Annotated in this window: 62 protein-coding genes, 1 other RNA gene and 2 other annotated features (1 of these 65 running past the window's edge); of the genes, 41 read left to right on the top strand and 22 right to left on the bottom strand. The window is 35.8% G+C overall.

Annotated features, from left to right (window positions below):
• Positions 1–283, top strand: a transfer-messenger RNA (tmRNA) gene (gene ssrA / locus HRG09_RS11840); it begins 76 nt to the left of the window's first position.
• 259 nt (positions 284–542) lie between these two features.
• On the opposite strand, the gene HRG09_RS11835 is transcribed toward ssrA, so the two are convergent.
• From HRG09_RS11835 to HRG09_RS11825, 3 genes are read right to left on the bottom strand one after another with little or no spacing between them, the layout of a single operon-like run.
• Positions 543–1070: a permease gene (locus HRG09_RS11835; protein WP_174100994.1), complete on the bottom strand. Its 528-nt coding sequence runs from the start codon at positions 1068–1070 to the stop codon at positions 543–545.
• Entirely contained in the window at positions 1067–1549 is a 483-nt protein-coding gene (locus HRG09_RS11830; RefSeq protein WP_174100993.1) for a hypothetical protein, read from the bottom strand. The genes HRG09_RS11835 and HRG09_RS11830 overlap by 4 nt, the downstream gene beginning before the upstream one ends.
• A complete protein-coding gene (locus HRG09_RS11825) occupies positions 1542–1883 on the bottom strand; it encodes a PadR family transcriptional regulator (protein ID WP_174100992.1) in 342 nt (113 codons plus the stop codon). The genes HRG09_RS11830 and HRG09_RS11825 overlap by 8 nt, the downstream gene beginning before the upstream one ends.
• 203 nt (positions 1884–2086) lie before the next feature.
• Here HRG09_RS11825 and HRG09_RS11820 point away from each other — a divergent pair, with 203 nt between their 5' ends.
• Both HRG09_RS11820 and HRG09_RS11815 read left to right on the top strand, forming a co-directional pair.
• Positions 2087–2251 (top strand): hypothetical protein, encoded by a 165-nt coding sequence (locus tag HRG09_RS11820; protein ID WP_174100991.1) that lies wholly within the window; start codon positions 2087–2089, stop codon positions 2249–2251.
• A 132-nt stretch (positions 2252–2383) separates the two neighbouring features.
• Positions 2384–3256 (top strand): YitT family protein, encoded by an 873-nt coding sequence (locus tag HRG09_RS11815; protein ID WP_174100990.1) that lies wholly within the window; start codon positions 2384–2386, stop codon positions 3254–3256.
• 231 nt (positions 3257–3487) lie between these two features.
• Here HRG09_RS11815 and HRG09_RS11810 read toward each other — a convergent pair whose 3' ends face one another.
• A complete protein-coding gene (locus HRG09_RS11810) occupies positions 3488–3724 on the bottom strand; it encodes a hypothetical protein (protein ID WP_174100989.1) in 237 nt (78 codons plus the stop codon).
• A gap of 169 nt (positions 3725–3893) precedes the next feature.
• Positions 3894–5369, bottom strand: a complete 1476-nt coding sequence (locus HRG09_RS11805; RefSeq protein WP_174100988.1) for an MDR family MFS transporter — start codon at positions 5367–5369, stop codon at positions 3894–3896.
• A gap of 151 nt (positions 5370–5520) precedes the next feature.
• On the opposite strand from HRG09_RS11805, the gene HRG09_RS11800 reads away from it, so the two are divergent.
• A complete protein-coding gene (locus tag HRG09_RS11800) occupies positions 5521–6099 on the top strand; it encodes a TetR/AcrR family transcriptional regulator (protein ID WP_174100987.1) in 579 nt (192 codons plus the stop codon).
• A gap of 309 nt (positions 6100–6408) precedes the next feature.
• On the opposite strand, the gene HRG09_RS11795 is transcribed toward HRG09_RS11800, so the two are convergent.
• Entirely contained in the window at positions 6409–7176 is a 768-nt protein-coding gene (locus HRG09_RS11795) for an NADH dehydrogenase subunit (RefSeq protein WP_174100986.1), read from the bottom strand.
• 1 nt (position 7177) lies between these two features.
• Complete coding sequence (locus tag HRG09_RS11790) at positions 7178–7507, bottom strand: PadR family transcriptional regulator (protein WP_174100985.1); 330 nt, start codon at positions 7505–7507, stop codon at positions 7178–7180.
• Between the two features lie 219 nt (positions 7508–7726).
• On the opposite strand from HRG09_RS11790, the gene psiE reads away from it, so the two are divergent.
• From psiE to tyrS, 15 genes are all read left to right on the top strand, one after another.
• A complete protein-coding gene (gene psiE / locus HRG09_RS11785; RefSeq protein WP_174100984.1) occupies positions 7727–8131 on the top strand; it encodes a phosphate-starvation-inducible protein PsiE in 405 nt (134 codons plus the stop codon).
• Positions 8132–8216: 85 nt separating this feature from the next.
• Complete coding sequence (locus HRG09_RS11780) at positions 8217–8939, top strand: AraC family transcriptional regulator (protein WP_174100983.1); 723 nt, start codon at positions 8217–8219, stop codon at positions 8937–8939.
• A gap of 96 nt (positions 8940–9035) precedes the next feature.
• Positions 9036–9365, top strand: a complete 330-nt coding sequence (gene csaA / locus HRG09_RS11775; protein ID WP_174100982.1) for a chaperone CsaA — start codon at positions 9036–9038, stop codon at positions 9363–9365.
• Between the two features lie 467 nt (positions 9366–9832).
• On the top strand, positions 9833–11371 hold the full coding sequence (locus HRG09_RS11770; protein WP_174100981.1) for an ABC-F family ATP-binding cassette domain-containing protein: 1539 nt from the start codon (positions 9833–9835) through the stop codon (positions 11369–11371).
• 47 nt (positions 11372–11418) lie between these two features.
• Entirely contained in the window at positions 11419–12612 is a 1194-nt protein-coding gene (locus tag HRG09_RS11765) for an MFS transporter (RefSeq protein ID WP_174100980.1), read from the top strand.
• 368 nt (positions 12613–12980) lie between these two features.
• Entirely contained in the window at positions 12981–13199 is a 219-nt protein-coding gene (locus HRG09_RS11760; RefSeq protein ID WP_254610061.1) for a DUF3955 domain-containing protein, read from the top strand.
• Between the two features lie 425 nt (positions 13200–13624).
• Entirely contained in the window at positions 13625–15166 is a 1542-nt protein-coding gene (locus tag HRG09_RS11755; protein ID WP_375335756.1) for a spore germination protein, read from the top strand.
• Positions 15166–16272 carry a spore germination protein gene (locus HRG09_RS11750; protein ID WP_174101060.1) on the top strand — a complete coding sequence of 369 codons (1107 nt, stop codon included), beginning with the start codon at positions 15166–15168 and terminating at the stop codon, positions 16270–16272. The genes HRG09_RS11755 and HRG09_RS11750 overlap by 1 nt, the downstream gene beginning before the upstream one ends.
• Complete coding sequence (locus HRG09_RS11745; RefSeq protein WP_174100977.1) at positions 16253–17458, top strand: Ger(x)C family spore germination protein; 1206 nt, start codon at positions 16253–16255, stop codon at positions 17456–17458. The genes HRG09_RS11750 and HRG09_RS11745 overlap by 20 nt, the downstream gene beginning before the upstream one ends.
• 128 nt (positions 17459–17586) lie before the next feature.
• Complete coding sequence (locus tag HRG09_RS11740) at positions 17587–17982, top strand: SET domain-containing protein (protein ID WP_141520523.1); 396 nt, start codon at positions 17587–17589, stop codon at positions 17980–17982.
• Positions 17983–18097: 115 nt separating this feature from the next.
• Entirely contained in the window at positions 18098–18646 is a 549-nt protein-coding gene (locus HRG09_RS11735; protein WP_174100976.1) for a sigma-70 family RNA polymerase sigma factor, read from the top strand.
• On the top strand, positions 18616–19638 hold the full coding sequence (locus HRG09_RS11730) for a DUF4179 domain-containing protein (RefSeq protein ID WP_254610060.1): 1023 nt from the start codon (positions 18616–18618) through the stop codon (positions 19636–19638). The genes HRG09_RS11735 and HRG09_RS11730 overlap by 31 nt, the downstream gene beginning before the upstream one ends.
• Before the next feature lie 135 nt (positions 19639–19773).
• Positions 19774–20010 carry a hypothetical protein gene (locus tag HRG09_RS28875; protein WP_254610059.1) on the top strand — a complete coding sequence of 79 codons (237 nt, stop codon included), beginning with the start codon at positions 19774–19776 and terminating at the stop codon, positions 20008–20010.
• Between the two features lie 476 nt (positions 20011–20486).
• Positions 20487–21404, top strand: a complete 918-nt coding sequence (gene murB, locus HRG09_RS11725; RefSeq protein ID WP_174100975.1) for a UDP-N-acetylmuramate dehydrogenase — start codon at positions 20487–20489, stop codon at positions 21402–21404.
• 105 nt (positions 21405–21509) lie between these two features.
• Positions 21510–21725, top strand: a binding site (T-box leader).
• 70 nt (positions 21726–21795) lie between these two features.
• On the top strand, positions 21796–23058 hold the full coding sequence (gene tyrS, locus HRG09_RS11720; RefSeq protein ID WP_174100974.1) for a tyrosine--tRNA ligase: 1263 nt from the start codon (positions 21796–21798) through the stop codon (positions 23056–23058).
• Between the two features lie 322 nt (positions 23059–23380).
• Here tyrS and HRG09_RS11715 read toward each other — a convergent pair whose 3' ends face one another.
• From HRG09_RS11715 to HRG09_RS11705, 3 genes are all read right to left on the bottom strand, one after another.
• A complete protein-coding gene (locus tag HRG09_RS11715) occupies positions 23381–24559 on the bottom strand; it encodes an NAD(P)/FAD-dependent oxidoreductase (protein WP_000043198.1) in 1179 nt (392 codons plus the stop codon).
• Between the two features lie 44 nt (positions 24560–24603).
• On the bottom strand, positions 24604–25044 hold the full coding sequence (locus HRG09_RS11710; RefSeq protein ID WP_017153317.1) for a DUF1641 domain-containing protein: 441 nt from the start codon (positions 25042–25044) through the stop codon (positions 24604–24606).
• A 431-nt stretch (positions 25045–25475) separates the two neighbouring features.
• Complete coding sequence (locus tag HRG09_RS11705) at positions 25476–25823, bottom strand: winged helix-turn-helix transcriptional regulator (RefSeq protein ID WP_174100973.1); 348 nt, start codon at positions 25821–25823, stop codon at positions 25476–25478.
• A gap of 367 nt (positions 25824–26190) precedes the next feature.
• Here HRG09_RS11705 and HRG09_RS11700 point away from each other — a divergent pair, with 367 nt between their 5' ends.
• The 4 genes from HRG09_RS11700 to HRG09_RS11685 all read left to right on the top strand — a co-directional run bounded on the left by HRG09_RS11700 (position 26191) and on the right by HRG09_RS11685 (position 29982).
• Complete coding sequence (locus HRG09_RS11700) at positions 26191–27375, top strand: MFS transporter (RefSeq protein ID WP_174101058.1); 1185 nt, start codon at positions 26191–26193, stop codon at positions 27373–27375.
• Positions 27375–28214, top strand: coding sequence for an aldo/keto reductase (locus HRG09_RS11695; protein WP_217448009.1), 840 nt, complete (start codon positions 27375–27377; stop codon positions 28212–28214). Before HRG09_RS11700 ends, HRG09_RS11695 begins: the two co-directional genes overlap by 1 nt.
• A gap of 149 nt (positions 28215–28363) precedes the next feature.
• A complete protein-coding gene (locus HRG09_RS11690; protein WP_174100972.1) occupies positions 28364–28924 on the top strand; it encodes a biotin transporter BioY in 561 nt (186 codons plus the stop codon).
• 137 nt (positions 28925–29061) lie between these two features.
• Positions 29062–29982, top strand: a complete 921-nt coding sequence (locus HRG09_RS11685) for a thioester domain-containing protein (protein WP_174100971.1) — start codon at positions 29062–29064, stop codon at positions 29980–29982.
• Positions 29983–30015: 33 nt separating this feature from the next.
• Here HRG09_RS11685 and HRG09_RS11680 read toward each other — a convergent pair whose 3' ends face one another.
• Positions 30016–30654 carry an NAD(P)-dependent oxidoreductase gene (locus HRG09_RS11680; protein ID WP_174100970.1) on the bottom strand — a complete coding sequence of 213 codons (639 nt, stop codon included), beginning with the start codon at positions 30652–30654 and terminating at the stop codon, positions 30016–30018.
• 315 nt (positions 30655–30969) lie between these two features.
• On the opposite strand from HRG09_RS11680, the gene HRG09_RS11675 reads away from it, so the two are divergent.
• From HRG09_RS11675 to HRG09_RS11665, 3 genes are all read left to right on the top strand, one after another.
• Positions 30970–32397, top strand: coding sequence for an alanine/glycine:cation symporter family protein (locus tag HRG09_RS11675; protein ID WP_174100969.1), 1428 nt, complete (start codon positions 30970–30972; stop codon positions 32395–32397).
• A 319-nt stretch (positions 32398–32716) separates the two neighbouring features.
• The gene (locus HRG09_RS11670) at positions 32717–33898 is read left to right on the top strand and encodes a NupC/NupG family nucleoside CNT transporter (protein WP_174100968.1); all 1182 of its coding nucleotides are present in this window, start codon (positions 32717–32719) and stop codon (positions 33896–33898) included.
• A 656-nt stretch (positions 33899–34554) separates the two neighbouring features.
• Complete coding sequence (locus HRG09_RS11665; RefSeq protein WP_174100967.1) at positions 34555–35736, top strand: NupC/NupG family nucleoside CNT transporter; 1182 nt, start codon at positions 34555–34557, stop codon at positions 35734–35736.
• Positions 35737–35778: 42 nt separating this feature from the next.
• Here HRG09_RS11665 and HRG09_RS11660 read toward each other — a convergent pair whose 3' ends face one another.
• The 3 genes from HRG09_RS11660 to HRG09_RS11650 all read right to left on the bottom strand — a co-directional run bounded on the left by HRG09_RS11660 (position 35779) and on the right by HRG09_RS11650 (position 38157).
• Positions 35779–36948, bottom strand: coding sequence for a DUF418 domain-containing protein (locus tag HRG09_RS11660; RefSeq protein ID WP_174100966.1), 1170 nt, complete (start codon positions 36946–36948; stop codon positions 35779–35781).
• A 172-nt stretch (positions 36949–37120) separates the two neighbouring features.
• Entirely contained in the window at positions 37121–37627 is a 507-nt protein-coding gene (locus HRG09_RS11655; protein ID WP_000953326.1) for a ferritin, read from the bottom strand.
• A gap of 215 nt (positions 37628–37842) precedes the next feature.
• On the bottom strand, positions 37843–38157 hold the full coding sequence (locus HRG09_RS11650; RefSeq protein ID WP_174100965.1) for a MazG nucleotide pyrophosphohydrolase domain-containing protein: 315 nt from the start codon (positions 38155–38157) through the stop codon (positions 37843–37845).
• 73 nt (positions 38158–38230) lie between these two features.
• Between HRG09_RS11650 and HRG09_RS11645 the strand changes: the two genes are divergently transcribed.
• A complete protein-coding gene (locus HRG09_RS11645) occupies positions 38231–38809 on the top strand; it encodes an LOG family protein (RefSeq protein ID WP_174100964.1) in 579 nt (192 codons plus the stop codon).
• A 150-nt stretch (positions 38810–38959) separates the two neighbouring features.
• Positions 38960–39253 carry a hypothetical protein gene (locus HRG09_RS11640; RefSeq protein ID WP_174101057.1) on the top strand — a complete coding sequence of 98 codons (294 nt, stop codon included), beginning with the start codon at positions 38960–38962 and terminating at the stop codon, positions 39251–39253.
• Positions 39254–39276: 23 nt separating this feature from the next.
• Here HRG09_RS11640 and HRG09_RS11635 read toward each other — a convergent pair whose 3' ends face one another.
• Both HRG09_RS11635 and HRG09_RS11630 read right to left on the bottom strand, forming a co-directional pair.
• A complete protein-coding gene (locus tag HRG09_RS11635; RefSeq protein WP_174100963.1) occupies positions 39277–39474 on the bottom strand; it encodes a hypothetical protein in 198 nt (65 codons plus the stop codon).
• A gap of 490 nt (positions 39475–39964) precedes the next feature.
• Positions 39965–40402 carry a Dps family protein gene (locus HRG09_RS11630; protein ID WP_174100962.1) on the bottom strand — a complete coding sequence of 146 codons (438 nt, stop codon included), beginning with the start codon at positions 40400–40402 and terminating at the stop codon, positions 39965–39967.
• Positions 40403–40609: 207 nt separating this feature from the next.
• Here HRG09_RS11630 and HRG09_RS11625 point away from each other — a divergent pair, with 207 nt between their 5' ends.
• The 3 genes from HRG09_RS11625 (at position 40610) to HRG09_RS11615 (ending at position 42317) form a co-directional block, all read left to right on the top strand.
• On the top strand, positions 40610–41044 hold the full coding sequence (locus tag HRG09_RS11625) for a DUF3920 family protein (RefSeq protein ID WP_174100961.1): 435 nt from the start codon (positions 40610–40612) through the stop codon (positions 41042–41044).
• A 114-nt stretch (positions 41045–41158) separates the two neighbouring features.
• Positions 41159–41569 carry a MarR family winged helix-turn-helix transcriptional regulator gene (locus HRG09_RS11620; RefSeq protein ID WP_174100960.1) on the top strand — a complete coding sequence of 137 codons (411 nt, stop codon included), beginning with the start codon at positions 41159–41161 and terminating at the stop codon, positions 41567–41569.
• Between the two features lie 49 nt (positions 41570–41618).
• A complete protein-coding gene (locus tag HRG09_RS11615) occupies positions 41619–42317 on the top strand; it encodes a pirin family protein (protein ID WP_174100959.1) in 699 nt (232 codons plus the stop codon).
• 45 nt (positions 42318–42362) lie between these two features.
• On the opposite strand, the gene HRG09_RS11610 is transcribed toward HRG09_RS11615, so the two are convergent.
• Entirely contained in the window at positions 42363–42653 is a 291-nt protein-coding gene (locus tag HRG09_RS11610) for a hypothetical protein (protein WP_174100958.1), read from the bottom strand.
• 490 nt (positions 42654–43143) lie between these two features.
• Here HRG09_RS11610 and HRG09_RS11605 point away from each other — a divergent pair, with 490 nt between their 5' ends.
• Positions 43144–44793: a M4 family metallopeptidase gene (locus tag HRG09_RS11605; protein WP_174100957.1), complete on the top strand. Its 1650-nt coding sequence runs from the start codon at positions 43144–43146 to the stop codon at positions 44791–44793.
• A gap of 228 nt (positions 44794–45021) precedes the next feature.
• Here HRG09_RS11605 and HRG09_RS11600 read toward each other — a convergent pair whose 3' ends face one another.
• Entirely contained in the window at positions 45022–45336 is a 315-nt protein-coding gene (locus HRG09_RS11600; protein ID WP_000076465.1) for a metal-sulfur cluster assembly factor, read from the bottom strand.
• Positions 45337–45475: 139 nt separating this feature from the next.
• Here HRG09_RS11600 and HRG09_RS11595 point away from each other — a divergent pair, with 139 nt between their 5' ends.
• Positions 45476–46576, top strand: a complete 1101-nt coding sequence (locus HRG09_RS11595; RefSeq protein ID WP_174100956.1) for a TIGR04053 family radical SAM/SPASM domain-containing protein — start codon at positions 45476–45478, stop codon at positions 46574–46576.
• A 216-nt stretch (positions 46577–46792) separates the two neighbouring features.
• On the opposite strand, the gene HRG09_RS11590 is transcribed toward HRG09_RS11595, so the two are convergent.
• A complete protein-coding gene (locus HRG09_RS11590; RefSeq protein WP_174100955.1) occupies positions 46793–47638 on the bottom strand; it encodes a class I SAM-dependent methyltransferase in 846 nt (281 codons plus the stop codon).
• A 90-nt stretch (positions 47639–47728) separates the two neighbouring features.
• Positions 47729–48003, top strand: a binding site (T-box leader).
• 51 nt (positions 48004–48054) lie between these two features.
• Here HRG09_RS11590 and metG point away from each other — a divergent pair.
• Positions 48055–49689: a methionine--tRNA ligase gene (gene metG / locus HRG09_RS11585; protein WP_174100954.1), complete on the top strand. Its 1635-nt coding sequence runs from the start codon at positions 48055–48057 to the stop codon at positions 49687–49689.
• Positions 49690–49927: 238 nt separating this feature from the next.
• On the opposite strand, the gene HRG09_RS11580 is transcribed toward metG, so the two are convergent.
• A complete protein-coding gene (locus HRG09_RS11580; protein WP_174100953.1) occupies positions 49928–50830 on the bottom strand; it encodes an EamA family transporter in 903 nt (300 codons plus the stop codon).
• 464 nt (positions 50831–51294) lie between these two features.
• Between HRG09_RS11580 and HRG09_RS11575 the strand changes: the two genes are divergently transcribed.
• The 5 genes from HRG09_RS11575 to HRG09_RS11555 all read left to right on the top strand — a co-directional run bounded on the left by HRG09_RS11575 (position 51295) and on the right by HRG09_RS11555 (position 54490).
• The gene (locus tag HRG09_RS11575) at positions 51295–51909 is read left to right on the top strand and encodes a DedA family protein (RefSeq protein ID WP_174100952.1); all 615 of its coding nucleotides are present in this window, start codon (positions 51295–51297) and stop codon (positions 51907–51909) included.
• A gap of 286 nt (positions 51910–52195) precedes the next feature.
• Positions 52196–52414, top strand: a complete 219-nt coding sequence (locus HRG09_RS11570; RefSeq protein WP_174100951.1) for a helix-turn-helix transcriptional regulator — start codon at positions 52196–52198, stop codon at positions 52412–52414.
• A complete protein-coding gene (locus HRG09_RS11565; RefSeq protein WP_174100950.1) occupies positions 52404–53111 on the top strand; it encodes a DUF3169 family protein in 708 nt (235 codons plus the stop codon). Before HRG09_RS11570 ends, HRG09_RS11565 begins: the two co-directional genes overlap by 11 nt.
• A gap of 29 nt (positions 53112–53140) precedes the next feature.
• Positions 53141–54217 (top strand): M50 family metallopeptidase, encoded by a 1077-nt coding sequence (locus HRG09_RS11560; protein ID WP_174100949.1) that lies wholly within the window; start codon positions 53141–53143, stop codon positions 54215–54217.
• Between the two features lie 132 nt (positions 54218–54349).
• Positions 54350–54490 (top strand): DUF3985 family protein, encoded by a 141-nt coding sequence (locus tag HRG09_RS11555; protein WP_174100948.1) that lies wholly within the window; start codon positions 54350–54352, stop codon positions 54488–54490.
• Between the two features lie 139 nt (positions 54491–54629).
• On the opposite strand, the gene HRG09_RS11550 is transcribed toward HRG09_RS11555, so the two are convergent.
• The gene (locus HRG09_RS11550; protein WP_174100947.1) at positions 54630–55016 is read right to left on the bottom strand and encodes a DUF3938 domain-containing protein; all 387 of its coding nucleotides are present in this window, start codon (positions 55014–55016) and stop codon (positions 54630–54632) included.
• 372 nt (positions 55017–55388) lie between these two features.
• Positions 55389–56282, bottom strand: coding sequence for a YitT family protein (locus HRG09_RS11545; protein ID WP_174100946.1), 894 nt, complete (start codon positions 56280–56282; stop codon positions 55389–55391).
• A gap of 274 nt (positions 56283–56556) precedes the next feature.
• Between HRG09_RS11545 and HRG09_RS11540 the strand changes: the two genes are divergently transcribed.
• The gene (locus HRG09_RS11540) at positions 56557–56841 is read left to right on the top strand and encodes a hypothetical protein (RefSeq protein ID WP_174100945.1); all 285 of its coding nucleotides are present in this window, start codon (positions 56557–56559) and stop codon (positions 56839–56841) included.
• Positions 56842–56869: 28 nt separating this feature from the next.
• A complete protein-coding gene (locus tag HRG09_RS11535) occupies positions 56870–57652 on the top strand; it encodes a membrane protein insertase YidC (RefSeq protein ID WP_174100944.1) in 783 nt (260 codons plus the stop codon).
• The last annotated feature ends 19 nt before the right edge of the window (positions 57653–57671 follow it).

The following is a 57671-nucleotide window of genomic DNA, read 5'->3' as shown; positions in this document are numbered from 1 at the left end:
AAGCCAATAACTGGCAAACAACAAAACAACTTCGCTTTAGCTGCTTAATACAGCTTAGCGGTTCCTCCCTCCATCGTCCATGTGGTAGGGTAAGGGACTCAAACTAAGTGGACTACGCCGGAGTTCGCCGTCTGAGGGCAAAGGAAGAGAACAATCAGACTAGCAACTTGGAAGCCTGTCGATAGGCTGAAGAGTTTGCGAAATGCCAATATATCGACTACACTCGTAGAAGCTTAAGTGCCAATATCTTTGGACGTGGGTTCGACTCCCACCGTCTCCACCAATACATATTTGGTGGTTTTTTTATTTTGTGTGATATGAACCATAACTTTGCCGTTTCGGCAAGGTTATGGTTCTTTTTATTTGTGGAAAAGTTATAGTTCTCGAGAAATATAAGGAAGAGTATTTGTAGCTTTGAAATAAATTCGTGCCGTTCTAAAGAAAGTTATACTGTTTGCAAAAAGATGTATCGTCGTATCTTTAAAGGTTACAGGTATAAAAGAACCTAGGATGGAAGGGTTTAAAGACTTATTGATTTAAATCTAAATTTCTTTCGTTACATCATACTGTAACAATTGTCGTTGGTCATAAAATTTCTCAAAAATGATGCCCATTAAATAGAAAAATAATAGACCGAAGCAAATATGAATGAGTGTAAATGTAGCTCCAAACGAAGAGAATTCATACACTATGATCGGTAATTTTGCAGTTGTCCAAACGCCTAAGAAAAATACGATGTACCTAATACTTGCCCCTTTTTTTAATAAAAGTGCTGCAATCGGAAATGCGACGTAGAGGGGACCGGCTGCAATTCCTCCTAATAATAGAGAAAATAAGATTCCATAGATACCGGATTTTTCTCCCATATATTTAATTAATATTTCTTTCTTTACCCATTGGTCCAGTAATCCTACGAATATTAAGACAGGAGGAAGTAGAAACAGCATATCTAAAATGCTTTTTCCTGTTAATTGAAATGCGTTCCATCCCAACGATTGGTTTATAAAAGTCAATATAATGAGCCCGAGTAGTAAAATGAAAACGAAACGATACCTTCTTAATTCATTCATACCATCACCAACCAAATAATATATGAGAATATGAGAGACATTAACAATGCGGAGGCATTACGAGAATAAGCAAAACTTCGCCCAAATATCTTTTGTTCCATCGGTAAAGTTGTGATTCCTACGGACATCAACGTAGACATTAATGCTGCAACTTGAGGGAGGCCCGCACCATTTTGGACTAATGTATTTCCAAGAGGGAACACAACAAAGCTTGGAACGAGTGCAACAGAACCAATTATTGCTGAATAAACAATACCGATGAATCCAGATTTCCCACCAATTATAGAAGAAATGAAGGAAGGCGTTAACATTGATAGTGATAGTCCAACGAAAAGCATAATTGATAGCATGGAAGGTATAAGATTACGAAACATTTTCCATGACTTTAATAGAGCGTCTTTTGTTTTATTCCGATCCTTTACAAAAGAAATACTGATAAGAATAATGGCTAAAGAGTAAAGGAGAGCGCCATTAATCATGATTAGACTCTTTCCAGTCTTTATATTTGTCTAAGAAAAATGATAAGTTTTTAATTTTTTCTTCAATATCTATTTGAAACTCTTCTAATTGTTTTTTCCCCATTGTAGTAATGTTGTACATCTTTCTCGGCGTATCTTGATCAGATGTGTCCAAATAAGATTCAACAGCACCTTCTTTTTCTAATTTTTTTAGGGTACGGTATATGATGGCACTGTCAATTGGATTGACGGGAAGCTCTTCTTCACATTTCTGTAGAAGTTTCCCTCCATAGCTAGGTCCTTCTGTTAAAAACAGCAAAAGAAATGCACCTGTATGTCTTCCTGTATGTTTCATACAATATCTAACCTCCTGAATTAAATGTAAAAAATATTTTTTGTCATCATAACATTAAAATTATTACTGTTAGTAATAGTATACTGTTGTTAACAGTGATATGTTACTGACAGTATAAATTTAATATAATATCATGTCAATTCTAAAAATAAATAACATGTTTTTTATCACACAAAAGCCCAATTGGTGAGGGCTAATAATCAGTGGGGATGAAGAAAAACCCACTAATTAAATTTTCACTTTATCTTTCTGATAACATGAATTCAATTGCAAATACTACGGAAGGATTAACAAAGTCAACAGAAATGAAGGTGATGTTACCTATAGATGGTGTCGAGGTGAAAAAGTCTCAAGAAAAGCAAGAGTGATTTAACATCTACGGAATAGAAAGAAAATCCCTCTCAATTAGAAGAGATTGTGAAGGTTTCTACTTAAAATAAGAATATGTTAAAATAATTATTAGGAATAAAGAGAGAAAATAGTTTGAAACGAGGAATGAGATGAATACAATTAAAAAACGTAGGCCTAATAAACTAAAAGTCGTTTTAAAAGTGTTAGCAATTATTATTGGAGCATTTATAACAGCGTATGGACTAGAAGCAGTATTAATTCCAAATAACGTGTCAGATGGTGGTGTGACAGGTTTAAGCATTGTTAGTTCAAAATTATTTGGATTACCATTAGGAGTTCTAATTGCAATCTTTAATATTCCTTTTGTTTGGTTAGGATATAAGCAAATTGGTAGAAACTTTGCTATTTACTCAATTATTGGTATTGCTTCACTAGCAATCGGCACTGTTCTTATGCATGACGTACCGACTATTATTCACGGTGATACATTGTTAATTACCGTTGTTGGTGGTATTATCATCGGTTTTGGTATGGGACTAGCATTGCGTAACGGTGGCGCATTAGATGGAATCGATATGTTAGCTGTATTACTTTCGCGAAAATTACCTTTTGGGACAAGTGATCTCATCTTATTTTTAAACATGTTTGTTTTTATTGTTGTTTCAACAGTATTTGGTCTACAAGGGGCTATTCTTTCTGCAATTGCTTACTTTATTGCTTCTAAAGTCATTCATATCGTTGAAGTAGGTTTAAGTGGTTCTAAAACATTTAAAATTATTACAAAAGAGCCTGAATTAATGGTAGAGACCATTCGAGAGCGTTTAGGTCGAAGTGCAACATATAATGAAGTGTACGGTGGTTATTCAAGAGAGAAATTTAAAGAAATCACTTGTGTGATTAACCGTTTAGAAGAAAGTAAAATGAAAGAAATCATTCATGAGATTGATGAAAGTGCCTTTATTACGGTATATGACGTAGCAGAAGTAAAGGGCGGTAATTTCAAGAAGCATGATATTCACTAAGTATAACTTAGAAAATTTTAATATAGTTTGACTAAAAATGTGATTTATAAAAGGAAGCATAACTTTGCATCGAATGCAGGTTTATGTTTCCTTTTTCATTATGAAGGATATTACTCCCTTGGGTGTATATCTTTTTATTTAACTAAAAAATATATTCAAGAAAAAACTTACTATTGGAGACATCAGAAGAAGGTATAGCCCTATTTTGTGCCTGTTATAGTTCTATCATCGCTATTCGATTATCTGAAATAACTGATGAATACCACCTTGTTCAACTAAATGTGGAGCATTTTTTTCTGCAACAACAAATGCTTCGCTAGGATAAGTACGTATAATAGAAAGCCTATCGATTTTATCATCAGCGTCTTCATATAACCGAAATAATATCGCTTTTGTATGATTTGTTTCCTTTAATACTGCGTATTCTATCCGTGCCTTTTCTATTGAAGATTTAGTTACTTTTATCATTGTAGCACCTCTTTTAAACTAGCCTATAAATATCTAATTTTTTAAAGAGCATATATTTAAATCAACATTACAGGCTGTTTTATTTACTGCTATACCTATATTCAAGAGAACGTAATGTTCATTTAGTAAAGACATCTTTAACAAGTAAAGATGTCTTTTTTAGGCTCCTTTAATTTTCATTGTGTAAGAGCTGTGTCGTTTTTGCTTTCTTTTTCTGTCCTTTTAAGAAAAACGATACGACGAGGGCAACAATTACAAAGATCAATCCAAGCTTAAATGCCTCTTGGAAGCCGGATGTTAAGCCGTTTAATTTTTCTACTGAATCCATTGGATTTGCTGAGTTTTCCATATATTGAGTTGTGCCTGAAGACATTTTCGATATAAATATAGCTGTGCCAATCGCGCCAGCTACCTGCTGTAATGTATTAAAGAGCGCTGTACCGTGTGGATAAAGCTCTGGTGTCAATTGATTTAAACCATATGTTTGTGCTGTCATCACAAACATGAGTCCAATCATTAATAAGCTGTGCATTAAAATAATTTGTGTCGATGTTGTTTCAGGGTTAATGCCTGCGAATAGCCACATTGCAAAGGCTACTAACACAATGCCAGGGATGATAATAACCTTTGGACTAAATTTATCAAATAATTTACCTGCAACTGGTCCCATTATGCCACTAACAATACTCCCTGGTAGCATGATTAGCCCCGATTTAAAGGCTGAAACAAGTAAAACGGTTTGTAAGAACATTGGTAATAATGTCATTGATGCGAACAGCGACATCATGACGATGAACATTAACACAACGGTTAAAGTGAACATTGGAAATTTAAATGCACGTAACTCTAAAATTGGATTATCGATCTTTAATTGACGAACAATAAAAATGAATAACGATATGGCTCCAATAATTAAAGAGAAATAAACTTTAGAATCTGACCATCCTAAATCACCTGAAGCACTAAAGCTATACACGATACCACCGAAACCTAATGTTGATAAAAGGATTGACAAATAATCAACTTTTGGTCGTGTTAACTCGGTGACATTTTGAATGTACTTCATTCCAATTAAAATAGAAATGATTACGATAGGAATAACAGCGTAGAATAACCATCTCCAATTAAGTGAATCGACAATCAATCCGGATAATGTAGGACCAACTGCTGGAGCAAACATCATAACAAGTCCGATTAAGCCCATTGTGGCACCACGTTTTTCAGGTGGACAAATAATTAAAATCGTATTCATTAGTAGTGGTGAAATTAACCCTGTAGCGATTGCTTGGACAATCCGACCGATTAATAAAACGGTAAATGTCGGTGCGAATCCAGCAATCAATGTACCGACTAAAAATGTTAACATGGCGGTTAAGAACATTTGTCTTGTTGTGAACCATTGTTGAAGCAAAGCTGTAATCGGTACTAAAATCCCAACAACTAACATGTAGGCTGTAGAAAGCCATTGAATTGTTGAAGCTGTTACATCAAATTCTCTCATTAATACGGTTAAAGCATTACCAAGTAATGTTTCATTTAAAAAAGCAACCATTGCACCTAAAATTAGTGCAATTAAAATTGGTGTATGTTTAATATTAGAAATATCAACCTTGCTACTTGTAGAACTCGTGGTTGTCATATTCATGTATTGAATTTCCTCCTACTTTTTGTCTTTCTTTTTAATACATTTGTATACAAAGGATCACCTGCAATATAATATACATGTGTAGATTAAAAAAAGGGAGAATCAATTTTCAGTAGTTGTATAATTAATCTACAGAAAAGGAGAAATGTAGATGAAAAAGAATGAGGGGCAGCTGGATTTACGTATTAGACGTACACATAAATTATTGTGGGAGTCTTTATTTGAATTAATGACGCAATCAAAACAGAAATATAGCTCTATTACTATCAACCAAATCTGTGATCGTGCAATGGTACATCGAACAACATTCTATAAACATTTTGAAGATAAAGATGCGTTATTGGCATTTGGATTTGAAAAATATCAAGAGGAAGTTTTTAAAATACCACTTTTAGATCGATTAAGTAAGCCATTTCAAGTAATGGAACAATTCTTATACCATGAAGAGATTGGTAAAATATTAGAGTCACAAATGGATGATGAACAATTTATTAGCCGTATACATTATCAGACTCATGAAATAAGAAAACAGGAGAATCAAGAACTTAATCGGATTTGTAAAAATCATACGATACCAAATGAGTTAATTATCGAATTCCATTCTGGTGTAATTACAACGTTAAGTGCATGGTGGTTACAAAATGGAAAAAGTGTTTCAGCAGAAGAAATGGATAGGTATTTTCATGAAATGATTAATCAAGATATTTTTCAATTCAAAGGGAATGATTAGAGAGGTTTCTGGGATAGGAGATGTATGGAATTTGAGCATAGTTGTATGTAGTATTCACTTGAAACACTCATCTCCTAAAGAAGCAAGGTGACTAATGTCAGTGGAATCTTTGCTAAAAGAGGGAGAGTCTATTTATGATATCGCTGTATGTCGTAGGATTTATTTATGGAAATGAATTTGTTACTTAAAAAATTTTTGAATATCGAATTGAGTTCAGTAGTGATAAGGGAAGAGTAGTGCAAATGATGGAGATACCTTATACATGCGGAGAATAAGGGTAACGTCTATGGAATAGGAGAAAACCACTCCTTAAGTATTGGAAGTGGCTTTTCCTTTCTTGTAGAAATAGATGATTAGCAAAATACCTATGACCACACTAATGATAACCGCTAGTGTAATATACATCGGGTCTTTGTTTATTTCAGGTGGAATAACGTGTTCTAAAAGTGGGCCGATACAAATTACGAATGCAGCTAAAATTGTAGCCCATGATTTTGTATACAATGCGAATAAAATAAAAATAAGAAGACATACACTAGCGATGGCATAATTTTGCATAGTCGTTGCTACAAAGTAATCTGTATCAAGGCGTCCATCTAGCCAAAAATAAAAGCCAACCCATCCTCCGATAGTAATGAATTGCGTTAGGATTAAAAGAATCATTGAGCTTTTCTTAGATGGGTATACTCTCGGAAGTCCTTTAAAAAATACAACTGCAAATAGCGCCAGCGTTAAGAATACTGGTAGTGATCCAAATAATAATATGTTTTGTGAAATTTTGAATTCCCCTCTAATGGCTGGAGCTACGCACATATAAGCAATAATCACTAAAATCGCAGCGGGAATTATTATGAGTAACCCTTCTTTGTCTGTTGGAAGTTCTTTCCCGATATTTTTCATATGCTGTTTACGGCTTTTTCCAATGATATGATCTACACTTTGTCCTCTTGATTCGGCTTCTGTTAAATGAACTTCTAACTCTTCCACTATTGCATTTATATCTTCATCTTTTTTTCCGCGCTGCAGTAAATACATTCTGAGTTCGATTAAAAATTGTTCGGATTTTGTTGATAACATTCTATTCGCCACCTTTATTCATCACTTTTTCCACAGATAGCTTTAAATCGGTCCAGCGCTCTTTAAAGCTAGTTAATTCTTTCTCTCCTAATTCTGATAACTGATAGTACTTTCGCTTAGGCCCAGCGGTTGATTCTCTTAATTCGCTTGTAAGCAAGCCTTCTTTTTGCATGCGTAATAGTAATGGATAGATTGTGCCTTCACTAAAAGAGTGAAAGCCGTATCTATGCAATTTCTCTGTTAATTCGTAACCGTATACTTCACCTTCTTGAATGATAGCTAAAATACAGCCATCTAGAATTCCTTTAAGCATTTGCGTTGAGTCCGCCATTTTAGCCTCCTACTCGTATATCTCTTTTAATGACTTGTAATACAAGGTAAAGGATTATAACAATACCTTGCAATGCAAGTATTATAATCAAGATAACATGGAAATAACTTGTAATGCAAGGTATAAGGATGAAATGATATGTTAATTCTGAAAAATCTCATATCAAAATAACTTTGTTATAATAAATAAGTGTAATCACCTATAGAGGAGTGCTAGAAAATGCGATCATTTAATGTCGATGAATTTATTGCAAGTGTTTTACAATGGATATTAAATACAGCTCTTATTATCCTATCCATTGTTCTATCTATCTTTCTAATTAATGAAACAATCACATTTATACAATATATATTCTCCACAAAAAAATACACATCGTATAAATTAGTTGAAAGTATTATCGTTTACTTTTTATACTTTGAATTTATCGCATTAATTATTAAGTACTTCAAATCGAATTATCACTTTCCGCTACGGTATTTTATTTATATAGGAATTACAGCGCTTATTCGATTAATTATCGTTTCTCATGAGGAACCACTTGAAACATTATTATATGCAGGGGCTATTCTTATTTTAGTTATTGCTTTATATATATCTAATATGAGGGATTTGAAGAAACATTAAATAAAGAAGTAGTGCAGACCAGGCTGTTGGTTCGCACTACTTTTTTTGGTATTATGAATCCAAATACGAAAAGGGAGAAAATGCAATGGAAACATATAAAGAGATTGTAGCGGAACGCCGAATGTATACAGCTGCTAAAGATACACATTCCCATAGTTATGCCCAGCTCATTTTACCCCTTCAAGGAGAACTTGTTATAAAGGCTGGGGCACAAAACCTCCTTATAGACCAGAAAACATTATTTTTTGTTCCTTCCGAGTGTGATCATACTTTTCATTCTTCTGTGCGTAATGAATTTTTGGTTCTGGATATTCCCCATTTTATGATTCCAGCGGGTGAGTTACAAAATAGGGGGATTTCTTATCAATTTACGAATCAGTGGAAAGGGATTCGCTATCTGATCCTGAATGAAATAGAACAGGGAGGATCTGCGCTTAAAGAGCTCTATCCGTATATTTCACATTGTTTACGACAAGAGCAACAACCTAAGTCGATTCAATATATTCATGAACATTATCATGAGAATATAACGGTGCAAAAACTTGCGCAACTTGAGCATTATAATCGTTCCTATTATTCAGATTGGTTTTTTAAAGAAACAGGAAAATCTCCATCAGCATATATACAAGAAGTGCGCTTGAATAAGGCGAAATACTTATTACGAAGTACCAATTTATCTATTTTGCACATCGCAATTCAAGTAGGATTAGAACACCAATCTTCCTTAACACGTTTATTCCAAAAATATGAGGGGATTACACCAAGTCAATATCGGAAAGGTAACGTTTCATTTGTACTGAATACATGACATATGGTTAAAAATTACTGATTTTCGGTAAAAAAAATCTCATTATATGTGTCTAAAATGTAAATATGGATATTGTAAAAACGGGAGGTAATACATGTGGCAAGCATTGAGGATTTTATGAAATTAGATATTCGTGTTGGGACTGTAATAGAAGCAGAGCCGTTTCCAGAAGCGCGGAAACCAGCTATAAAGTTAAAAATTGATTTCGGTGAGATCGGTTTGAAACAATCTTCAGCTCAAATTACGAGAAGATATGAACCGGAACAGCTTATTGGTCAGCAAGTAATTGCAGTTGTGAATTTTCCCCCAAGACGTATCGCAGGTTTTAAATCTGAGGTATTAGTAGTAGGTGGTGTACCAGAAGAAGGGGATGTTGTGCTGTTAAAGCCGGATGATCCTGTTGCAAATGGAACGCCAATCGCATAAGAGTGTAAAAAATCGAATAGAAGTATGTAGCTGTTGATTACAGTATCTGGTTATTTCTTGACCTTTTGCAGAAATATATGCTAAAATCCCCTTTAAGAATAAGGAAGGTGCTTGAAATGCTTTATATAAAATTTGTAAAACTCGTTAGAAAACTTTGCTCCGCACAAATGTATACGGTGAAGCGTTGTACGGAGCTTAATCTGGGAGCATAATGTCTCTCATATTCATCGGCTGAATAGTCTTCGAAAAAAGTGTAGTTTTGCTATGCTTATTTAGTTATGACTATTCAGCTGATGAATAATAGATGAAAGGGCCATAGACAATGCTTTGTCTATGGCCCTTTGTGTATAGTATTCCAATGAGCTTTTACAAATTGGAGTAATATAGCGAAAATTACGAAGCAGAGGGCTAGTGTCGGATGACGCTATCCCTCTGCTTTTTTTATTCTTAGGAAAAGAGGAATTATTATGAGCTTACTTAAAGTTGAAAATGTATTACATTGTTTTATAGATAAAATCTTATATGAAAATGCTACTTTTGATTTATACAAAGGAGAACATATGGGAGTAGTAGGACAAAATGGATCAGGAAAAAGTACGTTAATAAAAATATTGATGGGAGAAGTTATTCCCGATGCCGGCGATATAAAATGGCAATCTAATATTCAAATTGGACATTTGGATCAATATGCTGAAATTGATGGGAATCATACGGTTTTAGCATATTTAAAAACGACTTTTATAGATTTATTTGAAATGGAAAAAAGAATGAGTAAGTTATATGAGGAGAGTGCGATAACTGGCGGTGAAGAACAATTGTTACAAGCAGCTGAGTATCAAGAACAGCTTGAAGCACAGGAATTTTACTCGATAGATAGCACAATAAATAAAATTGCTGCTGGTTTAGGAATTGATGCGATTGGTATGGATCGTAGAATCGAAGAATTAAGCGGTGGACAAAGAGCGAAAGTGATTTTGGCAAAGTTGCTACTTGAAAAACCGAATGTTCTGTTGCTAGATGAGCCAACGAACTTTTTGGATAAAGAACATGTTGAATGGCTTGCTGGTTATTTAGTAGGGTTTGAGGGGGCTTTTATTGTTGTTTCTCATGATTTTGATTTCTTAGAAGAAGTGTCTTCTTGTATATGTGATATAGAGTTTGGAACAATCAAGAAGTACTACGGTAAATACTCAGATTTTTTAAGACAAAAGGAGCATTTACGAAAGGATTATATTCGTCAGTACCACGCACAACAAAAACAAATTGAAAAGACGGAAGAATATATTCGAAGAAATATGGCTGGAGTTAATTCTAAAATTGCGCAAGGGCGCAGAAAACAGCTCGAAAGGATGGAGCGAATTGCCCCACCTGCTTTTACTCATAAACCATCTATTCGTTTTCGTGAATTTGATCTTTCAAAACAGACGGTTCTTACGATAAATGACCTTGAGGTGGGTTATGACTCAGCTCTTTTGCCAAAATTGAATTTCTCAGTTATAGGCGGCCAAAAGCTTGTTATTACAGGATTTAATGGCATTGGAAAATCTACATTATTAAAAACTTTAGTTGGACGCATTCCGAGCATTTCAGGAGATTTTGATTTTGCAGACCCAATAAAAATTGGTTATTATGAGCAAGATTTGAAATGGGAAAACGGGGAAATGACACCAATTCAGATTATTTCAGAACAGTTTTCAAAACTGAATATGAAAGAAATTCGTCATCATTTAGCGCAGTGCGGTGTAAAAGACACGAATGTAACACAAGAGATTCGTACATTAAGTGGTGGTGAACAGTCAAAAGTAAAATTATGCAGACTATTACTAACTCCTTGTAACTTTTTAGTTTTAGATGAGCCAACGAATCATTTGGATGCGGAAGCAAAGAAAGCTTTACAAAACGCTTTAGTACGGTTTAAGGGAAGTGTATTACTCGTTTCTCATGAAGGGAATTTTTATCGTGAGTGGGCAGATAGCATTTTCAATATAGAAAATGGCGTAATGTAAATCCTATTCAAAATACTTGAGATGAAACAAGGGGTGTAAATAAATTTATGTATGATAACAATTGGAAAACAAAAATCGTTCTATTCCTAACAGCACAAACCATTTCGTTGTTTGGTTCGTCATTGGTTCAGTACGCAATTATATGGTATATCACACTTACAACATCATCTGGAATGATGTTGACCATTTCTACTGTTTGTGGTTTCTTTCCACAAATTGCGATTTCTTTATTCGCCGGCGTGTGGATAGACCGTTATAACCGTAAGAAAATGATTATGTTATCCGATGGGATAATTGCGTTTGCGACATTCATTTTAGCAATTTTATTTGTAGCGGGTTATAAGAGCATTTGGTTACTTTTCATTGTATTGCTAATTCGGTCGGCTGGGACTGGGATACAAACTCCAGCTGTTAATGCTTTGATTCCACAGATTGTTCCCAAAGATAATCTTATGAAAGTAAATGGAGTAAACAGTAGCATTACATCTTTAATCATGTTTCTTTCACCGGCAGCAAGCGGAGCAATTCTCTCTATAGCAAGTATTGAGGCTACATTTTTTATTGATGTTATGACTGCAGTCATCGGGATTGGCATCATGTTTATGATTCAGGTACCAGCGTATATAAACAAGGAAAATCAGCAAAAGTCTAACGTACAAGGCATAAAAGAAGGATTTGCTTATTTAAAAGAAAATGTGTTCATTAAGCGATTGCTCGTGTTATTGATTATCGTAATGATTTTAGCAAGTCCTGCCGCATTTTTAACACCTTTAATGGTGAGTCGTTCCTTTGGTGCGGAAATGTGGAGGTTAACAGCAAGTGAAATGACCTTCAGCGCTGGAGCTGCTGTGGGAGGGATTTTAATCGCTGCGTGGGGTGGCTTTAGAAATCGCATGCACACGACAGCTCTTGCATGTGCTTTATACGGCTTGATAATGGTCGGATTAGGTATCGCGCCAAAATTTGTCGTATATTTGTTGTTTAACTTCTTGATTGGAATAACGATGCCTTGTTTCAACACTCCAATTACAGTCTTATTGCAGGAGGAAGTTGAACCTTCCATGCACGGTAGGGTGTTTAGTCTTGTACAAATTTCTAACTCATGTGCTTTGCCATTAGGGATGATTATATTCGGACCACTGGCTGATATTGTACAAGTAGAAAGTTTATTAATATATGCAGGGACATTCGTTTTACTTTGTGCTTTTTATATTTTCTTTAGTAAACGATTGATTGTATAAAACAGTATGATTCAAGTGGAAAAGTTTGCGGAACAGTAAATGTTTCGCAAACTTTTTTATTTAAAGTGATAATAATTTATTGTTTTACGATAAAATTTCGTTGATTTATAATTTGCTTTGGATTATATGGTTAGTAATTGAAGGATGTTTTTTTTATGAAACAGAAAAAATTATCCGTATGATTAAAGTTAATCATTATTTTTTGCGGATGTTTTGGTTTGCTGTTTTGCGTTTATATAATTCTTTCAATGTATTTGTTTGGATTACTGGAATCCCATTTTTTATTGCTTGAGTTCTAGAATGCCAACCATGTGACATTTTAGAATATGAAAAAAATGAATCTTAATTATTTAAAACGAGGAGAATATATGATGAAAAAGAAATTATTATTAGCTATTACACCAATATTATTAGGGATTATCTGTATCAGTATCCATGCCTCAAATAGTAGCGTGGCACCAGATGGTTTGCTTGTAGAATCTTATTTCTTCTTAGTTCCAGTAAGTTATGTATTATTTTTAACTGGTATTATTTCTGTGTTGTTTGTGGCGATTGTTTCGATGTTTAAAAAAGGAAAACTTAATTAATTCAATTGATATACTCTTTTAAATATATATAAGGAAGCATAACTTAGGGTTATGCTTCTTTTTTGATTGTGCAAGGGCATGCTTCATCGTTAGTAATAAACTGTATTTTTTGTCTAATCATTCATCTAATTATTAGAGCGCTAATATCAACCAGAAAGTGAGGGTTAATTCCTTAAATAGATTAAATTTCCTCATATCAGACATAATAATTCTTAAGAAATTCCAATTAGGATAAAAAATCGCAGTGTCAACTGCTGATATTGGGTGATTAAAATGTGGAAACCGCTTATTTCGTATCTTCCAGATTGGAAAGTGTTTGTGCAAGCTTTTATCGTATTTTTCGTTCCTTATGTGGCCTCACGAGTTTTTAGCCGGATCCGTACAGTAGAGAAAGAGTGATGAGGATGAAAGAACAGGAATCAAAGATGAAGCAGATAGAAAAACAAGCTGACACATATAAGGAGCAAAGTGCAACAGGTCATTTTACAGGCAATTTCACCGTGGATTTAGCGAGTGTAAAGGAAGAAATTCGTTATAACTCCGATGTACATTTTCGAGAGTTTAACATAGGATGTACAAATGTTAGAGCGGCACTTGTTTTTGTTGAAGGACTGTCGGATAAAGAGCTCATTGATATGTATATTTTGAAGTCACTGATGTCTAATTTTTATGAAGAATATAAGGGTGCACCATCTTATGTGGAAGGTACCATTTCAAAAGAGTTTATTAAGAATCGAGTCCTTACTGTTAGTGGTATAGAAGAAGTGCATTCTATAAAAGGATTGATGTCGAAAGTCTTGATGGGCTCAACGGCACTTTTGATTGATGGATTATCAGAGGTATTTATTCTAAATACAAGAAAAGGAAAAACGCGTAATATTGAAGAGCCTATATCAGAAGTGTCAGTTAGAGGGCCGCGGATAGGATTCACAGAAGTTTTATATGATAACACCGCTCTGCTGCGGCTACATGGTGAAAATGAGGATTTATCATTAATAAAATTCCAGGTAGGAACGCGAGCGAAAAAAGAGTTGGTTATTGCCTATATGAAAGAGATTGCTGATCCAGAATTAGTAGAAGAGGTTAAGAAAAGAATTCAGAAAATCAATATTGATAATGTACCGGAATCCGGATATGTAGAGCAGCTCATCGAAGATAATTACCTCAGTCCTTTTCCGCAAGTGCAGAGTACCGAGCGCCCAGATCGGGTCATCGCTGCCTTAATGGAAGGGCGGGTTGCCATTTTATTAGATGGAACGCCTTTTGCTTTAATAGTTCCCGTTACATTTAGCATGCTGATGCAATCACCTGAAGATTATTATGAACGTTGGATTCCAGGCACATTTATCCGTTTATTGCGTTTTGGAGCAGCTATAATTTCTCTTTTTGTACCTGCTTTATATATTTCTTTTATCTCATTTCACCCTGGATTGATTCCAACTAAGTTAGCTATTTCAATCATAGGAGGACGAGTAGGGGTTCCCTTTCCTGCACTTATAGAAGCGCTGTTTATGGAAATAGCCATCGAAATTTTACGGGAAGCAGGATTGCGTCTGCCTAAACCGATTGGTTCAGCGATGGGGATTGTAGGTGGATTAATCATTGGAGAGGCTTCAGTACAGGCAGGGATTGTTAGTCCAGTTATGGTCATCGTAGTAGCAGCAACCGCTATTTCCTCGTTTGCTCTTTCACATTATAGTGCAGCAATTCCACTGCGTATTCTTCGTTTTGTAGCTATGTTTTGTGCTGCCATATTTGGATTATATGGGGTCATTTTGTTTTTTCTTTTCATATGCAGTCATGTAGCGAGATTGAAGAGTTTTGGTGTGCCCTATACCAGTCCGGCGGTTGTTTATCGATTTAGTGATTGGAAAGATTTCGTGATTCGCATGCCACTTCAGATGATGAAACGTCGTCCGAAAATGTTGAATCCGAAAGATTCAATACGAAAAGGAAGTGAAGAGTGATGATTACCGGCCCGAAAGATCGAATTCCTACTTCGCAAGCAGTTGTCATTCTTATTAATTACATACTTGCAGTAGGAATTCTCACTCTGCCTAGAACAGCTGCTGAGAAAGTCAAGACACCAGATGTTTGGATAACTGTTATTGTCGGGGGACTAATTGCGATGATTGTAGGGGTAATCATCGTTAAATTAAGTCAAAAGTTTCCTGGAAAAACTTTTTATCAATATAGTCAAGACATTGTAGGGAAATGGGTGGGGGCGTTACTTAGTCTACTCATTGTAGGCTACTTTGTTACGCTTTCCTCGTTTGAAGTTAGAGTGCTAGGAGAAGTAACAAGTTTTTTTTTATTGGAAGGTACTCCAAGGTGGGCTATTATCATGCCATTTATGTGGGTGAGTATTTATTTGAACTTAGGCGGTATCAACTCTATTGCTCGTCTGTTTGAAATAATATTTCCAATTACAGTCTTCATTTTTTTGCTGACTTCCTTTATGAGTATAGGAATATTTGAGTTGGATAATCTCCGTCCTGTATTAGGGTTAGGAGTTATCCCTATATTAAAAGGCATAAAAACAACAACAATCGCATATTCAGGAGTCGAAATCATGTTGCTTCTTTTGGCATTTATGAAACAGCCGTGCCAAGCTGTAAAAGTTGTTCTCATCGGAACTACTATTTCTTTAATCTTTTATGTCATTACAGTTGTCATGGTGATAGGAGCGTTTTCAGTTGATGGGGTGTTAATGAGAACCTGGCCTGCAATTGATCTTATGCGAAGTTTTGAAATCCCCGGTTTAGTATTTGAACGGTTTGAGTCTTTATTACTTGTGATATGGATTATGCAAATCTTTGCAACGTATACAATCTGCTACTATGCTGCTTCTTTGGGATTGGCACAGCTTTTTAACAAGGATAGTCACTCATTTATGTATGGGCTTCTTCCGATTATTTACATCATTGCTGATATGCCGAAAAACATTAATGATTTATTTAAATTTGGGGATATGATTGGCAATGCAGCGCTTGTATTATTCGGTATCTTGCCACTGCTTCTCCTTGTAATTTCGAGATGGAGGAAGAGGAAGAATGAACCGAAGTGTGAATAATATACGGCTTCTTTTCGTTGTATCATCAGTTTTTTTGCTTCTAGCTCTTACAGGATGTTGGAGCAGTCATGAAATTGAAGAGCTAGGTTTTACAGTAGGTTTGGCATTTGATAAAGGGAAGGAGACGGATGTTGAGAAGGAGATAGAAGCAAAAGGTGGGGGATATCGGAAAAAGAATCTTGTAACATCAACCTATCAATTTGTTAAACCGCAATCATCATCAAGCGGGGGAAAAGGTGGAGTGTCACAACAAAAACCTTACACGAATATTTCTGAAACTGGAGATTCCCTTCATCAATCGATTCGTGAAGTTGCACTAAGAAGGGACCTTCCTATAAAATTCAATCACACGAAAGTGATTGTTGTTAGTGCAAACCTTGCACGTACGTATAGTTTGAAACAATTACTGGATATATATATTCGTGATAATGAGATGAGACCAAGTTGTCTCGTGCTAATTAGTAAGGGGCGAGCGAGCGAGACATTGAAATCGAAAGAAGAAGGAGAAATTCCAGCGTTCCGTTTAAGTGGAATTACAGATAATCAATATAGATCATCGCGGATTTTACCGCCTATGTCACTTGCTAAATTGCCAGGAAAGATACAGTCAGGAGCTAGTTTTCTTTTGCAAAATGTCATTTCGATAAATGGAGAAGTGAAATTTGCGGGAGCTGCCGTAATCAAAGGGAAGACAAAAAAGCTACGTGGTTTTTTGAATGAAAATGAATTAGATGGCTTAATGTGGATAACCGGGAAAGGGAAAAGCAGTTTGGTAAGAAGTTTTGATGAAGAGACAAGAAAGCCTATCATGTATGAAGTGAAATCTATAAAAAGTAAAATTCAGCCCCACGTTAAAGGGGATAATATCTCTTTTAATGTAGACGTTCAATCAGAGGGACGTCTATCTGAAAAGCGGACTGTCTCGGGAGAACCTTTTGAAAATAAATTTCTAAAAAGTGTAGAAAAAGCTACGGAACAAGAAGTGAAGCGACTGGTGAAACAGACGTTAAAAAAAACGCAAAAGGAATATAAGACCGATGTAGCTGGATTTGGTAACAGGTTAAGAATTAAGTATCCTAAAGTATGGAAAAAGGTTGAAAAAGATTGGGATAAAACATTTAGTAAGGTTCCAATCAAATATAACGTAAAGGTAACGATCCAGGACTATGGTACGCAAGGATCTTAGAAGTGAGATTCCTTATCCAGTATTGTTTTATAGCATAAGAAAAATAAAACCAATTGCTTTTCTTCTCATTATCTGCCAAGCTTAAGAAGAAAAAATACTTCAGAGAAAGAAATGTATAGGTGAAGAATATGATTGAAATCAAGACTTCCACACTTAGCGATGGAGAATTTAATAGAGGAGTATTTGCAACACGCGATATAAAAAAGGGTGAGCTTCTACATGAAGCACCAGTTATCTCTTATCCGAATGAACAGCATGAGTTTATAGAGAAAACGTTACTTGCTGATTACGCATTTGAGTATGGAGTGAATCATACGGCAATTCTTTTAGGTTACGGTATGTTATTTAATCATTCTTATACGCCGAATGCGACGTATGAGATCGTTTTTGAGAATCATACGTTTAAATTCTTTGCTTACAAGGATATAAAAGCAGGAGAAGAGATTCTAATCAACTATAATGGTGACGTTGATGATGATGAGTTGTTATGGTTTGATAGAGAAAAAGAAGAAAATGATAAGTAATCAAGCGCAAAAAGGGCACATTCGATTGGATGTGCTCTTTTGTATGGAATAAAAATCAATTTTTTTGAAACCAAATCGTCCGTTCATCTATCTAATAAGTGAAAGGAGGGATACGATGGATGAAATCAAATTAGTCAAAAAGGCCAGAAAAGGCGATGATGCAGCTTTTGAACAGCTCATTGGCCTATATCAGGATCAGTTGTACCGCACTGCTTATTTGTATGTGCAATATAAAGAAGATGCACTGGACGTTGTACAAGAAACTGTATATAAAGCATATTTATCCATAGACCAATTAAAGAAACCAAATTATTTTTTAACATGGTTGACACGTATTCTAATTAATTATGCATATCAGTTGTTAGCTGAGAAGAAAAAAGTAAAAGAAATGAAAGAGAATACATATGGAGCAATCCCTTATAAATTGCATCAAGTCGAGCAAAGTCTTGATTTACAAGAAGCAATTCAAAAATTGGATGAAAATTATCAAACAGTAATCATTTTATATTATTATCATGATCTTTCAATTCAGAAAATTGCTTGGCAAATGGACGTGCCAGAAGGGACAGTAAAAACATATTTGCACCGGGCAAGAAAATCTTTGAAAAAATTGTTAGGGGGGAGTGAAGAGAATTGGATAAACAGTGGTTTAATGACGAGGTAAATAAAATTGATGTTCCAAATGAAGAATTGAATCTGGCTATACAAAAGGGGATTGCTAAGGCAAAGGCAGAAAAGCCAGTTAAAAAGATACATAAGAAAAGAAGAATCGCTTTGCTAACTGCTGCTTCGATTTGTATAGGCGTATTAGGGTCCGGGTTTGTATTTCCGCAAATGACGCGTGTGTTAGCTGATGTTCCGATTGTTGGAAAGGTCTATTCGTATTTCCACGATTCAATTGGCCAAAATTTATCGGCAAGTAAGCTTGTAACAGAGCTGAATCAGCAAGCAGTGAGCAATGGAATTAGCGTAACGATGAATAGTATATATTATGATGGTGGTAGAATTGGGATTACATTTAAAGTGGATAATCCAGATGAAGTAAAGATAAAGGATACTGTGGCCAATCGCTTTTACTATGATTTTAAACTAGCTGATGGAAGCCAAAAGTGGGGGAGTTCAGCTTCATGGGATGGAAGAATAACAAAAGACGGTTGGTTTGGGAATATTCACATTAATTATCCAGAAAAAGAGCTTCCTCAAAATACTACATTACCAATTACGATTACGTCGATTGGAGACACAAAAGGGATTTGGAAATTTGATATTCCTGTACAACAATTGGAAAATAAAATGATTCATCCTCAAGCATCCGTAAGTAGTGAAGATAAAGAACATACATTGAACTTTGAAAAGATTACAGTTGGGAAAAGCTCAATTGCAATCGACTATAAAGCCATTTATCCGCTTGCCGGAGAAAATGATTTAGCGAGAATTGAGAAGGTGACGGATGATAAGGGAAAAGAAATCGATTTTAAAACATCAGGGATTGAATTTGGAAGAGAAAAGGATGGAAATCAGATAAAATCTGATGAAAGATCTATTTTTGGGAAAATTCCAGAGGACGCGGAATTTATTACGCTACATCCAAATGTGAGATTGTCTGAAAAGCCGTCTATTCAGGATTTAGATCAAAAGACACCATTTGAAATATAAAGTACTCGTAGCGATTTCAAGATTGTTGTTAATAGCATTCAGCGCAAAAAACAACGATTAATTGTGCAGTATACATTGCACAATGTCGATACAAAACATATTTCTATGGATGAGTTAATCAATTACGGAGAGGTTATGAATTTAAAAGATTCCTCATATTTAGATAAAGAATTTGCACCGATTGGTCATGTGATAAAGGGTAGCGATGTGAAAGTATTGGATAAGGAAAAATTACAATTCCAAGCAACGTTTCAGCTAGATGGGAAGTATGGTGTGAAGAATTTTAGTTTGAAGAATTATGTATTAGAAGTAGAAATGTCACCATATCACCCTGAAAAGCCATTACCGCTAGTCAAAATTCAATTAAAATAATATGAAAAAAAGGGTGCCTTTAACATATAAAGAGGCATCCTTTTATATTACAAGAGCCTTACACTTTTGCAATATCTATTGTTGATGTGACAAAATATAGACATTTTTATCAGTTTGAAAAGTTCCTTCTTTAACCATATTTTTTCACATTGACATGCGATATAATAGAGTTTTGTAAAGGAAGAGATTAGATTTTAAATTTTTCTATCTTAAACTTGGTTATATCGGAAAATTTTTGAAGGTAAAGTTTTCTTCTCGATTTTTTGATAAGATAGAGACGGAAGCTATCTTACTAAACTATTTAGGTAATCTATGTGGTGGCCGATTACCTACTTATTTTCAGCATGGCATTACATGTAGTGTAGTAAATGAACTTGTAAGCGGAATGGAAGAGAATAAGAGAAATGGTTTTAAGAATGCTGGAACTATCGAGAGGATAGGCCATTAATTATTAATAGAAATAGAGGAATCATAGAATGGATATGCAGAAAGTATATGAATATTTAAATACAGTTTTACCAGAAGAACATGTAAAACAAGATGAGATGTTAAAAAATCATACGCATATTAAAGTAGGAGGAAAAGCAGATGTATTTGTTGCTCCTACTACTTATGATGAAATTCAAAAAGTTGTAAAGTATGCAAACCAATATAATGTTCCGATTACGTTTTTAGGAAATGGTTCTAATGTTATTATAAAAGATGGTGGTATTCGCGGGATTACAGTAAGTTTAATTCATATTACAGATGTGACTGTGACAGGAACATCGATTGTAGCGCAATGTGGTGCAGCGATTATTGATGTATCACGAATTGCGTTAGATCACTGTTTAACCGGACTTGAATTTGCTTGTGGTATACCTGGTTCAGTTGGTGGAGCGTTATACATGAATGCCGGTGCATACGGCGGTGAGATTGCATATGTGTTAACAGAAGCTATCGTAATGACAGGTGATGGAGAGTTACGTACTTTAACGAAAGATGACTTTGAGTTTGGTTATCGTAAAAGTACGTTTGCTAACAATCATTACATTATACTTGAAGCGAAATTTGAACTTGCAGAAGGTGTACGTGAAGAGATTAAAGAAAAGATGGATGATTTAACGTTTAAACGTGAATCAAAACAGCCTTTAGAGTACCCTTCATGTGGTAGTGTATTTAAGCGTCCGCCAAATAACTTTGCTGGTAAGCTTATTCAAGAATCAGGACTGCAAGGAAAGCGAATTGGCGGCGTAGAAGTCTCAATAAAACATGCTGGATTTATGGTAAACGTTGATAATGGGACGGCGCAAGATTACATCGATTTAATTCATTTTGTACAAAAAACAGTTGAAGAAAAATTCGGTGTGAAGTTAGAGAGAGAAGTAAGGATTATTGGAGAGGATATACAATAATCTTTGAAATTAAGGCGTATAAAAATGTGAATTATTTCAAAATAATGATTGGTTATTATTGACAATGAATTTTAAATTCAATATAATGGCTAATAATTTAACATATGAAATACGTTGAAAGAGCCCAGTAGCAGTTTGTCACTGTTATCGAGAAAGCTAGGGGTTGATGAAACCTAGCACAAACAAACTTGTGAATTACACTCTGGAGTATCTTAGGTAATGCTAAGCGGAGTAGCAAACGATATGATTGCTAAGAGTGGTATGAATAGCTATGCTTTTTATACAAACTGGGTGGTAACACGGTGAATAATCGTCCCTATGTCTAATGTAGACATGGGGACTTTTTGTTTTTTTTACATGAGAAATTCAAATATTAAAGGGGATGGAAGACATGAATATTATTGATGAATTAGAATGGCGCGATGCTGTGAATCAACAAACAGATGAAGAGGGGTTACGCAAGTTAGTAGAGGAGAAGAAGATTTCATTGTACTGCGGCGTAGATCCAACTGGTGACAGTATGCATATTGGACATTTAATTCCGTTTATGATGATGAAACGTTTTCAGTTAGCTGGACATCATCCAGTTATTCTAATTGGAGGAGCAACAGGAACAATTGGTGATCCAAGCGGGCGACAAACAGAGCGTCAATTGCAAACGTTGGAACAAGTGCAACATAATGTGGATGCATTAACAGGGCAAATGAAAAAGCTATTCGACTTTGGTGGTAATAGTGAAGTGAAAATGGTAAATAACTACGAATGGACACATCAAATCAATATTATCGAGTTTTTACGTGACTATGGTAAAAACTTTAGTATAAACAGTATGTTAGCGAAAGATATCGTAGCAAGTCGTCTAGATACAGGTATTTCATTTACAGAATTCACATACCAAATTTTACAAGCAATGGATTTCCATCACTTATACAAAGAAGAAGGCGTTCAATTACAGATTGGCGGTAGTGACCAGTGGGGAAATATTACGAGTGGCTTAGATTTAATTCGTAAATTAGAAGGGCATGAAGCAAAAGTATTTGGATTAACAATTCCATTATTATTAAAATCAGACGGTACGAAGTTTGGTAAATCAGCAGGTGGAGCTGTATGGTTAGATCCTGAAAAAACGACGCCATTTGAATTCTACCAATTCTGGGTGAATACAGATGACCGTGATGTGGTTAAGTACTTGAAATACTTTACGTTCTTAACGAAAGAGAGAATTGATGAATTAGCAGTTAAAGTTCAAACAGAGCCACATAAACGTGAAGCACAAAAAGTGTTAGCGGAGGAAATGACGAAATTTGTTCATGGTGAAGAAGCGTTACTGCAAGCAGTAAAAATTACAGCAGCGTTATTTAGTGGCGATATTAAATCGTTAACAGCTAATGAAATTGAACAAGGTTTTAAAGATATGCCAACTTTCCATGCTTCAAAAGAAACAAAAAATATCGTTGAGTGGTTAGTTGATTTAGGAATTGAACCTTCTAGACGTCAAGCGCGTGAAGATATTAATAATGGAGCGATTTTGATGAATGGAGATAAAGTAACGAATGTGAATACAGATGTTACCGCGGAAAATTCATTCGATGGAAGATTTATTATTATCCGTAAAGGTAAAAAGAATTACAGCTTGGTGAAATTAGGAGAATAAAGCTTGTTGAAGGGTAGAAGGGAGGATTGCTCCTTCTACTCTTTTCATGTACACAATTTCGACATGAAAAGTCAGTATATTGAGATTATTTTGGAGGTTTATCTAGCTTTCGTGCCGAATAAATAATATATAAATCGTTGTCACGAAGAAAAAAAGAGCCTTGTACTCATTATCTCTTTTTGTTTGAAACATGGCATGGGGCAAAAAAAGGCCCTGACCGCTACTACGCAAGGGCGGATACTCTCTTCCACCCAAAAAGAAATGGTTTTGAATTTAAAAAAGCCCGAATCATGATGAATCATGATTCGGGCCAGTAATCGGATTAGTAAGCTAAGCTGAATAATCCTTTAATGTGTGATAAGTAACGAACGTTACTTGCTTCTTTCATTAATGATGCTGGTAGGCCTTTAAGTGGAGTATTGCTTGCTCCGATTGTAGCAACAGCATCTTTGCGTCCTAGACTTGCAAGTGTTCCAGAGTTTACAGGTGCGAACTCTTCGAATGCTTTGCCTTCTAGTGCTGCGTATAAGTTGTATCCAATTAACTCACCCATTTGCCAAGCTATTTGTGCAGTTGGTGGGTATGGACGTCCGTCTGGAGCGAAGACAACAGCGCTGTCTCCAGCAACGAATACGTCTTTGTGAGAAGTAGATTGTAGGTATGCATCAACTGTTGCACGACCACGGTTTACTTCAAGACCTGATTCGCCGATTAATGGGTTACCTTGTACGCCGCCTGTCCAAACGAATGTGTTAGCAACAAGTTTTTGACCGTCTTTTAAGTCGATTTCATTGCCAGCAACGTTTGTTACAGGAAGACCTGTTAAGAATGTAACGCCGCGTGCTTCTAAGCTAGTAGTTGCACGTTCGATTAAGTGGTCTGGTAATACTGGGAGGATTTTTGGACCTGCTTCAACAAGAAGAAGTTTAACTTCTTTTGGATTTACGCCGTGGCTTTTTGCAAGTTTAGGCATAATGTCAGCAAGCTCACCAACTAGCTCAACGCCAGTTAATCCGCCACCACCGATTACGATTGTAGCATCAGCTTCGTTTTTCGTTTTAGCGTATTCGCGAATACGGTCTTCAACGTGTTTGTAGATTTTGTTTGCATCAGCAGCAGATTTTAATACCATGCTGTTTTCTTCTAGTCCTGGAATACCGAAGTAAGCAGTTTTACTTCCTAAAGCAACTACAAGTGCATCGTAAGATAAAGTAGTGCCGCCAGCTAGTTTGATTTCTTTGCTATCAACTGAGAATGACTCAACTGTTGCGATTTTAAGATCGATATCTTTACCTTTGAAAAGCTTTGTAAGTGGCATTGCAATTGCTTGCTCAGACACGTTACCAGCTGCAAGGCGGTGTAGTTCAGTGATGATTTGGTGTGTTGGGTATTGGTTAATCACTGTAACTTGTGCTTCTGATTTGCTGTAATATTTACGTACGTTTAAAGCGGCAAGAAGGCCGCCATAACCAGCGCCTAAGATGACAATTTGTTTTGACATAGTATGATATCCCCCGTCTTTACTAATTGTTGTTATAAGTTAAATTATTTATTGTTACGTTCTGCACTAATTTGAAGATAAGCATTTACAAAGCGGAACATTTTTTGTGCTTGTGGGTCTTTTAGTAATTTTAATAGACCGAATAGGCCGATAACTTCGTTGCTTTCGTCAGCACGATCTTTCGCTTCGATTGCAGTTGCAGCCATGCTTTTCACTGTATCTTTTACAGGTTCTACAAGCTCTTGGATTGCACCAACAGTGTCGCTTTTTAATACTTCATCAGTAGCAACAGTTTGAGCGAAGTCATAAGACTTAGTTAAAATGTTAACAAGCTCAGTTAATTTTGGAAGCTGTTCCACTAGTGTTGTTAATGATTCTTGTACCTCAGGCTTTAACAACTGATCAAGTACATCAAGTTGTCCTTGGCTAGCAGAAATTTGTACAGTTTCTTGTTCTGGCTTTGTTTGAGTCATAGTTTCTGGCATCTCCAATTCTCCTTTACGATAGCAATACTCTTATTTTTGATAAGTAAGATAGTAAACGTTTGCGAAACTTTATACAAAGTTTCACAAAACACAATAAAATGCCTTTAAATTTATGACAGCAAGTAAGCTGAGAACATAAATCTAAAACCATAATGTCTTACCTATTATTTATGAACTGTCCGATACATGGCTTGTCCGCATAATGGAAAGTTCCCTTATCGGAAAGTGTATATAATATATATCCTATATTATATACTATATACACCTATGTTAACATAAAAATGATTCCTAATTATTTGATATTGAGCGTATAACCTAGTACTGACAAGGCATGAAAGCGCATAAATTATTTTGTTTAGATAAGAAATGTACATATATATAAAGAGAAAAAGGAAAAAATGGACAAATTTATGTTCGTTTTTTCCTTTTTCTTATTGTTCATCCTCTGTAATTAGCATCGATGTGTTACCGCTTTTTTCAAGATGGCACTCTCCCCATGTGCAAAGGGAATCGAGAATTGCTTCTAAGGACCAACCATAGTCAGTAAGCGAGTACTCAACTTTTGGTGGTACTTGATTATATACCTTTCTTTGAATAACTCCATCTTCTTCTAATTCACGCAATTGTTGCGTGAGCATCTTTTGTGTAATGCCAGGCATTAAACGTTTTAATTCGCTTGTTCGTTTCGTTCCTTTTGTTAAGTGACAAAGAATAACGACCTTCCATTTTCCGCCGATTACTTCTAAGGTTGCTTCTACAGGAATGTTATATTTCTTCATATATTACAATCCCCTTTAATGAGTTTTATAGTTATATGTTACTTTTTAGTGCCTATAGCACTTGAAAGTACGTACTGTTTTTCATTTTGAATATGTTCCATAATAGCATACGTAAGAGGCAAATGAGTAGTACGTTACTAAAAGGTGCCTATGTTACTTTTAGGTGCCTAGCGTACTTTTAAGTGCGTTCTTTCAAAAAAGAATGAAACCATTCATAATAGTAATTATGAGTAGTAAAACTATTTTTATTAGAAGATAAAAAGGCCTTTTTATCGGACTATTATGATTGGATTTCTCGAATTAAGGAGGAGTTCAATTGAGTGCATATACAGTATCTTCTTCAGATATTCAAACGAATAGAAGGAGTATGTTTGCTTTATTAGCATTGGCAATCAGTGCGTTCGGCATTGGTACAACTGAATTTATTAGCGTTGGTTTATTGCCGTCTATTTCGAATGATTTACATGTTTCTGTTACAACAGCTGGTTTAACCGTTTCTTTATATGCGCTAGGAGTAGCATTTGGTGCGCCGGTCTTAACATCATTAACAGCTAGTATCTCACGGAAAACGTTATTAATGTGGATTATGATTGTCTTTATTATTGGTAATAGTATTGCAGGGATGGCAACAAGTTTTGGTGTACTTCTTGTTGCGAGGGTTATATCTGCATTTGCTCACGGTGTATTTATGTCGATCGGTTCAACGATTGCGGCAGCTCTTGTATCGGAAGATAAACGTGCTAGTGCGATTGCTTTTATGTTCACAGGTTTAACAGTTGCAACCATTACAGGTGTACCGATTGGAACATTTATTGGTCAACAGTTTGGCTGGAGAGCTTCGTTTATGGTTATTGTGGCAATTGGAGTTGTTGCTTTAGTAGCTAACGGTATGCTCATTCCATCGAATTTACGAAAAGGTGCATCCGTATCTTTTCGCGATCAATTAAAGCTTGTAACAAATGGAAGACTGTTACTTGTTTTCGTTATTACTGCATTAGGATACGGTGGAACATTTGTGACGTTTACGTATTTGTCCCCATTATTGCAAGAGGTAACAGGCTTTAAAGCAAGTACAGTTACAGTCATTTTGTTAGTGTATGGGATTGCGATTGCAATTGGGAATATGATTGGTGGTAAGCTATCTAATCGCAATCCAATTCGCGCATTGTTTTTTATGTTTTTCATTCAGGCAATTGTGTTATCTGTGTTCACATTTACAGCGTCATTTAAGGTGGCAGGGTTAATTACAATTATTTTAATGGGATTATTTGCATTTATGAATGTTCCGGGATTACAAGTATATGTCGTGATATTAGCTGAGCGCTTTGTGCCGAGTGCTGTAGATATTGCATCTGCTATGAATATTGCGGCTTTTAATGCAGGAATCGCTCTTGGGGCGTACTTAGGCGGTATTGTAACAAATTCACTAGGACTCATTCATACAGCGTGGGTAGGTGCAATTATGGTAGTCGGTGCGGTTATTTTAACGGCATGGAGTATGAGTTTAGAAAAGAGAGATCAAATGAAACGTGTAGAGGAGAGAAGAGTATAATGAACAATTTACAAAGTACAACAACATTGCATAATGGGGTAGAGATGCCTTGGTTTGGTTTAGGTGTATTTAAAGTAGAGGATGGACCAGAACTCGTAGAGGCTGTAAAAACAGCAATTAAAGAAGGGTACCGCAGCATTGATACAGCTGCGATTTATGGAAATGAAAAAGCTGTAGGAGAAGGTATTCGTGCGGGGATAAAAGAAGCGGGAATTTCTAGAGAAGATTTATTCATTACTTCAAAAGTTTGGAATAGTGATCAAGGGTTTGAGACAACATTAGCTGCATATGAAGAAAGTCTAAAGAAGTTAGAACTTGATTATTTAGATTTATATCTTGTTCATTGGCCTGTAGATGGAAAATATAAAGATACATGGAGAGCATTAGAAAAGTTATATAAAGAAGGGCGCGTACGTGCAATTGGTGTGAGTAACTTCCAAATTCATCATTTGAAAGACGTAATGGAAGGGGCAGAAGTGAAACCAATGATTAACCAAGTCGAATACCATCCTCGTTTAACGCAAAAAGAATTGCAGGGCTTCTGTCGTGAACAAGGTATTCAAATGGAGGCGTGGTCACCTCTTATGCAAGGGCAGTTACTAGATAACCCTACATTACAAGAAATTGCAGATAAATATGGAAAAACAACTGCGCAAATTATCTTGCGTTGGGACCTGCAAAATGAAGTTGTAACAATTCCAAAATCAACAAAAGAGCACCGTATTACCAAAAATGCGGACATTTTCAATTTTGAATTAACAAAAGAAGATATGGAACAAATTGATGCATTAAACGAAAATCATCGCGTTGGTCCAGATCCGGATAACTTTGATTTTTAATAGAGAATAGAAAAGAAGAGTGCAAAAAAGATTTGCGCTCTTCTTTTATGTTCTTAGAAAACTAAATATTCAAACAAAAAAGTATTTACTCCTTATATTGAATAGGATATCTTAAATTTATAATGTGAAACTTTTCTAGGGAGGCGCTTATGAGTAATGATCGTACAAATCATTTTCGCATGTTAATTGTTACTGCACTATTTGCTGCTATTATTGGTATTTTGGCCCAAGTTACAATTCCTTTGCCGCTCGTTCCGATAACAGGACAGACGCTAGCAATTGGTCTTACTGCTACAATTTTAGGTTCGCGTTATGGCACTTTATCTGTATTATTATATGTTTTAATTGGTGCAACTGGAATTCCTGTTTATGCTGGATTTAGTGGTGGTTTATCTGTTTTATTCGGTCCTACAGGCGGTTTCCTATTAGCCTTTATCCCGACGGCTTTTTTAATTGGTTTGTTAACTGAAAAAACAAAACTAACATTTTGGAATTCATTAATGGCAAATATTTTAGGGATGCTTGTGACATTAACGATTGGAACTGTATTTTTAAAGTATGTGGCATCACTAGGGTGGCAAGCAGCTTTCCTGGGCGGTTTTGTTCCTTTCCTGATTGTAGGTGTAATAAAAGCTGCGTTAGCTGCATGGATTGGAATAAAAGTGCGAGGAGCATTAGTACGTTCGAAATTACTCCTTCAAGAAAGTTAAATAATTTTGAAATAAAAAAGCATAGGATAGCCTGTGCTTTTTTTATTTTGCAGGAATCTAAGTGAAAATGCATAAAAAAATTTTCTAACTAAATAATATACAGTAGTAAATTTGTTATTTTATAAGGGGTTGTAAACATGAATATGAAACAATCGTATAAGTTATTGGTTGCTTTTTTGAGTGTTTTATTTGTATTTGCGAACTTATTATTTCCGCTCCAAAAAGCATCCGCAGAAGTTATGGATCATACAAAGTATCAAATGGATTGGAGTTATAGTAAATCATTAAAGAAACCAATCCGAACGGAACTCATTAAAACAGCAGATAGAAAAATAGCGTACTGCTTAGATGTTTTTTTGAAATCACCAAGTGGTCAAGATTTACCTGAAATAGGTAAGGTGGATATTGGTGTGTACCGTGTGTTGTTAAATGGTTATCCACAAAAAAGTCCGCAAGAATTAGGTGTATCTGATTGGAGAGAGGCGCATTATGCGACGCAACTTGCTGTATGGAATGCGCTTGGACAAGTGAGTATCGATGATTTAGATTTTCGTAATAAAAATGTAGAGAAATTAACGAAAGACATTGTTGCGAAAGCGGCTAGCAGTGAAGAAGTACAAGAAATCACGATGAGCGTTACGCCGTCGGAAAAACAAGAAGCAGTATTAAAAGATGAGTTTTTCGAAACAGGTTTATATACAGTGGAAACAAATGCAAAGAGTGGAACATACAAAGTGCAAGCAACTGGTGCGCCACAAGGAGTTAAGTTTGTGAATGAAAAAGGCGAAACAAAAACAGAATTTAATGTAGGAGAAAAATTCCGCGTGTTAATTCCGAAAGAAGCGCCCTCTGGTGAATTTAGCTTTAAAGTATCTGGTAATTTAACAAAATTACAAGGTATTGAACATAAGGGAACGGAAACGATTCAAGACGCAGTAGTTTTATTAGAGCGTAGTGAAGAGAAAACAAGCCCGGATTTAGCGGTAAGTTGGAAAAAAGCTGAAGTTCCTCAGAAACCGAATCAACCGAATCAACCTTCTACACCGTACAAAAGATAAAAAGTGCTGGCGTTTGCCAGCACTTTTTTATTATTACTCAGCTTCAGAAACAACTGTAAAGCGTTCGTTCACATGTTTTGGATTTTCAATTTCATCGAGTGCTGCTACAGCAAAGTCTTCGTAGCTTACGTAGCTATCTCCTTTTTCGTTAACAAGAAGGTGATCTTTACCTGCTTTGTAGGAACCAGTACGTTTTCCTAATGCGAATAGGGCAGAAGGGCTAATGAATGTCCAAGTGATATCATTTGTTTGCTGTAAGATTTCTAAGTTTTTACCTTGGTTTTGAGCAGTTGCAAGATATTCTTTAGGGAAACCTGGTGTGTCAAATACACGTGTTGTTTTTGCTTCATCGACAAATAAGCTTCCAGCGCCTCCGACAACAAGTAATTTTGTGTTAGGTGCACCTTTCATTACTTCAATTAATACGTTTCCTGCCTCTACATGAAGGTGTTCACTTCCAGCAGGAGCGCCAAATGCGTTCACGACTACGGCAAATGTTTGTAAATCATTAGCAGTAAGATCGAAAACATCTTTTTCTAAAACTTTTACATTATCTTCTGTAATTTTTGCTGCGTTTCTTACAATTGCAGTGACTTCATGCCCGCGATCAAGTGCTTCTTTTAGAATGCGACTTCCGGCTTTTCCGCTTGCTCCAATAATTCCGATTTTCATAAGGGATCCCTCCAAATAATTGTTATAAGTGTATATCTGAAAAATGAATGAATGTCTTTTAAGTAGGTTTGTAACTACTCGTCGTAACTATTGTAGTTACAAGTTTGTTTTTTGTCAATTTCTTTATCTATGAAAAATATTGCTTCGTATAGTATGTGCGTTTCTAAAAATAATGAGTTATATTTTCTTCCATATAACATTTCTATGTAAGGAAATCTAACATATGGAAGTAATATCCTGTCGAAAAATGTTGATTTTTGAATATTTTTTGAATATAATTCAATTTGTGAAGAAAAATGGGAGGGGATTAATAGGATGAACATTTTAGAACAGTTCGTTTCATCAACCAATACTATTCTTTGGTCATATATTTTGATTGCAATGTTAATAGGCCTAGGGCTTTATTTTTCTATCAAATTAAAATTTGTACAAATTAGCCATTTAGGGGAAATGGTACGATTGATGAGTGACGGATTAACTGGAAAGACACGTAAAAAGGGCAGCGTATCTTCTTTCCAAGCTTTCTGTATGAGTTCAGCAGCTCGTATTGGGATTGGTAACTTAGCTGGTGTAGCGTTAGCGATTTCTATGGGAGGACCTGGCGCAGTATTTTGGATGTGGGTAATCGCAATTATTGGGGCATCTTCCAGTTTCGTAGAAAGTACACTGGCACAAATTTATAAAATAAAAGATGGCAGTGGATTCCGTGGTGGCCCTGCTTATTATATGGAAAAAGGTTTAAATAAACGTTGGATGGGAATTTGGTTCTCTATTCTTATCACAATTAGTTATGGTTTAATTTTCAACTCAGTACAAGCAAATACAGTTACGTTAGCATTTAAAAATGCATTTGGTATAGAGCGTTATGTTGTTGGAATTGTATTAGCTGTATTAGTCGCGGTTATTATTTTTGGCGGTGTTAAAAGCATTGCACGTATGTCGGAAATGATTGTTCCGCCAATGGCAATTCTTTATATTGCAGTAGCTATTTTCGTTGTTATTAAAAACTTCTATTTACTACCAGATGTATTTACAGAAATCTTTAAAGGCGCATTTGGTTTAGATTCAGCTGTAGGCGGCGGTATTGGTGCGGCAATGAAATATGGTATTCAGCGTGGATTATTTGCGAACGAAGCAGGTATGGGTAGTGCACCAAACGCTGCAGCAACAGCAGATGTAACGCATCCAGCGAAACAAGGGTTTATTCAAACAATCGGAGTTTTAGTAGATACATTCTTAGTATGTACATCAACAGCATTTATCGTACTATGTTCTGGTGCATATAAGGCAACGAATTTAGAAGGTATTGAATTAACACAAATGGCGCTAAGTTCACAAATCGGTTCGTGGGCAAGTAGCTTCTTAGCAATCATTATTTTCTTATTTGCTTTCAGTTCACTTCTAGGAAACTATTATTATGGTGAAACGAATATTGAATTCATTAAACAAAGTAAAACTTGGTTAACAATCTACCGTATTGCGGTAGTTGGAATGGTACTATTCGGCTCTGTTGCGACGCTTCAAGTTGTATGGAATATGGCAGACTTATTTATGGGGCTAATGGTAATCACAAACTTAATTGCGATTACACTTCTTGGTCGATTTGCGTATGCTGCATTGGCAGACTATGTAAAGCAAAAGAAACAAGGAAAAGATCCAGTCTTCAGTGCAGATTCTATTCCAGGTTTAACAAATACAGAGTGCTGGGACAAGCCAGTAGTAGAAAAAGAAAAAGCTGTATAATGAAATGGGAAACGAGCATCAAGTCAAACTTGATGCTCGTTTTTTTATGAGTAAAATCAAGGAGGAGAAAAGACGAACATTAATAGAGATTTTCTAAGAAAATGTAACTTTTTTAGGAAATATGAAGATGTGAATTAGAATTTGTGTTAGAATGGATAAGGTCTTTCTAGATAAGAGATAGAACGATTTTAAACGATAATATACATATTTTTACGTGTTAGGTGAAAGTTCGGATTATTTCTTGTTTAATATGGTCAGACGTTCAACGTTAAATAATTTTCTAAAGCGTTGAATAAGGTTTAAATGGAGGATTTTATATATGAAATTTGTTATGTTTCTTGTAGGATTACTCGTTGTATTTATACTCGGTTTTCTTATAAGTGCGGATCGAAAGAAAATTAAGTATAAGCCGATTGTGGTTATGCTTGCTATTCAGTTGGCATTATCGTATTTCTTATTAAATACACAAATTGGTTATATTTTGGTGAAAGGAATTTCTGACGGATTTGGAGCATTGCTTGCATATGCTGAATCTGGAATCGTTTTCGTATTTGGTGGCCTTGTTAATAAAGGAGAGGTTTCATTCTTCTTAACAGCATTATTACCAATCGTTTTCTTTGCCGTATTAATTGGAATTCTACAACACTTTAAAATTTTACCGATATTTATTCGTTCAATTGGTACCCTGTTAAGTAAAGTGAATGGTCTAGGAAAACTAGAATCATATAATGCAGTAGCAGCGGCAATCGTTGGTCAGGCAGAAGTATTTATTACAGTAAAAGATCAATTAAGCAAGATTCCGAAACATCGTTTATATACGCTTTGTGCATCTTCAATGTCAACGGTATCGATGTCAATCGTTGGTTCTTATATGAAAATGATTGATCCAAAATATGTAGTAACAGCACTTGTATTAAATTTATTTAGTGGTTTCATCATCATTCATATTATTAACCCGTATGATATTACGGAAGAAGAGGATACACTTAAGTTAGAAACCAAACAAAAGCAATCATTCTTCGAAATGCTTAGCGAATATATTATGCTTGGATTTACAATTGCGGTAACAGTAGCAGCGATGTTACTTGGTTTCGTAGCATTAATTACAGCGATTAACAGTTTGTTTGATTCTGTATTCGGTATTACATTCCAAGCTATTTTAGGATACATTTTCTCACCATTAGCATTTGTAATGGGCATCCCACAAGCAGAGATGGTAACAGCAGGACAAATTATGGCGACAAAATTAGTATCAAACGAATTTGTTGCGATGCTGGACCTTGGAATAGTAGGAGGAGAATTATCAGCTCGTACAGTTGGGATTCTATCCGTATTCCTTGTATCATTTGCGAACTTCTCATCTATTGGAATTATCGCAGGTGCAACGAAAGGGATTGATGAAAATCAATCAAACGTTGTGTCTTCATTCGGGCTAAGACTTGTATATGGTGCAACGTTAGTAAGTATTTTATCAGCAATTATTGTTGGAGTTATGTTATAGAAATGAAAAAGCAGTGAGTATGAGCTTACTGCTTTTTTGTATGGAGAAGATGATAAGAAGAAATACATTGAGATGGCGAGTGTGCTGAGGTGGGAAAATAGTAAATGAAATTTTATCCCGCATTAACGGACAGTAAGACCCCCACCTCAATATTCAGAGAGAAACGAGGAAGATAGGTGGGGGATCAACTGTCCGTAAAAGCCCGATTGGTTCAACTAATGATCAGTGGGGGATGAAGAAAACCCCCACTGATTAAAGTTTCACTTTATCAGCGATTTTTCAAATATATCGACTGTTTCTCAGCATATATCGGCGCAAATTAAAATATATCAGCGATTCGACAAATAACGACAAAAAATATATAGCATCGAGAGAGAGGAAAGGGATAAATTAACATATAATTTATTTGAAAAATTATATTGCATTTCATTTGGATAACGCTTACAATCTGTTTATGGGTGGTATCAGTTTCATACTTTAAATCGAGTAGAGAAGAAGAGGCTACCAATTATAAATTGCAATTTATGTAAACGCTTACTGGTTTTACGTTACAGTTTAAAGTAAATAGTATTTTAAGGGTTCTTATTTTTTAAATATCAATGGTCAGACGTCATTCGTTGAACGACAGATAACTTATGGAAGTGGAGGATTAACATATGAAACTAGTTATGTTTCTAGTTGGTTTACTTGTTGTATTTGTACTAGGTTTCCTTGTAAGTTCAGATCGAAAGAAAATTAAGTATAGACCAATCGCAATTATGCTTGTGATTCAATTGGCATTGGCATACTTCTTATTAAATACAAAGATTGGATTTGTATTAGTAAAAGGAATTTCAGATGGTTTTGGTGCTATTTTAAAATATGCAGAGGCAGGGGTTAACTTCGTATTTGGCGGCCTAGCGAATGATGGACAAGCACCGTTCTTCTTAACAGTATTATTACCAATTATTTTCTTAGCAGTATTAATTGGAATTTTGCAACACATTAAAGTTTTACCGATTATTATTAAAGCAGTCGGTTTCGTATTAAGTAAAGTGAATGGTCTAGGGAGATTAGAATCATATAATGCAGTAGCAGCAGCAATCGTTGGTCAAGGTGAAGTGTTTATTACAGTAAAAGACCAATTAAGTAAGTTACCAAAAAATCGTTTATATACACTTTGTGCATCTTCTATGTCAACAGTATCAATGTCAATCGTCGGTTCTTATATGAAAATGATTGATCCAAAATATGTAGTAACAGCACTTGTATTAAACTTATTTAGCGGATTCATTATTGTTCATATCATTAATCCTTATGATATTAGTGAAGAAGAGGACATTTTAGAATTACAAGAAGATAAGAAGCAAACGTTCTTCGAAATGTTAGGCGAGTACATCATGCTTGGGTTCTCGATTGCAGTAACAGTAGCGGCGATGTTAATCGGATTCGTTGCATTGATTACAGCAATTAACGGCGTATTTGATTCTATTTTCGGCATTACATTCCAAAGCATTTTAGGATATGTATTCTCACCACTAGCATTCGTTCTAGGTATTCCAGCATCAGAAATGCTACAAGCAGGACAAATTATGGCAACAAAATTAGTAACAAACGAATTTGTTGCGATGCTTGATTTAGGAAAAGTAGCTGGCGATTTATCAGATCGTACAGTAGGTATCTTATCAATCTTCCTTGTATCTTTCGCAAACTTCTCATCTATTGGAATTATCGCAGGTGCAACGAAGAGTATCGATGGAAAACAAGCGAATGTTGTATCTTCTTTCGGATTAAAACTTGTGTATGGTGCAACGTTAGTAAGTATATTATCAGCGGTTATCGTTGGGGTTATGCTTTAAAAATAGGAAAAGCAATGAGCTTATGCTCATTGCTTTTTTTATTTAACTTACTTTCTTTAATTTTCGCTTAAAGGCAGGCCTTTTTAAATAAGTGCCAAGTCTCCATACATATTCAACTGGACCTATGCGATATCTTTGTAACCAATAGGTACTAGCGTATAATTGAACGCTATAAATTCCAATCGTCAATACGGCGCCAAAGAAGTAACCGATTTTTCCATATAATCCGAAACCGTACGCATAAAAAATCGTAGTAGCAATGATAGTCTGTGCTAAATAGTTACTAACTGACATTTTACCCATATTAGCCACATACTCAAGTAAGCGTAATGCCTTTTTGTAATGGAATAAGAGAATAATTGAGCTTCCGTAAAAAAGGGCCATGCCTAATGGTGAAACACTGTCTTTTAGCATAATGAGAATCGGTTGCTGTGTTAATAATGCTAAAATTTTTACTGTGAAAGAAAAGATACCACTGATAAGCCAAAGTTTTTTGAGGGAAGATACATGTTTATCTATTTCAAACAGCCATCCTTTTTTCCCGACATATATTCCTAGCAAGAACAGCGGGGCCATTAGAATGATCATCAAAAAGGTTAGGAGGAATCCCCCGGAAAATCCAGTGATTCCAATATCTTCGAATGGATTTTCGTATAGGCGGAATTTTATATGATCTGTATAACTCCCGGTTTTGTGGACTGTTTGTTCTTTTCCAATGTAGGAGGAAAAATCCTCTACATTTGCATTGGACTCAAATGGGTAAGAAATAAACATAGTAAATGCTAGTAAGATAAAGGCCCAAATAAGCAATGTTTTTGGTTTTCGATTGATAAACATCATTAAGAAAATCCCTACAATCCCATATGCAAATAAAATGTCTCCGCTCCAAATAAATATACCGTGAATATATCCAAGAATTAGTAAAATAATAATTCGTCGTATATAAACCGGAAAGAAACGTTTTTCTTTTGCGAGAATGCTCTTTTGCAGCAGAATAATACTAAGACCAAATAGAAAAGAGAATAGGGAAATGAAGTTGTGTGTACCAAAAAATTCAATAAACCAATTGGCTCCTTCATCGATCTTTCCGAATACATAAGTAGGTTGTTCACCGCTAAACATTCCAAATTGAATTAATGTTATATTAACAAGTAAAATACCGAATAAAGCAAAACCACGAACGGCATCGATTGCTTCTACACGTTGTTTCATTGAGATAATCTCCCTCCCGCTTGCACTCTATATTGAAAATAATACCATTTATAATAGTAGTCCTATGTAGAATAAGTGAAGATTTAAGCTGATTTTAATCCGATGTTAAGGTAAGAGGGAGAGATTAGAAAATAAAAATCACCTTAACAAATTCGTTAAGGTGATAAAGATATTACTCAGCAGGAGGAGTAAACGTACGTTTCTCTAATTCTGCATCTAACATAAATAGAGCGTTAGAATCGCTTGTAATACGTTTTAGTTTCTGAATGATGCTATCGAAAGAAGCTTCTTCTTCAACTTGTTCATCAACGAACCATTTCAAGAAAGTAATCGTAGCGTGTTCACGCTCGTCCCATGCGATATCAGATAAGTTATAAATACGTTTTGTTACTTCGCGTTCGTGTTCTAATGCAATTTCAAATGCACTTAAAACGGACTCGTAGTCATTGTTTGGATTTTCAAATCCAGTAATAATCGCACGCTCTCCGCGGTCATTAATATAATTGTAAAGTTTCATTGCATGGAAACGTTCTTCTTCTGCTTGAACAAGAAAGAAGTTTGCAAATCCATCATAGCTTTCTGCTGTGCAGTAAGCGGCCATTGCCATATAAACATGGGCAGAATAAAATTCAAAGTTCATTTGATCATTAAGTGCATCGTGTAGTTTAGTAGATAACATAAAAATCCTCCCTTGTATAATATCGGTAATATTATATCATGAATGATAATATTCTTATTTCGTTTCTCCCGCATTAACGGGCAGTAATACTCCTATCTCAATATTCAGTGAAAAAGAAGGAGACGGTTAGGGGGGAAACTGCCCGTAAAAGCCCGATTGGTGAGGGCTAACCATCAGTGAGGATGAAAGAAATCCCCACTGATGGAAGTTTCACTTTATTGGAAACGTTTAGATAGTTTTTCTACATGTGCCTCCATAATATCTTGTAAGTCTAAATCATATTTTTGAGAAAGAATAATAAGATTAGCAAGTACATCCCCAAGTTCTTCTTTTAATTCTATTTTCAATTCTTCTTCTTGTTTTTCCTGCTCATCCGGGCGATCGCGTCCAATTTCAATCGCGCGCACAACGCGTGAAACTTCACCTACTTCTTCCACTAAGAAATTTAAGCGAATAAAAGAGTTATATTGTGACCAGCTTCGTTTTTCGTAAAAATCCTCGATCCATCTTTGAAATTCAGCTATATTCATTTCTTTCTCATCCCCTCAATATGTTGTACAATGTTCATTGTATCATAACAATATATAGTTTTGGGGTGTAGGTATGAGAAAGGTTTGTGTGTTTGCAGGTTCTAATCTAGGAGAGAGACCTGAGTTTAAGGAGCAAGCAATTAAGCTTGGAGAAGTACTTGTTCAAAATAATTGTGAATTAGTATATGGCGGTTCATGTGTCGGTTTAATGGGAGAAGTAGCCAATGAAGTGCTTCGTTTAGGTGGTCGTGTCACAGGTGTTATGCCTCGCGGGTTATTTCGCGGAGAAATTGTTCATGAAGGATTAACTGAGCTAATTGAAGTGGAAACAATGCATGAACGTAAAGCGAAAATGGGAGAGCTTGCGGATGCATTTATTGCATTGCCAGGTGGCTATGGAACATTTGAAGAATTGTTCGAAGTAGTATGTTGGTCACAAATCGGAATTCATGACAAACCAGTTGGTTTATTAAATATTATGGGGTTTTATGAGCCAATTTTGCAAATGGTTGATCGCGCAGCAAAAGAAGGATTTATGAATCCATCGAATAAAGAGTTAATTGTTTCGGCGGATCATGCAGAAGAATTATTGCTTCGCATGAAAAATTATAAACGACCTGTTATGGGGAATAAGTGGAAGCAATTGTCATAATACGAATATATAGGTAATTGATTATAGAACACATGTCATTTTTATTAAAACGACATGTGTTTTTATTTTGGGAATTATGTTAGCGTTTTTTGTGTATCGAGATTATAGAACGTTAAGTTTTGACGAGTGGAGGAGAGAGTGGAAAAGGTCATGTTTCCGGAGTTTACATTTTTACGGCCTATCTTTATAAGCTGTATAGCTATTTTAGTTCTCGTCATGTTAATTATTACATATCAAAGAAAAGTGCTTATTAATGGATTTTCTTTATGGCTTATTATACTAACTTGTATTGTTGTTTCAGGAATAACTCTCTTTATGTCGGGATTTATCGTGGATGAGTATAATTTAGGTGGAGATGAACAATCTTTTTATATGTTCTTAGGAATTATTGTTATTAGTATTTTGAATGTAATCATCCATTATATAAAAAAGGAAAGAAAATAATAAATATTAAAAGGCATTCCATATTATTTCGGAATGCCTTTATCTGTTTTATTATTTTGCTTCTTATATAAGTACCAACCGCTCCAACCACCAGCGATGGCAAGGACAATGAGGAAAGGATAACTTCTTGTGTCTACGGTCAGATTGAAAATATTTGCTATACTTAAAGCAATTCCAACAGTTAATAAGGCGAAAAATGCTCGAATCAAATAGTCTTTCAACTGAACCACTCCCGTCATTTGATGGTGATACTAGAATGCTTTATATAAATCCACGTTGAAAAGTTGATATAAAACCTAATCTTTTTAGGTGGGAGAGAGCGTCCGGCTATGCATAGTAGCGGTCAGACCCTTTTTAGGCCCATGCCGAATGAAAACAAATGTAGAAAGCGAATGGAAATCCCTTTTTGTTTTCAGAGCCGCAATGTAGATGTCAGCAAATCAAAATGGATATATACCTAAATGATGAATAGTTGTTTAGACTAGACTGTATTTTCTATATTTTAACATAAAAATTATTGAAATATGGCAGTAAATAACTAAATCCCCCAAAATGAATTGGGGGATTTAGTTAGCGAGCCGCTTTCGCTTTTAGTGGTATCCAGCTTCAGCGGCTAGAATATTCGGTGGCTGCGCTTTTTCCTGCGAGGCAAAGAGCGCCTCTACGTCAAAAGCTCCATCCCCTCACATTCTGAGCGAGCCACTTTCGCTTTTAGTTTAAGAATGCGCGTAGCATCCAAGCGTGTTTTTCTAATTCTGTGTAGATGCCAAGTAGTAAGTCAGATGTCATTTCATCGTCAGCGTCTTGTGCGATTTCCATGCCTTTTTTCAATTCAACTAACATCATTTCGTAGTCCTTCATAATCGCTTCTACCATCCCTTCTGCAGTTTCTCCGTAAGCTGCTTCTTGAATAGAAGATAGTTCTAAGTATTCTTTCATTGTCGCTACTGGTTTGCCGCCAATTGCTAAAATACGCTCTGCAATTTCATCGATGTGTCCAGCTGCTTCTGTATAAAATTGTTCAAATTTCTCATGTAGTGTAAAGAATTGAGGTCCTTTTACATACCAATGGAAGTTGTGTAGTTTTGTAAATAATACGTTCCAGTCTGCTACTTGTTTGTTTAATACTTCGATTACTTGTGTGTTCATATGATCAATCTCCTTTTGAGTTATTGTATTGTTTACTAATTTATAATTATTATAATCTAGTAATTGATATAAATCAACCTTTTCCAAACAGTATTTTTGAACATTTTTTGAACTAGGTGTAATGTGATATTGCAATATGTGTTTATTTTTTATCATATTGTGGCATATGTATAGGAAAAGGGATTTTAGAAAGGAGAATGGAGGCCAATGGAACTCCAGTTTCAAAACGTATATCAGCAAGCTGGGAATTGGTACGTGCTGGATTCAGAGTTTCCATGGGATATTCAGCAGGTGAAAAATGATGTATTTTCACTTATTGAGCAGCGTGAAATTCCGGTTATTTTTTGCGATACGTGTGATACAAATGATGTGCTTGTAAAATTAGGAGAAGAAGAAGAAGAGTTTTTATTTCCTTTAAGCGGTTTTTATCATAAAGAAAGACAAATGATTTTTGTTTGCATGTGGGAACAGTATGAACAAGTGCTTAAAACTTTACTGCATGAGTTTCGGCATTCGATGCAGCATGAAAACAATGTATTGTATATAGAAAAAGAAGTATATGAGGCACGTTGGATTGAAAGGGATGCTAGGGCATTTGCTGAACGTAAAATAAATGAATATATGAGAAGGAATATAAACTAATGTATAGTGGTGGGAACATCACTATCTTTTTGTTTTTAACTTACCAAAATAAAGTAGTTGACAATTAAAAAGTTTAGTTCTAAACTATGTATATCAAGCAAGCGAGGTGATGGAATGAAAGCAGAAGAAAGACTTGGACTATTATTATGGTTCCGTTTATCACGTTTTTATAACAGAAGCGTTCGCGAGACAAATCAACATTTGAAAGAGTGGGGTTTATCTGCTGCTCAGTTTGATGTGTTAGCTCAAATCGGCGGACATGATCGATTAACACAGCAGGAGCTTGGGAAAAAGTTATTTGTTACAAAAGGGAACATCACGCAGCTTTTAAATAAGATGGAGCAACTAGGGTGGATTAAGCGAGAACAAGAAGGGACTACGAAATATCTTTCGTTAACAGAAGCTGGGAAAGTTTTATATGGAGAAACTGTCCCGCCCCAAGAAACGTTTCAAGCGGAACAATTTAATAAATTAGATTACAACGAACAAAAACAATTATTAGAATTACTGAGAAAGTTACAATAAAAAATTTTAAATAAATATCTCGAATTCGAGATAATATGAGGTGAAGGATATGTTTAAAAAAATTGATCATAAAAATATGGGAAGAGCGAATCATGGGTGGTTAAATACGCATTTTCATTTTTCATTTGCAGATTATTACAATCCAGATAATATGCACTTCGGAGCACTTCGTGTTATTAATGATGATCTAGTAGCAGCACAAACAGGATTTGATATGCATCCACATCGTGATATGGAGATTATTTCTTACGTTGTAGATGGTGAGTTAACACACCAAGATAGCATGGAGAACCGCGGTACAATTGAGCGTGGACATGTACAATATATGAGCGCTGGTACAGGTGTATTTCATAGTGAACATAATTTAGGAAATGAGACATTACGTTTATTACAAATTTGGATTTTACCAGATCGTGCTGGACACACGCCGAACTACGGTGAGTTTAAGTTTGATTGGAACAAACGTGAAAATACATGGTTCCATATGGTATCTCCAGTTGATGGGGGTGCACCAATTGCGATTCATCAAGACGCAAATTTATATTCGCTATCATTAGAAGCAGGAAAAGAAATTAGTTTACCTGTTAGTGAAGGGCGTCAAGTGTACCTTGTACAAATTGAAGGAAGCGGCGAAGTAAATGGTAAGACACTTGTGATGCGAGATGCGGCAGAAGCAGTTGAAGAAGATATTCGTATCCGAGCAACAGAACAATCACATTATTTAGCGATTGAGATGAAAAAGCAATAAGAGACAATATGAATAAAAAAGAAATAGTGCAGTGAAAATAATGCGCTATTTCTTTTTTTGTTTTTTTAAATTTCTCATACGAAACATCTTGAATACTTTTAAGATTAGAATGAAAAATAGATTTGCTAACGCGGTACCGATAAAGAAAATGGCGAGAACAAATTCATTTAGCCCATTATTGAACAAAAACTGAGCATAGAAGAGGACAGCAAATATTGTTGAAACGATAGCAGGTAGAAAATATGTGATTGTTTTGTGCTGTAGTTTGATGAACAGGAAGAAAGTCGCTAATAATGTTATCGGACAGAAGGAATACATAATTATTTGCGGTAACATTATCTCACCACCTTTTAAAGATAAAGTGAAACTTTAATCAGTGGGGGTTTCCTCATCCCCCATTGATTATTAGCCCTCACTAATCGGGCCTTTACGGGCAGTTTATCTCCCACCTAACTTTTTTAGAAAAGCGGAAGCGGCTCATTCAGAATCGCAGGACGTTGGAGCTCCCGACAGAGAGGCGCTTTTTGCCTCGTCCGAGGGAGCGAAACGACCGGAGATTCTAGCCGCTAGAGCTGGACATTGTTTACACTGAATTTTGAGGTGGGAGTATTACTGCCCGTTAGTGCGGGATAAAGTATGAGTCAAGTTAATATGCAATGTTAACTTGACTTTTTACATGTAGATTTCTTTAAATATACTAAAAGTGTAATTTTTTAGGGAAAATTGCGAGGAAATTCTTTCTCAATATTTTTTAAAAGGATATATTTCCCTTTTTCCGAAATGTATAAGAGTGTCAAAAAATTTTTGGGGAATGGGGAGTGTTAGATTGAAAAAGCAAGTCGTTTCATCAGCATTAGCTTTATCCGTTATCGCAGCAGGTTTTGGGGCATTTGGAGCAACAAAAACACAAGCGGAAGAACAAAAAGTGCAATACCACCAAGAATTTAAAACACCAGCTTACATAGGTGAGGAATGGAAAGCTCCAAAAGGATTAGATAAAAAAGAAACAGTATTTCAGTACTTAGAGAGTAAGAAGGACATGTTTAAATTAGCAGGAAATATTGATAAACACTTTAACATTGTTGGGGAAGAAAAAGATGCAGAATCGGGTACAACACATGTGAAGTTAGTTGAGAAACATAATAATATTCCTGTGTATGGTTCAGATCAAACGGTGGCAATCGATAAAGACAATAATGTAAAAGCGTTCTTCGGGCAAGTTATCCCGAATTTAGAAGATAAAAATATTCCGGCTGCAGCGAGCATTACTGATGAGAAAGCGGTAGAAATTGCGAAAGCTGATATTGAGAAAGAAATTGGCAAAGTAAATCAATATGATGGTGTGAAAAAAGATTTATATGTGTATGAAAAGGATGGACAATATTATCTTTCATACCTTGTAAAAGCATCTGTTTCAAAACCAGCTCCAGGTTACTGGCATTACTTTGTTGATGCAACAAATGGAAATGTGATTGAGAAATATAACGCAATCGATCATATTACTGGTTTTGGATATGGCGTGTTAGGACAGAGAGAATCATTTGAAATTGCTCAAGATGCAAAAACGGGAGCATTTAATTTATTTGATGGCAAACGTGGAAAGGGTGTTCATACGTTTGATGCACAAAATATGGATGAGAACTGGTTTAATCTCTTCTCACAATGGCTTGGATATACAGGTGAAGAAATAGAAAGTAAATCGAAGTTCTTTGAAGATAAAGCTGCTGTTGATGCGCATGTAAACGCAGGAAAAGTATATGACTATTATAAAAAGGTATTCCAACGTAATTCTTTTGATAATCAAGGTGCGAAGTTAATTTCTACTGTTCACGTAGGTGAAAGTTGGAATAATGCTGCGTGGAACGGGATACAAATGATGTATGGAGATGGGGATGGAAAAACATTTATTCCATTATCTGCAGGCTTAGATGTTATTGCTCATGAGTTAACGCATGCTGTAACAGAGCATACAGCAAATCTTGTATATAAAGATGAGTCTGGTGCATTAAACGAATCGCTATCTGATATTTTCGGTGCGATGGTAGACCGTGATGATTGGGAGCTTGGGGAAGATATTTACACACCAGGTAAACCAGGAGATGCGCTACGTTCCTTGAGTGACCCTGCTTCTATTAAAAACCCATTAAAACCAACTGAGGGCTATCCAGATCATTACGACAAACGTTATAAAGGAACAGCTGATAATGGCGGTGTTCATATTAACAGTAGTATTAATAACAAGGCAGCATATTTAGTGTCTGAAGGTGGCACTCATTATGGTGTGAAAATAAATGGCGTTGGCCGCGAAGCAACAGAAAAAATTTACTATCGTGCTCTTTCCAAATATTTAACTGCAAACTCTAACTTTAAAATGATGCGCCAAGCTGCAATTCAATCTGCGACAGATTTATATGGTACAAATTCTAAAGAAGTACAAGCTGTAACGAAAGCTTATGACGCAGTTGGTGTAAAATAGAAGAATAGTATGTGTATCGTTCTTTAATGGATAAGCTACCTTGTTTCCCCCTGTAAAAGCTACAGGGGATTTTTTTATCCAGCATTAACGAGCCGTAGTATCCCCACCTCAAAACTTAAGAAAATGCGAAGAAGTTTAGGTGGGTCCTATTAGGTTATTATGGGATAAAAACTAAGAAGGATGTTTAAATAGAAAACATCCTTCTTAGTTTTTTATGTTTATGTGATGTTAATCGCGAATGCCTAGTGCGATTTTCGCCATACGTGACATACGCTCTTTTGACCAAGGTGGATTCCAAACTACATTGACCTCTATTTCATTTACCTCTGGTACATTTGTCGATAATACTTTTTTGACATCTGATACGATTTGTCCCGCCATTGGGCAACCGATTGAAGTCATTGTCATTGTAATAACAGCATTATTATTTTCATCTGCTGTCACATCATAGACTAAACCAAGATTGATAATATCAACACCTAATTCAGGATCAATAACAGCCTCTAAATTGGCATATAATTTCTCTTCGAATTCTTGCGACATGCACAACACTCCTAATATTAATGATATCCATTCTCATTATAAAGGAAATAAGATAAAGATGCAGTGAAATAGCTCACAGTGTTTTTTTACAATCTTTCCTATACTGATTATAAGTATGTAGGGAGGAGCGAGATGGAAAATGAATTATGATGAAAATCCTTTTATTGTAATATGGGAAGTAACGCGTGCTTGTGAATTAAAATGTCTGCATTGCCGAGCGGAAGCGCAGTATAGGAGAGACCCGAGGGAACTAACTTTCCTTGAAGGGAAAAGATTAATTGATGAAATATATGAAATGGATCAGCCAATGCTAGTTTTTTCAGGCGGGGATCCGCTTATGAGAGAAGATATTTATGAGTTAGCAGATTATGCAGTGCAAAAAGGATTACGTGTTTCGATGACGCCGAGTGCAACTCCGAATGTAACGAAAAGGGCGATTCAAAAAGCAAAAGAGGTTGGACTTGCACGATGGGCCTTTAGTATCGATGGTGCTACAGCTGAGACACATGACCGTTTTCGTGGCGTGGCAGGGTCTTTTCAGCTTACGATGGATGCGATTCAATATTTAAATGAGTTACAGATTCCAGTCCAAGTGAATACAACTATTTCTAAGTACAATGTTCATGAAATAGAGAAGATGGCAGCGCTTGTTGAAAAATTAGGCGGTGTGCTATGGAGCGTATTTTTCCTTGTTCCAACCGGAAGGGGAAATGTAGATGATATGATTTCGCCAGTAGAACATGAACTTGTATTTCGTAAATTATATGAAATAGGTAAAACGGCATCGTTTGATATAAAGACAACAGCTGCCCAACATTACCGCCGCGTTGTGATGCAACAAAAAAATAAGGAAGTACAAAGCAAGAAAAGAATGTGTTATGAAGATGCACTTCAAAATGGCTTAACCGGAAAAATTGATGGCTTAGGACGAGCGCCAAAAGGCGTGAATGATGGCAACGGTTTTGTTTTTATTTCACATATTGGCGATGTGTATCCAAGCGGGCTATTACCAATTCAAACTGGAAATGTGAGAGAAAAACAATTACGGGATATTTATCGTCACTCCCCAATTTTTCAAGCATTACGTAATCCAGATGGCTATAAAGGGAAGTGTGGGAAGTGTGAATACCGCTATATATGTGGGGGTTCTCGTTCTAGAGCATATGCAATAACCGGTGATTATTTAGAGAGCGAGCCATATTGCGTATATGTACCGAAAGTTTTAAGAAGAAAAATGTGAAAATCCTATTGTCTTTTTAGTATACATCATGTATACTTCTAATTAGTTGATAACGATTATCAATATCAAATAAAATATCACTCTTCGTTATGTTGGTCATACCCCTTTTGACTGCGTAAGTCAGAGACAAAATGTTGAAATACCTTGTGTCCTATTCTACAGAATTATGGTAATCTCCAACCTCAACTTATATGCGTTAAGCATGCAAATAGGATCCTATCCGTGAAGGGATCCTTTTTTGCATGATATCGTTGCGATTAATGTATAAAGTTCTGGGATACGTTCTTCCATTCCTTCTGGGGCTGAAGAAGGGAAGACCCATCGTTGGTGTGGACCTCGCTCTTCAATGAGCTTTTCGATGCATAGGTTTGCCCCCGCGACTTCTGTAATAATTTCTCCTAACGTCCAGCGGCGAATCATCGTTTTAGGCAGTAGCTCTTGCTGCGCTTTATCTAGTAGAATGCTATAAGCAACGTTATCTTCAATTACTTCTTCAGAAAAATAATCTCCGCTTGCCTTAAACTTTTGATCATCTATCGCTAATAACTTTGTATAAAGAGGATGATAGTCACGAAGTATAAAAATACCCCCGTCTTTTAGAAGCCCTGAGATTAATTTGAAAAGTGGTTTGAGATCTAAAAAGTAATGAAGTACACCGAGTTCTAGTAATACAACATCGAATGATGGAGAAGGTGTTATTTCTAGTACATCTGAAACAATATATTCAATCGAAACCTTCGCAGCATCTGCTAGCTCATCTGCATACTTTGCGTTACTCTCAGAAATATCTACAACGGTTACATCGGCTCCTAATAATGCGAGGGCTACAGCTTTATTTCCTTTCGAGCCGAGTAAATTGATGATTCGTTTCCCTTGTGGATTTTGTATATAAGGTAAGTAGTGGGCTACTTCATGAGCAGGATCTTGCATAAGTTTTTTTGCGTATTCCTTTGGAGTACCGTGCCGATTCGTCCACGCTTCATAAGCTGCTGCACTCCAGCCTTTTTTATTTATGGCGCTTACTTGTTGTTGATTCAATGAAATCACTCCTTTTCTGAACATATAGATATTCGGAAAGGATTTTGAATTTCCTATTTTTAAAAATAAAAATTTGATTTTTCTGTATTTTATCCGTAAAATACGTGTTATATATGAAAAGCATTGAAAAGGAAAAGTAGAATGAAACCATTCTTTCCAGAGAGCTTTGGAAGCTGAGAAGAAGCAAGAATATTCATTTGAAAAATGGCCTTTGAGCTGCGTCCCGAACTTATCAAATGATAATAGTAGGCGGCGACGAGAGTTGGTTCTCGTTATCAAAACCACAGTATAAGAGCATGAGTATTGCTCCGTACTTGACGAGGTCAGCTATGTGAATAGTTGACGAAATAAGGTGGTACCGCGACTGTTTATACAGCCCCGCCCTTATCTTTTCTGAAGATAGGGGCGGGGCTTTTTATATTTTAAAGGAGGAATAGAAGATGAGCATTTTTATTGGTGGAGCTTGGCCGTATGCGAATGGATCGTTACATCTTGGTCATGTTGCGAGTTTATTACCAGGAGATATTTTAGCGCGTTACTATAGAGCAAAAGGAGAGAAAGTTCTTTACGTATCAGGAAGTGATTGTAATGGAACGCCAATTGCCATTCGGGCAAAACAAGAAGGGGTTACCGCAAAAGAAATTGCAGACCATTATCATGAAGAATTCCAGCGATGTTTTAAGGAGCTTGGGTTTACGTATGATTGTTATACACGTACAGATACAGAGCACCATCATGAAACGGTACAGAAGATTTTCTTACGTTTATTAGAAGAAGGATTCATTTATAAAAAAACAGTTGAACAAGCATATTGCGAAACATGTACACAATTTTTGCCGGATCGATATGTAGAAGGAATTTGTCCACATTGTCATGAACCAGCTCGTGGTGATCAATGTGATGCATGCTCAGCAATTTTAGATCCGCTCGATTTATTAGAAAAGAAATGTAAATTATGTGGAAATACCCCAGCGGTGAAGGAAACAGAGCATTTCTACTTTGCATTGCATAAATTTCAGGAGCAGATGAAAGATGAAGTAACAGCTGCAAAACAAGAAGGCGCATGGCGTGATAATGCGGTTCAACTAACAGAGCGTTACTTACAAGAAGGATTGCAAGACAGGGCGGTATCACGCGATTTACCAATTGGAGTACCCATCCCAGTTAAGGGATATGAGGATAAGAAAATCTATGTATGGATTGAAGCAGTGTCAGGCTATTATTCAGCAAGTAAACGATGGGCTGAAGAAACAGGCAAAGATGACGGGGAGTTTTGGAGTCGTAGTGCAAAGACTTATTATGTGCATGGAAAGGACAATATCCCATTTCATTCGATCATTTGGCCAGCTGTATTGCTTGGAGTCGGAGAAGAGGCCATTCCGCATCATATCGTTTCCAATGAATATTTAACAGTCGAGAAACGAAAATTATCGACAAGTAAAAACTGGGCGGTATGGGTACCAGATATATTAGAGCGGTACGAACCAGATTCGATTCGTTATTTCTTAACGACTAATGCACCAGAAAATCGTGATACCGATTTTTCTTGGCGGGAATTTATTTATAGTCACAACAGTGAGCTTTTAGGTGCATATGGGAATTTTGTGAATCGTACACTGAAATTCATTGAGAAGTATTATGACGGTGTAGTACCAAAGAGAAATGTAAATGTAGAACTGAAAGAAAGAATAGAGGAATTATATCTAAAAGTAGGAGAAGCAATTGAGCAGGCTCATTTTAAAGTAGCGTTGGAAACAATTTTTGAAACGGTGCGCTTTGCGAATAAGTATTTTGATGAGCAGGCGCCTTGGAAGCAAAGAGAAGAAGATCCTGCAGCTTGTGAAAAGACGATTTACACCTGTGTATATTTTATTGTGAATCTTGCTCAGTTACTTGAGCCGTTTTTACCGTTTTCTAGTGAAAGAGTGCGGAATATGCTATCGATTACGAATACGAGTTGGAAATGTGAAAGTACATTGCCAGAGCGGGTGAGTGATGTGCAACCATTGTTTGAAAGAATTGATCTAAAAGAAATTGAAAAAGAGGTAGAAAAGCTATACGCGGCATTAAAGTAGAAAGGGGAATGTTACAAAACTACAAGAAGAAATATAGCAAACTGCCGAGAGTTGGATGGCTCAAAATAGTAAATGAAATTTTATCGGCGATTTCCTAAATATATCGACCGTTTCTCACAATATATCAGCGATTCGACAAAGGATATCAATGCTTTGGCAAATAACGACAAAAAACAAGAGTTTCCCGAATCTTGTTTCTCAACACTCTATGAAAAAGAGCACACAATGTGCTCTTTTTTTAGGCGCTTTGTTCTATATTACGTTTCTTCTCTTTTCGTACAGTAAGAAATTGCGGTGTGAAAATACCGATTAATATACAAAGGATACCAAGCCATTGTAATAGCGATACGACTTCATGAACAAGTGTAATGGAAGCGATGATTGCTGTTGGTAATTCAACTGCTCCTAAAATCGTTCCAAGTCCTATTCCTACTTTTGGTACGCCAATGGAGAAACAAATGACCGGTACAACAACACCGAAGAATCCAAGGAAGAATGCATATTTCCATAATCCAGCTTGCAAGGCACCATCAGTTAAGAAGGTTGGCGGGAAAATTAAGCAAACGATAAGCGTAGCACTGGTTGTCATCAGAAAGCTTTTCGTATACGGTGGTACATTTGTAGCAACGCGTCCGCTTGCAAAAATATAAAAGGAAAAAGAAACAGCGGCTAATAGTCCAAAAATAATGCCTTTTGTAGAGAAGTTTTGGCCAAGACCTTCGAACACACCACCTGCAAGTAATGTTCCGGCAAATAAAATGATAATCGAGATCACTTTTTCGCGACTTGGTAATGTTTTGTTTGCAATTGCTTCAATGACTACCCCAATCCATGTAAATTGAAAGAGTAAGACAACAGCAATAGATGCTGGTAATTCTTCTACAGAAATGGCATAGAAAATTCCGGTCATACTCATTGTTGTTCCGACAGCCAATAGGGAAAATGCTTGTTTTTTTGAGATTTTATGACGTGAAAAGAAAAGAACGAGTAATAAAAGTCCAACCCAGCCAAATACATATTGTCCACCTAATAGCTCATGCGCAGAAAAACCATTCATAAAGCCGAGCTTGAAAATTGTCGAAAGTACGCCATAGCTGCAGGCGCCAAATAAAACTAATAGCGAAAACTTAAATTTCTCCATAAAAAGCCTCCTTTTTCAAATAAAAAACGCCCGCTATCCAATGAAGGACAACGGGCGAACGAAACAGAGTAAAAACTCTACAAAATTCCGCCACTCACAAAAGCGTGTGAGTTTGGTGATAGAAAAATAAGAAATAAAACAATTGCTAGTTATTATGATTCTAGTTTATAGCAATCTCATTTATATTTTCAATACAAATGAGATTTTTTGAAGTAAACTATACGAAAATAAGAGAAAAACGTAATTTTTTCGTATATAATAAAGGAGAAATGAAAAAAATTGCAAATATATAATAGATATTAGGGGAATTTGCATGAATATGGGTTATTTTAGTATTAACCTTACGAAAATGTAATCTAAATGTAAGTTATTGTGATAGTTATTTCGACAATTTTTTTATACAATAATAGTAACAGTTTGTACGTGATAGACGCTGTAGATTAAAGAGAAAAGGAGAGATCGACATGGAATGGATTCATGAATTATTTCAACAATACGGTTATTATGTAGTCCTTGTGGGATTGCTGTTAGAATATATTGCACTTCCGTTTCCAGGAGAACCAACATTAGCGTACGCTGGTTTCTTGGCGCATAATGGAGACTTACAATTATCACTTTTAATTATTTTATCATTTATTGGTACAAGTGTTGGGATGACAGTTCAGTACTTTTTAGGTAATAAACTTGGTATGCCTTTTGTGCAAAAATACGGTAAATATGTGTTTTTAACACAGAAAAAGATTGATTTAACGAGAATGTGGTTTGATAAATATGGATATTTTCTTATTTTCATCGGCTTCTTTATTCCAGGCGTACGTCACTTTACTGGATACTTTGCGGGGATTATTAATTTACCGTTCCGTCGCTTTGCGATAACGATCTACTCTGGCGCTCTATTCTGGGTATCTTTCTTCTTAATCGGTGGTTATTGGTTAGGTGGAAACTTACATGATATATTTGGAGTACTTGGACAGCACATCGGGAAAATTATTTTCGGAGTGATTGTCATTGTAGCCATTGCGTTAGGGGTTCGTTTCCGCAAGCAATTAAAACGCGTATTTGTACAAAGTGTAAATTAATATGGAATCCATTCTATGTCGAAATTTGGAAGAGACAGTGTTAATAGGCACTGTCTCTTTTTATTTTCCAGCTCCAGCGGCAAGAATGTTCGAAGATAAGAAAAAATCGACTTTTTCTCCATATTTCACCTCGTATATTATGTATTTTAAATGTATTATATAAAATTTCTTAATATGAATGTATAGTTGATTTTGACATATATTAGTGTCGAAATGACAATGATAATTGACAAGTATAAGGATATTATTTACAATTTTATTTAAATGAAGGGAAAAGAGGTTACATATGAAGCTTCAAAATCGAGTGAGAGAATTTCGGGCGAAGCACCGAATGTCACAAGGTGAGTTAGGGAAAGCAATTGATTCATCGCGGCAGACGATTAGCTTAATTGAGCGAGGTGATTATGCGCCATCGATTGTTTTGTCGCTTAAGATTGCGCAAGTTTTTGGGGTGCCGGTAGAGGACATATTTACGTTAGTTGAGGGGGAAGAAGATGGAGAATAGGGTAAAAGGTACAATGTTTTTTATTATAAAATTCTTAATGTCTATGCTAGTGGGGGCAATCGTTGGATACATACTAGTTCATTATTTTGATGTTAGGTCAACTAAAGATGATTCTTATGTCGCGATAGCTGCGCTGTTTATGTTTTGTGCAGCGGGGTTATTCTTGTTTGGAAAGAATGTGCGAACATTAGCAAAGTTACGTGATGAAGAAGAAAATATACAAGGACGTAGACTAGGAACTATGCTCATTTATTTACGTATAAGTGAAGTTATTGTGTGGTCTTGGGCGAGTTGTGCTGCCATTATGTATTATCGATCATTTACAGCCGGAACTCCTGTGTTATTTGAAATTGTAAACTTTGTTATAGCTACTGTATGTTTGATTCTTGTCATATGGAGTGGCTTTATGATGAAGAATCGATATAACAAGTTATACCCAGAACAATCCGTTACATATTCACAGTCTATGGAAATGTGGGCGAGAAATGCAGATGAGGGACAAAAGCATATCGTTCATGAAGCGGGTTACAAGGCATATCAATTTACAAATGGTGTGCTTGCATGGGCATGGATTCTGTCAATTGGTTATACAGTTGTAAGGGAAGCGGATTTCTTTCTAATCGGTATCATTTCATTTGTTTGGATATTACATATTGGGAAATACATGTATGAAATGCATAAAAAAATGATTTATTAATGTTAAAGATTACAGAGGAGAGAAAAACGGTGGATATTTTGAAAAGGCCAGCTTTTTCTATAGTGATTGCTTTTGCCTGTTCAGTTATATATGGATGGATTAGACCGGAAAAAATACAAGGCTTATTGGAACTGTGGGGAGCACTGGTTATTTTAGTGCTTGTTCTTGCCATTCATGAACTAGGGCATGTTATTTTTGGTTTGTTAAACGGTCTGAAGTTTAAATTTATGGTAGCAGGCCCTATTATTGTTCAAAAAGAGGGCGAGAAAATACGGATAAGGGAAAATAAAATGTGGATGTATTTTGGAGGCTTATCTACGTTATTACCTCCGTCTATATATACAGCAAACCTTTCAAAAAAGTGGGCATGGATGACGCTAGGTGGACCGATAACAAGTTTAGTTTTCGGTATTGTGTCAGGATACATATATATGGTGAGTTACTATCAATTTCTTTTATATTTTTCTGTATTACATTTAGCCATCTTTTTAGCTACAGCGATTCCAATGAAGGGAATTATGCTTAGTGATGGGAAACAGTTTTTAATCTTAATTAAAGGTGATGAAAAGGCAAAGCAACATTTACATAGTATTCAAGTATCTAGTGAGTTGTGGAGCTGCAAACGACCAAAAGAGTGGGATGAAAAGTTAGTAGAAATAAGTGAAGAAAAAATAAAGGGCGATGAAGAGGTAAGAGAAATGCTGAGTGATCTGATGCTTACGTTTTATTCACGATGTGATAGAAAAGGAATGGCGACAGGAATCACTTGCTTAGAACAGGTTTTACAAATACCTGTTACAAAAGAAAATAAATATTTTGTTGGTGGTTTTCATAGTTGGTATATGCTATATAAAGTGCTATATGATATGGATGATGTTTCTTTACAAAATATGAAGCAGCACGTGGAAGCTATAACAAAATTGGACCCGCATGGGTATTACCGCACACACGCGATTTTAAAATATTTAGAGAAGGATGCGGAATCCTTTCATACGTATATGAAAAAGGCTGAAAGTGAGCTGAAGTATGCCGAAAAGAGTGGAGCCGGTTATTTACAACTAGAACGAGAATGGTTCCATCTTTTGCAACAGAAACTAGTAATCTAAGGATATCTTACGCCAGGTGAGATATCCTTTTTTCTGTATGTAATTTTATTCGGTTCCATAAATGTAAGGGGGAGAGTAGAATGAAAGGACTTCCTTCAGCAGGAAGAAGAGAACGTTGTGGAGGCAGTACATATGGGTATTTTGACGCTTATTTTACTATTATTGCTCATTTACGTGTTCTGTAAAGTGACATATGTAGCACTGAAGCTGTTAGCGATTGTGTTAATGATTGTATTTATCGTTCAGTTTGGAGAGAAGTTACTGGGACTCTGAGGAGTGACGGCGTGTCAAACTTTGGCGAACGGTCGATATGTTGTGTCGAATCGCCGATATATCTCAGTAAATACATACTGGGGTATACAGATTGAAATAAAAAAGAGACTGGAAGATTTATCTCCCAGCCTCTTTTTTATTAAGAATTACTTTCGACTCCGCGGCCATTCTCTTCTTCATGGTCTTGCAATAGGTTAAATACATCTGCTAAGCAAAATGCAATAAACCAAGTCCAAAGACCGTGGAAGAAAGCTGAGCTTAATTGAAATGGTAATGTATAATTTGTCATTGAGTAGGAAATACATCCCCCGACGATTCCGATCATTGTTAATAGCATTGTTTTTTGAGCATTTTCTTCTGGATTAAAGAGGAAGAAAATGTATCCACCTAATATTGAAGCGCTTACAAGTGATTCGATTCCATTAAAAACGATATGTTCTCCAAGCTGAATGTTTGTCCAGAAGCAAATCGTACCACCGATGATAGCAAACAGTACAGCCACTATATAGCGTATATTTTGATTCATATGTTCATCTCCTTATGTAATAAGATGATTTGGAAGTCAAAAAGGTAGGTATAATAAATAGAAGTGAGTGTTAGTTGTACGTATCTTTTTTAATAAAAAGATTAAAGAAGAATAACTAAGATGATCGGCTTTTTTTAAACCGTTTCTTGTATGATGTGATAATAATTAGTTATTACGTAAACTTGCATTGAGATATACCCGACTTCTCGTTTCTTTTTGCTTATAAAAGTAAGAGAAACTCCCAAGTCTATACATTCTTTTTTGTAAGTCTTATTGTATTATAACATATTTAACGAGAGAATAATAGAATTATCTGATTTTGTAATAAGTGTAAAAGTAAAAGCGCAAGGAATTTTAGTTCCTTGCGCTTTCTTATATACGTTTGAAACGTCCAACGATTTCAACGGTTTCTGTAATATTCATAAATGCATGATTGTCTACCTGACGAATAATGCGTTTCATTTCTCCTAATTCGTAACGGGTTACGACGGTGTAAATCATTTTTTTCTTATGGTTGGTATAGCCGCCGACAGCGTCTACCATCGTCACACCACGTATGCCGTGATGCAGTAGTGCGCTTTTAATTTCCTCGCCTTTTTCTGTAATTGTCATGATCGTTAATTTAATGTGTTTTGTATGGACAGCATCGATTACTTTGCTGACAACAAAACGGCTAATTAACGTGTACAGTGTAATGTCCCATCCGAAAATAAAGCCAGCGACAACAAGTAAGATTAAGTTGAAGCCGAAAATAATAGCGCCAATCGAAATGTCTTTATATTTCGCTACAATCAATCCAACAATATCAAATCCACCAGTCGAAGATGCAAATCGGAATATAATCCCTGAGGCTGCACCACAGATAACACCACCAAATACAGAAGAAAGTAAAATATCATCTGATACTTGATGCACTGGGATGATATTCATGGCAAGTGATGATACTGCCACGAAATAAGCTGTTAAAAAGGTTGTCTTCTTTCCTAAGTAAAAGTGACTTAAAATGAGAAGCGGGATGTTTAGTAAAAAGATAAGTGCGCCGATATTATAGTGCATTAAATAACCGATAATCATCCCCACACCAGCGAAACCACCGCTAATCATATTATGCGGGATAAAAAACATGTTCATTGAAATAGCATACAAAATGGAAGCTATAAAAATAACAATCAACTGTATTATAAATTCTAAATGAAATGTTCTAGCTGCTGGGAAGGATAAAAAGGCAGTGTCGGGAACGTAATCGGCGTCTCCTAATTGACCCATAGTATGTTTCATCTCCATATTCATTTTTGATTACAAGAAGAGAATAATGCTTTTTTCAAAAACTGGCAATAGTTTTATTATAATGCAAAAATTTTATAAATTTCTAAAAAATCAAGCCTATTCAGTTATATGTGTGAATATACTAAAGAAAGCGAATACAATGATTTTCTATATTATTTTTGTGAGAGAATATGCAAAACTTTTTTTGAAAATAAAAGGAAATAGAGAATGTTTAGAGAATGTGCTAGAATGAACATATTAAGGATGTGAAGCGATGGAATTTTTATTGCAAGATGCAATTCTATATATAACGTTTGTAACGACAGCGCTTTGTTTATTAGAAGTCTTTTTTCTCGCTAATATTTCTCGCTTTGTACGGCAGCAAACATCAAGCGGTAGACAAAGAGCTTTCGCATTTGTTGATACATGTGAAGAACATATAGGAAATACTCCGCTTTTTTCCATCTTCTATAAATATGGAATGGTTCGATCGGTTCGTAGACAAGAATCAAGCGGAGAGAGTGACGAGGTTGGTCCGTATACACCAATGTTTCGCTAATTAATTACGAAACATTGGAGGAATGAACATGTTAAAATCATACCGAGCTGTGCTCGTTAGTTTATCATTATTACTTGTTTTTGTTGTATCTGGGTGTAGCAGTACGGCACCAATTGATGCAAATAGTACCGGGATTTGGGATCACTATTTCGTTTATCCAATTTCACTTATGCTTCAATTTGTGGCTCATCATGTACCTGGCGAAAGCTTCGGGATTGCTATTATTATCATTACGCTTTTGGTTCGCTTAGCGATAATTCCATTAGCTATCTCGCAATATCGAAGTCAAATGAAAATGAAAAAGATGCAGCCAGAGATGCAGAAATTGAAAGAAAAACATGGTGATGTAAGCAAGGATATTGAAAAGCAAAAACAATATCAAAAAGAAATGTCAGAACTAATGAAAACAGGCGGTTGGAATCCATTAGCTGGTTGCTTACCACTTTTGATACAAATGCCAATTTTCTCGGCATTGTACTATGCGATTAGCCGAACGGAAGAGATTCGTACATCTTCGTTTTTATGGGTAAACTTAGGACATGCAGATCCGTATTATATTTTACCGATTCTTGCAGCACTAACTACGTTTATTCAAATGAAAATTATACAGTCAAATACATCGGCAGGAGAGCAAGTCCCAATGCTTAAAATGCAGCAGTTTATGATGCCGGTGATGATTTTATTTATGGGGTTTGCCGCACCATCAGGACTTGTGTTGTACTGGGTTACAGGTAACATATTTACAATGGTGCAAATGATTGTATTACGAAAAGTAATGGAACGTGAAGAGGTACAATTACAAAATGCATAGAAGAAAGCCACTCTAATTT

Origin of the sequence: Bacillus sp. Xin1, assembly GCF_013314535.1 — a bacterium.
In the GTDB taxonomy this organism is placed as follows: domain Bacteria; phylum Bacillota; class Bacilli; order Bacillales; family Bacillaceae_G; genus Bacillus_A.
Note: the sequence above shows the minus strand (reverse complement) of the source record. Positions and strands in the feature narration are given on the sequence as shown.

Coding starts and splice junctions, on each gene's coding strand:
- HRG09_RS11590 (WP_174100955.1), bottom strand. CDS start 47,638: ATGTTCAGAAAAGGAGTGATTTCATTGAATCAACAACAAGTAAGCGCC.
- HRG09_RS11565 (WP_174100950.1), top strand. CDS start 52,404: ATGGAGAATAGGGTAAAAGGTACAATGTTTTTTATTATAAAATTCTTA.
- HRG09_RS11600 (WP_000076465.1), bottom strand. CDS start 45,336: ATGTCGCAAGAATTCGAAGAGAAATTATATGCCAATTTAGAGGCTGTT.
- HRG09_RS11705 (WP_174100973.1), bottom strand. CDS start 25,823: ATGAAGAAATATAACATTCCTGTAGAAGCAACCTTAGAAGTAATCGGC.
- HRG09_RS11645 (WP_174100964.1), top strand. CDS start 38,231: ATGAGAAAGGTTTGTGTGTTTGCAGGTTCTAATCTAGGAGAGAGACCT.
- HRG09_RS11570 (WP_174100951.1), top strand. CDS start 52,196: ATGAAGCTTCAAAATCGAGTGAGAGAATTTCGGGCGAAGCACCGAATG.
- HRG09_RS11615 (WP_174100959.1), top strand. CDS start 41,619: ATGTTTAAAAAAATTGATCATAAAAATATGGGAAGAGCGAATCATGGG.
- HRG09_RS11780 (WP_174100983.1), top strand. CDS start 8,217: ATGGAAACATATAAAGAGATTGTAGCGGAACGCCGAATGTATACAGCT.
- HRG09_RS11770 (WP_174100981.1), top strand. CDS start 9,833: ATGAGCTTACTTAAAGTTGAAAATGTATTACATTGTTTTATAGATAAA.
- HRG09_RS11695 (WP_217448009.1), top strand. CDS start 27,375: ATGAACAATTTACAAAGTACAACAACATTGCATAATGGGGTAGAGATG.
- HRG09_RS11760 (WP_254610061.1), top strand. CDS start 12,981: ATGATGAAAAAGAAATTATTATTAGCTATTACACCAATATTATTAGGG.
- HRG09_RS11580 (WP_174100953.1), bottom strand. CDS start 50,830: ATGGAGAAATTTAAGTTTTCGCTATTAGTTTTATTTGGCGCCTGCAGC.
- HRG09_RS11655 (WP_000953326.1), bottom strand. CDS start 37,627: ATGTTATCTACTAAACTACACGATGCACTTAATGATCAAATGAACTTT.
- HRG09_RS11670 (WP_174100968.1), top strand. CDS start 32,717: ATGAAATTTGTTATGTTTCTTGTAGGATTACTCGTTGTATTTATACTC.
- tyrS (WP_174100974.1), top strand. CDS start 21,796: ATGAATATTATTGATGAATTAGAATGGCGCGATGCTGTGAATCAACAA.
- HRG09_RS11700 (WP_174101058.1), top strand. CDS start 26,191: ATGTTTGCTTTATTAGCATTGGCAATCAGTGCGTTCGGCATTGGTACA.
- psiE (WP_174100984.1), top strand. CDS start 7,727: ATGCGATCATTTAATGTCGATGAATTTATTGCAAGTGTTTTACAATGG.
- HRG09_RS11710 (WP_017153317.1), bottom strand. CDS start 25,044: ATGCCAGAAACTATGACTCAAACAAAGCCAGAACAAGAAACTGTACAA.
- HRG09_RS11595 (WP_174100956.1), top strand. CDS start 45,476: ATGAATTATGATGAAAATCCTTTTATTGTAATATGGGAAGTAACGCGT.
- HRG09_RS11680 (WP_174100970.1), bottom strand. CDS start 30,654: ATGAAAATCGGAATTATTGGAGCAAGCGGAAAAGCCGGAAGTCGCATT.
- HRG09_RS11625 (WP_174100961.1), top strand. CDS start 40,610: ATGGAACTCCAGTTTCAAAACGTATATCAGCAAGCTGGGAATTGGTAC.
- HRG09_RS11690 (WP_174100972.1), top strand. CDS start 28,364: ATGAGTAATGATCGTACAAATCATTTTCGCATGTTAATTGTTACTGCA.
- HRG09_RS11805 (WP_174100988.1), bottom strand. CDS start 5,369: ATGAATATGACAACCACGAGTTCTACAAGTAGCAAGGTTGATATTTCT.
- HRG09_RS11815 (WP_174100990.1), top strand. CDS start 2,384: ATGAATACAATTAAAAAACGTAGGCCTAATAAACTAAAAGTCGTTTTA.
- HRG09_RS11765 (WP_174100980.1), top strand. CDS start 11,419: ATGTATGATAACAATTGGAAAACAAAAATCGTTCTATTCCTAACAGCA.
- HRG09_RS11755 (WP_375335756.1), top strand. CDS start 13,625: ATGAAGCAGATAGAAAAACAAGCTGACACATATAAGGAGCAAAGTGCA.
- HRG09_RS11750 (WP_174101060.1), top strand. CDS start 15,166: ATGATTACCGGCCCGAAAGATCGAATTCCTACTTCGCAAGCAGTTGTC.
- HRG09_RS11620 (WP_174100960.1), top strand. CDS start 41,159: ATGAAAGCAGAAGAAAGACTTGGACTATTATTATGGTTCCGTTTATCA.
- HRG09_RS11575 (WP_174100952.1), top strand. CDS start 51,295: ATGGAATGGATTCATGAATTATTTCAACAATACGGTTATTATGTAGTC.
- HRG09_RS11825 (WP_174100992.1), bottom strand. CDS start 1,883: ATGAAACATACAGGAAGACATACAGGTGCATTTCTTTTGCTGTTTTTA.
- HRG09_RS11650 (WP_174100965.1), bottom strand. CDS start 38,157: ATGAATATAGCTGAATTTCAAAGATGGATCGAGGATTTTTACGAAAAA.
- HRG09_RS11835 (WP_174100994.1), bottom strand. CDS start 1,070: ATGAATGAATTAAGAAGGTATCGTTTCGTTTTCATTTTACTACTCGGG.
- HRG09_RS11640 (WP_174101057.1), top strand. CDS start 38,960: ATGTTTCCGGAGTTTACATTTTTACGGCCTATCTTTATAAGCTGTATA.
- HRG09_RS11675 (WP_174100969.1), top strand. CDS start 30,970: ATGAACATTTTAGAACAGTTCGTTTCATCAACCAATACTATTCTTTGG.
- HRG09_RS11830 (WP_174100993.1), bottom strand. CDS start 1,549: ATGATTAATGGCGCTCTCCTTTACTCTTTAGCCATTATTCTTATCAGT.
- HRG09_RS28875 (WP_254610059.1), top strand. CDS start 19,774: ATGAATTTAAAAGATTCCTCATATTTAGATAAAGAATTTGCACCGATT.
- HRG09_RS11630 (WP_174100962.1), bottom strand. CDS start 40,402: ATGAACACACAAGTAATCGAAGTATTAAACAAACAAGTAGCAGACTGG.
- HRG09_RS11810 (WP_174100989.1), bottom strand. CDS start 3,724: ATGATAAAAGTAACTAAATCTTCAATAGAAAAGGCACGGATAGAATAC.
- HRG09_RS11715 (WP_000043198.1), bottom strand. CDS start 24,559: ATGTCAAAACAAATTGTCATCTTAGGCGCTGGTTATGGCGGCCTTCTT.
- HRG09_RS11685 (WP_174100971.1), top strand. CDS start 29,062: ATGAATATGAAACAATCGTATAAGTTATTGGTTGCTTTTTTGAGTGTT.
- HRG09_RS11665 (WP_174100967.1), top strand. CDS start 34,555: ATGAAACTAGTTATGTTTCTAGTTGGTTTACTTGTTGTATTTGTACTA.
- HRG09_RS11555 (WP_174100948.1), top strand. CDS start 54,350: ATGGGTATTTTGACGCTTATTTTACTATTATTGCTCATTTACGTGTTC.
- HRG09_RS11540 (WP_174100945.1), top strand. CDS start 56,557: ATGGAATTTTTATTGCAAGATGCAATTCTATATATAACGTTTGTAACG.
- metG (WP_174100954.1), top strand. CDS start 48,055: ATGAGCATTTTTATTGGTGGAGCTTGGCCGTATGCGAATGGATCGTTA.
- HRG09_RS11545 (WP_174100946.1), bottom strand. CDS start 56,282: ATGGGTCAATTAGGAGACGCCGATTACGTTCCCGACACTGCCTTTTTA.
- HRG09_RS11660 (WP_174100966.1), bottom strand. CDS start 36,948: ATGAAACAACGTGTAGAAGCAATCGATGCCGTTCGTGGTTTTGCTTTA.
- HRG09_RS11790 (WP_174100985.1), bottom strand. CDS start 7,507: ATGGCGGACTCAACGCAAATGCTTAAAGGAATTCTAGATGGCTGTATT.
- HRG09_RS11735 (WP_174100976.1), top strand. CDS start 18,098: ATGGATGAAATCAAATTAGTCAAAAAGGCCAGAAAAGGCGATGATGCA.
- HRG09_RS11550 (WP_174100947.1), bottom strand. CDS start 55,016: ATGAATCAAAATATACGCTATATAGTGGCTGTACTGTTTGCTATCATC.
- HRG09_RS11745 (WP_174100977.1), top strand. CDS start 16,253: ATGAACCGAAGTGTGAATAATATACGGCTTCTTTTCGTTGTATCATCA.
- HRG09_RS11535 (WP_174100944.1), top strand. CDS start 56,870: ATGTTAAAATCATACCGAGCTGTGCTCGTTAGTTTATCATTATTACTT.
- HRG09_RS11610 (WP_174100958.1), bottom strand. CDS start 42,653: ATGTTACCGCAAATAATTATGTATTCCTTCTGTCCGATAACATTATTA.
- HRG09_RS11800 (WP_174100987.1), top strand. CDS start 5,521: ATGAAAAAGAATGAGGGGCAGCTGGATTTACGTATTAGACGTACACAT.
- HRG09_RS11740 (WP_141520523.1), top strand. CDS start 17,587: ATGATTGAAATCAAGACTTCCACACTTAGCGATGGAGAATTTAATAGA.
- murB (WP_174100975.1), top strand. CDS start 20,487: ATGGATATGCAGAAAGTATATGAATATTTAAATACAGTTTTACCAGAA.
- HRG09_RS11795 (WP_174100986.1), bottom strand. CDS start 7,176: ATGTTATCAACAAAATCCGAACAATTTTTAATCGAACTCAGAATGTAT.